Source organism: Halorubrum rarum (assembly GCF_048380895.1).
In the GTDB taxonomy this organism is placed as follows: domain Archaea; phylum Halobacteriota; class Halobacteria; order Halobacteriales; family Haloferacaceae; genus Halorubrum.
Genome location: NZ_JBLWMN010000004.1, coordinates 1 through 54,217, shown reverse-complemented (window position 1 = coordinate 54,217; position 54,217 = coordinate 1). Strand labels below are relative to the sequence as shown.

At 66.7% G+C, this 54,217-nt stretch carries 58 protein-coding genes, 2 tRNA genes and 1 CRISPR repeat array (1 of these 61 cut by a window edge); of the genes, 19 read left to right on the top strand and 41 right to left on the bottom strand.

Annotated elements, in window-relative coordinates:
- Window positions 1-1,102: a CRISPR direct-repeat array (repeat unit 30 nt; unit sequence GTTTCAGACGAACCCTTGTGGGGTTGAAGC); it reaches 5,288 nt to the left of the window's first position.
- Between the two features lie 275 nt (window positions 1,103-1,377).
- Window positions 1,378-1,809 carry a universal stress protein gene (locus ACNSN7_RS03815; RefSeq protein WP_418280789.1) on the bottom strand — a complete coding sequence of 144 codons (432 nt, stop codon included), beginning with the start codon at window positions 1,807-1,809 and terminating at the stop codon, window positions 1,378-1,380.
- 115 nt (window positions 1,810-1,924) lie between these two features.
- Between ACNSN7_RS03815 and gfo6 the strand changes: the two genes are divergently transcribed.
- Window positions 1,925-3,007 carry a D-xylose 1-dehydrogenase Gfo6 gene (gene gfo6, locus ACNSN7_RS03810; RefSeq protein ID WP_418280787.1) on the top strand — a complete coding sequence of 361 codons (1,083 nt, stop codon included), beginning with the start codon at window positions 1,925-1,927 and terminating at the stop codon, window positions 3,005-3,007.
- Window positions 3,008-3,237: 230 nt separating this feature from the next.
- Here the strand turns inward: gfo6 and ACNSN7_RS03805 are convergent, their stop codons facing one another.
- Together ACNSN7_RS03805 and ACNSN7_RS03800 are read right to left on the bottom strand one after the other, a co-directional pair.
- Window positions 3,238-3,849, bottom strand: coding sequence for a translation initiation factor IF-2 subunit beta (locus tag ACNSN7_RS03805; RefSeq protein WP_418280786.1), 612 nt, complete (start codon window positions 3,847-3,849; stop codon window positions 3,238-3,240).
- A gap of 63 nt (window positions 3,850-3,912) precedes the next feature.
- On the bottom strand, window positions 3,913-4,968 hold the full coding sequence (locus ACNSN7_RS03800; protein ID WP_418280784.1) for a glutathione S-transferase family protein: 1,056 nt from the start codon (window positions 4,966-4,968) through the stop codon (window positions 3,913-3,915).
- Between the two features lie 99 nt (window positions 4,969-5,067).
- On the opposite strand from ACNSN7_RS03800, the gene ACNSN7_RS03795 reads away from it, so the two are divergent.
- Window positions 5,068-6,327: an NAD(P)/FAD-dependent oxidoreductase gene (locus ACNSN7_RS03795; RefSeq protein ID WP_418280783.1), complete on the top strand. Its 1,260-nt coding sequence runs from the start codon at window positions 5,068-5,070 to the stop codon at window positions 6,325-6,327.
- Between the two features lie 27 nt (window positions 6,328-6,354).
- Here the strand turns inward: ACNSN7_RS03795 and ACNSN7_RS03790 are convergent, their stop codons facing one another.
- The 3 genes from ACNSN7_RS03790 to ACNSN7_RS03780 all read right to left on the bottom strand — a co-directional run bounded on the left by ACNSN7_RS03790 (window position 6,355) and on the right by ACNSN7_RS03780 (window position 7,381).
- Window positions 6,355-6,891: an Hsp20/alpha crystallin family protein gene (locus tag ACNSN7_RS03790; protein WP_418280781.1), complete on the bottom strand. Its 537-nt coding sequence runs from the start codon at window positions 6,889-6,891 to the stop codon at window positions 6,355-6,357.
- 4 nt (window positions 6,892-6,895) lie between these two features.
- Entirely contained in the window at window positions 6,896-7,051 is a 156-nt protein-coding gene (locus ACNSN7_RS03785; RefSeq protein ID WP_418280779.1) for a DUF7559 family protein, read from the bottom strand.
- 120 nt (window positions 7,052-7,171) lie between these two features.
- Window positions 7,172-7,381, bottom strand: coding sequence for a DUF7979 domain-containing protein (locus ACNSN7_RS03780; RefSeq protein WP_418280777.1), 210 nt, complete (start codon window positions 7,379-7,381; stop codon window positions 7,172-7,174).
- A gap of 289 nt (window positions 7,382-7,670) precedes the next feature.
- Between ACNSN7_RS03780 and ACNSN7_RS03775 the strand changes: the two genes are divergently transcribed.
- A complete protein-coding gene (locus ACNSN7_RS03775; protein WP_418280776.1) occupies window positions 7,671-8,408 on the top strand; it encodes a carboxypeptidase-like regulatory domain-containing protein in 738 nt (245 codons plus the stop codon).
- A gap of 176 nt (window positions 8,409-8,584) precedes the next feature.
- Here the strand turns inward: ACNSN7_RS03775 and moaA are convergent, their stop codons facing one another.
- From moaA to ACNSN7_RS03730, 9 genes are all read right to left on the bottom strand, one after another.
- On the bottom strand, window positions 8,585-9,559 hold the full coding sequence (gene moaA, locus ACNSN7_RS03770; protein WP_418280774.1) for a GTP 3',8-cyclase MoaA: 975 nt from the start codon (window positions 9,557-9,559) through the stop codon (window positions 8,585-8,587).
- Window positions 9,560-9,802: 243 nt separating this feature from the next.
- A complete protein-coding gene (tenA, locus tag ACNSN7_RS03765) occupies window positions 9,803-10,477 on the bottom strand; it encodes a thiaminase II (RefSeq protein ID WP_418280773.1) in 675 nt (224 codons plus the stop codon).
- A gap of 96 nt (window positions 10,478-10,573) precedes the next feature.
- The gene (locus ACNSN7_RS03760) at window positions 10,574-11,344 is read right to left on the bottom strand and encodes an MBL fold metallo-hydrolase (RefSeq protein WP_418280772.1); all 771 of its coding nucleotides are present in this window, start codon (window positions 11,342-11,344) and stop codon (window positions 10,574-10,576) included.
- Between the two features lie 73 nt (window positions 11,345-11,417).
- Complete coding sequence (locus tag ACNSN7_RS03755; RefSeq protein ID WP_418280770.1) at window positions 11,418-11,843, bottom strand: universal stress protein; 426 nt, start codon at window positions 11,841-11,843, stop codon at window positions 11,418-11,420.
- Window positions 11,844-11,926: 83 nt separating this feature from the next.
- Window positions 11,927-12,484 carry a hypothetical protein gene (locus ACNSN7_RS03750; protein ID WP_418280769.1) on the bottom strand — a complete coding sequence of 186 codons (558 nt, stop codon included), beginning with the start codon at window positions 12,482-12,484 and terminating at the stop codon, window positions 11,927-11,929.
- Window positions 12,485-12,667: 183 nt separating this feature from the next.
- Window positions 12,668-14,707 carry a histidine kinase N-terminal 7TM domain-containing protein gene (locus ACNSN7_RS03745; protein WP_418280768.1) on the bottom strand — a complete coding sequence of 680 codons (2,040 nt, stop codon included), beginning with the start codon at window positions 14,705-14,707 and terminating at the stop codon, window positions 12,668-12,670.
- A 101-nt stretch (window positions 14,708-14,808) separates the two neighbouring features.
- Window positions 14,809-16,761, bottom strand: a complete 1,953-nt coding sequence (locus ACNSN7_RS03740; RefSeq protein ID WP_418280767.1) for a molybdopterin biosynthesis protein — start codon at window positions 16,759-16,761, stop codon at window positions 14,809-14,811.
- Entirely contained in the window at window positions 16,758-18,029 is a 1,272-nt protein-coding gene (locus tag ACNSN7_RS03735; protein ID WP_418280765.1) for a molybdopterin molybdotransferase MoeA, read from the bottom strand. The genes ACNSN7_RS03740 and ACNSN7_RS03735 overlap by 4 nt, the downstream gene beginning before the upstream one ends.
- 121 nt (window positions 18,030-18,150) lie before the next feature.
- Complete coding sequence (locus ACNSN7_RS03730; protein ID WP_418280764.1) at window positions 18,151-19,971, bottom strand: site-2 protease family protein; 1,821 nt, start codon at window positions 19,969-19,971, stop codon at window positions 18,151-18,153.
- 195 nt (window positions 19,972-20,166) lie between these two features.
- Here ACNSN7_RS03730 and ACNSN7_RS03725 point away from each other — a divergent pair, with 195 nt between their 5' ends.
- A complete protein-coding gene (locus ACNSN7_RS03725) occupies window positions 20,167-20,406 on the top strand; it encodes a DUF8024 family protein (RefSeq protein WP_418280762.1) in 240 nt (79 codons plus the stop codon).
- Between the two features lie 28 nt (window positions 20,407-20,434).
- On the opposite strand, the gene ACNSN7_RS03720 is transcribed toward ACNSN7_RS03725, so the two are convergent.
- From ACNSN7_RS03720 to ACNSN7_RS03710, 3 genes are all read right to left on the bottom strand, one after another.
- A complete protein-coding gene (locus tag ACNSN7_RS03720) occupies window positions 20,435-21,052 on the bottom strand; it encodes a transcriptional regulator FilR1 domain-containing protein (RefSeq protein WP_418280760.1) in 618 nt (205 codons plus the stop codon).
- Window positions 21,052-21,657 (bottom strand): class I SAM-dependent methyltransferase, encoded by a 606-nt coding sequence (locus ACNSN7_RS03715; RefSeq protein ID WP_418280759.1) that lies wholly within the window; start codon window positions 21,655-21,657, stop codon window positions 21,052-21,054. Before ACNSN7_RS03715 ends, ACNSN7_RS03720 begins: the two co-directional genes overlap by 1 nt.
- 354 nt (window positions 21,658-22,011) lie before the next feature.
- Window positions 22,012-22,803, bottom strand: a complete 792-nt coding sequence (locus ACNSN7_RS03710) for a CPBP family intramembrane glutamic endopeptidase (RefSeq protein WP_418280758.1) — start codon at window positions 22,801-22,803, stop codon at window positions 22,012-22,014.
- Window positions 22,804-23,032: 229 nt separating this feature from the next.
- Here ACNSN7_RS03710 and ACNSN7_RS03705 point away from each other — a divergent pair, with 229 nt between their 5' ends.
- Entirely contained in the window at window positions 23,033-23,905 is an 873-nt protein-coding gene (locus tag ACNSN7_RS03705; RefSeq protein ID WP_418280757.1) for a CPBP family glutamic-type intramembrane protease, read from the top strand.
- 79 nt (window positions 23,906-23,984) lie between these two features.
- The gene (locus ACNSN7_RS03700; protein ID WP_418280756.1) at window positions 23,985-25,109 is read left to right on the top strand and encodes a serine hydrolase domain-containing protein; all 1,125 of its coding nucleotides are present in this window, start codon (window positions 23,985-23,987) and stop codon (window positions 25,107-25,109) included.
- A gap of 44 nt (window positions 25,110-25,153) precedes the next feature.
- Here ACNSN7_RS03700 and ACNSN7_RS03695 read toward each other — a convergent pair whose 3' ends face one another.
- Window positions 25,154-25,963 carry a CPBP family intramembrane glutamic endopeptidase gene (locus ACNSN7_RS03695; RefSeq protein WP_418280755.1) on the bottom strand — a complete coding sequence of 270 codons (810 nt, stop codon included), beginning with the start codon at window positions 25,961-25,963 and terminating at the stop codon, window positions 25,154-25,156.
- The gene (locus ACNSN7_RS03690) at window positions 25,960-26,349 is read right to left on the bottom strand and encodes a DUF5518 domain-containing protein (protein ID WP_418280753.1); all 390 of its coding nucleotides are present in this window, start codon (window positions 26,347-26,349) and stop codon (window positions 25,960-25,962) included. Before ACNSN7_RS03690 ends, ACNSN7_RS03695 begins: the two co-directional genes overlap by 4 nt.
- A 70-nt stretch (window positions 26,350-26,419) precedes the next feature.
- On the opposite strand from ACNSN7_RS03690, the gene ACNSN7_RS03685 reads away from it, so the two are divergent.
- The 3 genes from ACNSN7_RS03685 to ACNSN7_RS03675 all read left to right on the top strand — a co-directional run bounded on the left by ACNSN7_RS03685 (window position 26,420) and on the right by ACNSN7_RS03675 (window position 29,469).
- Entirely contained in the window at window positions 26,420-26,794 is a 375-nt protein-coding gene (locus ACNSN7_RS03685; RefSeq protein WP_418280751.1) for a thioredoxin family protein, read from the top strand.
- Window positions 26,795-26,905: 111 nt separating this feature from the next.
- A complete protein-coding gene (locus ACNSN7_RS03680) occupies window positions 26,906-27,541 on the top strand; it encodes a vitamin K epoxide reductase family protein (protein WP_418280750.1) in 636 nt (211 codons plus the stop codon).
- A gap of 176 nt (window positions 27,542-27,717) precedes the next feature.
- The gene (locus ACNSN7_RS03675) at window positions 27,718-29,469 is read left to right on the top strand and encodes an SLC13 family permease (RefSeq protein WP_418280748.1); all 1,752 of its coding nucleotides are present in this window, start codon (window positions 27,718-27,720) and stop codon (window positions 29,467-29,469) included.
- 11 nt (window positions 29,470-29,480) lie between these two features.
- On the opposite strand, the gene ACNSN7_RS03670 is transcribed toward ACNSN7_RS03675, so the two are convergent.
- Window positions 29,481-30,854: a bifunctional metallophosphatase/5'-nucleotidase gene (locus ACNSN7_RS03670; protein ID WP_418280746.1), complete on the bottom strand. Its 1,374-nt coding sequence runs from the start codon at window positions 30,852-30,854 to the stop codon at window positions 29,481-29,483.
- Window positions 30,855-31,140: 286 nt separating this feature from the next.
- On the opposite strand from ACNSN7_RS03670, the gene rpl7ae reads away from it, so the two are divergent.
- The 4 genes from rpl7ae to ndk are packed head-to-tail and all read left to right on the top strand — an operon-like array spanning window position 31,141 to window position 32,405.
- Window positions 31,141-31,503 carry a 50S ribosomal protein L7Ae gene (rpl7ae, locus tag ACNSN7_RS03665; RefSeq protein ID WP_418280744.1) on the top strand — a complete coding sequence of 121 codons (363 nt, stop codon included), beginning with the start codon at window positions 31,141-31,143 and terminating at the stop codon, window positions 31,501-31,503.
- Window positions 31,504-31,509: 6 nt separating this feature from the next.
- Complete coding sequence (locus ACNSN7_RS03660; RefSeq protein ID WP_159484232.1) at window positions 31,510-31,734, top strand: 30S ribosomal protein S28e; 225 nt, start codon at window positions 31,510-31,512, stop codon at window positions 31,732-31,734.
- Between the two features lie 3 nt (window positions 31,735-31,737).
- Window positions 31,738-31,929: a 50S ribosomal protein L24e gene (locus ACNSN7_RS03655; protein WP_418280743.1), complete on the top strand. Its 192-nt coding sequence runs from the start codon at window positions 31,738-31,740 to the stop codon at window positions 31,927-31,929.
- Window positions 31,926-32,405: a nucleoside-diphosphate kinase gene (gene ndk, locus ACNSN7_RS03650; protein WP_418280742.1), complete on the top strand. Its 480-nt coding sequence runs from the start codon at window positions 31,926-31,928 to the stop codon at window positions 32,403-32,405. The genes ACNSN7_RS03655 and ndk overlap by 4 nt, the downstream gene beginning before the upstream one ends.
- Before the next feature lie 244 nt (window positions 32,406-32,649).
- Here the strand turns inward: ndk and ACNSN7_RS03645 are convergent, their stop codons facing one another.
- From ACNSN7_RS03645 to ACNSN7_RS03610, 8 genes are all read right to left on the bottom strand, one after another.
- The gene (locus ACNSN7_RS03645; RefSeq protein WP_418280741.1) at window positions 32,650-33,873 is read right to left on the bottom strand and encodes an FG-GAP-like repeat-containing protein; all 1,224 of its coding nucleotides are present in this window, start codon (window positions 33,871-33,873) and stop codon (window positions 32,650-32,652) included.
- An 81-nt stretch (window positions 33,874-33,954) separates the two neighbouring features.
- A complete protein-coding gene (locus ACNSN7_RS03640) occupies window positions 33,955-34,644 on the bottom strand; it encodes a carbonic anhydrase (protein WP_418280740.1) in 690 nt (229 codons plus the stop codon).
- A gap of 70 nt (window positions 34,645-34,714) precedes the next feature.
- Window positions 34,715-35,707 carry a 5,10-methylenetetrahydromethanopterin reductase gene (locus ACNSN7_RS03635; protein WP_418280739.1) on the bottom strand — a complete coding sequence of 331 codons (993 nt, stop codon included), beginning with the start codon at window positions 35,705-35,707 and terminating at the stop codon, window positions 34,715-34,717.
- Between the two features lie 2 nt (window positions 35,708-35,709).
- Entirely contained in the window at window positions 35,710-36,468 is a 759-nt protein-coding gene (locus ACNSN7_RS03630) for a coenzyme F420-0:L-glutamate ligase (RefSeq protein ID WP_418280737.1), read from the bottom strand.
- A gap of 116 nt (window positions 36,469-36,584) precedes the next feature.
- Window positions 36,585-37,160, bottom strand: coding sequence for a cysteine hydrolase family protein (locus ACNSN7_RS03625; RefSeq protein WP_418280735.1), 576 nt, complete (start codon window positions 37,158-37,160; stop codon window positions 36,585-36,587).
- Entirely contained in the window at window positions 37,153-38,019 is an 867-nt protein-coding gene (locus ACNSN7_RS03620; protein ID WP_418280734.1) for a YqcI/YcgG family protein, read from the bottom strand. Before ACNSN7_RS03620 ends, ACNSN7_RS03625 begins: the two co-directional genes overlap by 8 nt.
- Window positions 38,020-38,082: 63 nt before the next feature.
- A complete protein-coding gene (locus ACNSN7_RS03615; protein WP_418280733.1) occupies window positions 38,083-39,588 on the bottom strand; it encodes a sodium:solute symporter family protein in 1,506 nt (501 codons plus the stop codon).
- Window positions 39,585-39,908 (bottom strand): hypothetical protein, encoded by a 324-nt coding sequence (locus ACNSN7_RS03610; protein WP_418280732.1) that lies wholly within the window; start codon window positions 39,906-39,908, stop codon window positions 39,585-39,587. The genes ACNSN7_RS03615 and ACNSN7_RS03610 overlap by 4 nt, the downstream gene beginning before the upstream one ends.
- Window positions 39,909-40,084: 176 nt before the next feature.
- Between ACNSN7_RS03610 and dnaG the strand changes: the two genes are divergently transcribed.
- Window positions 40,085-41,605 carry a DNA primase DnaG gene (gene dnaG / locus ACNSN7_RS03605; protein WP_418280731.1) on the top strand — a complete coding sequence of 507 codons (1,521 nt, stop codon included), beginning with the start codon at window positions 40,085-40,087 and terminating at the stop codon, window positions 41,603-41,605.
- Between the two features lie 75 nt (window positions 41,606-41,680).
- Window positions 41,681-42,238, top strand: coding sequence for a CinA family protein (locus ACNSN7_RS03600; protein ID WP_418280729.1), 558 nt, complete (start codon window positions 41,681-41,683; stop codon window positions 42,236-42,238).
- Between the two features lie 9 nt (window positions 42,239-42,247).
- Here the strand turns inward: ACNSN7_RS03600 and ACNSN7_RS03595 are convergent, their stop codons facing one another.
- The 4 genes from ACNSN7_RS03595 to ACNSN7_RS03580 form a co-directional block, all read right to left on the bottom strand.
- Window positions 42,248-42,451 carry a hypothetical protein gene (locus tag ACNSN7_RS03595; RefSeq protein WP_418280728.1) on the bottom strand — a complete coding sequence of 68 codons (204 nt, stop codon included), beginning with the start codon at window positions 42,449-42,451 and terminating at the stop codon, window positions 42,248-42,250.
- A gap of 129 nt (window positions 42,452-42,580) precedes the next feature.
- Window positions 42,581-42,654, bottom strand: a tRNA-Thr gene (locus ACNSN7_RS03590).
- Between the two features lie 99 nt (window positions 42,655-42,753).
- Entirely contained in the window at window positions 42,754-43,341 is a 588-nt protein-coding gene (locus ACNSN7_RS03585; protein ID WP_418280726.1) for a GNAT family N-acetyltransferase, read from the bottom strand.
- A complete protein-coding gene (locus tag ACNSN7_RS03580; RefSeq protein WP_418280724.1) occupies window positions 43,338-43,958 on the bottom strand; it encodes a CBS domain-containing protein in 621 nt (206 codons plus the stop codon). Before ACNSN7_RS03580 ends, ACNSN7_RS03585 begins: the two co-directional genes overlap by 4 nt.
- A 134-nt stretch (window positions 43,959-44,092) precedes the next feature.
- On the opposite strand from ACNSN7_RS03580, the gene udk reads away from it, so the two are divergent.
- Complete coding sequence (gene udk / locus ACNSN7_RS03575; RefSeq protein ID WP_418280722.1) at window positions 44,093-44,785, top strand: uridine kinase; 693 nt, start codon at window positions 44,093-44,095, stop codon at window positions 44,783-44,785.
- 24 nt (window positions 44,786-44,809) lie between these two features.
- Here the strand turns inward: udk and aspS are convergent, their stop codons facing one another.
- Window positions 44,810-46,114, bottom strand: coding sequence for an aspartate--tRNA(Asn) ligase (aspS, locus tag ACNSN7_RS03570; RefSeq protein ID WP_418280721.1), 1,305 nt, complete (start codon window positions 46,112-46,114; stop codon window positions 44,810-44,812).
- Between the two features lie 227 nt (window positions 46,115-46,341).
- Window positions 46,342-46,495, bottom strand: a tRNA-Met gene (locus ACNSN7_RS03565).
- 128 nt (window positions 46,496-46,623) lie between these two features.
- Between ACNSN7_RS03565 and ACNSN7_RS03560 the strand changes: the two genes are divergently transcribed.
- Window positions 46,624-47,838, top strand: coding sequence for a DUF7115 domain-containing protein (locus ACNSN7_RS03560; protein WP_418280720.1), 1,215 nt, complete (start codon window positions 46,624-46,626; stop codon window positions 47,836-47,838).
- Window positions 47,839-47,858: 20 nt separating this feature from the next.
- Here ACNSN7_RS03560 and ACNSN7_RS03555 read toward each other — a convergent pair whose 3' ends face one another.
- Entirely contained in the window at window positions 47,859-48,233 is a 375-nt protein-coding gene (locus tag ACNSN7_RS03555) for a DUF5830 family protein (protein ID WP_418280719.1), read from the bottom strand.
- Window positions 48,234-48,342: 109 nt separating this feature from the next.
- Here ACNSN7_RS03555 and ACNSN7_RS03550 point away from each other — a divergent pair, with 109 nt between their 5' ends.
- A complete protein-coding gene (locus ACNSN7_RS03550) occupies window positions 48,343-49,011 on the top strand; it encodes a TVP38/TMEM64 family protein (protein WP_418280717.1) in 669 nt (222 codons plus the stop codon).
- Window positions 49,012-49,058: 47 nt separating this feature from the next.
- Here ACNSN7_RS03550 and ACNSN7_RS03545 read toward each other — a convergent pair whose 3' ends face one another.
- From ACNSN7_RS03545 to ACNSN7_RS03525, 5 genes are all read right to left on the bottom strand, one after another.
- Window positions 49,059-50,732, bottom strand: coding sequence for an ABC1 kinase family protein (locus ACNSN7_RS03545; RefSeq protein WP_418280716.1), 1,674 nt, complete (start codon window positions 50,730-50,732; stop codon window positions 49,059-49,061).
- A gap of 3 nt (window positions 50,733-50,735) precedes the next feature.
- Window positions 50,736-51,185 carry an Hsp20/alpha crystallin family protein gene (locus tag ACNSN7_RS03540; RefSeq protein ID WP_418280715.1) on the bottom strand — a complete coding sequence of 150 codons (450 nt, stop codon included), beginning with the start codon at window positions 51,183-51,185 and terminating at the stop codon, window positions 50,736-50,738.
- A 79-nt stretch (window positions 51,186-51,264) separates the two neighbouring features.
- A complete protein-coding gene (locus ACNSN7_RS03535; protein ID WP_418280714.1) occupies window positions 51,265-51,948 on the bottom strand; it encodes a DUF2391 family protein in 684 nt (227 codons plus the stop codon).
- A gap of 88 nt (window positions 51,949-52,036) precedes the next feature.
- Window positions 52,037-52,756, bottom strand: coding sequence for a DUF2391 family protein (locus ACNSN7_RS03530; RefSeq protein WP_418280712.1), 720 nt, complete (start codon window positions 52,754-52,756; stop codon window positions 52,037-52,039).
- A 420-nt stretch (window positions 52,757-53,176) separates the two neighbouring features.
- The gene (locus tag ACNSN7_RS03525; protein ID WP_418280710.1) at window positions 53,177-53,971 is read right to left on the bottom strand and encodes an alpha/beta fold hydrolase; all 795 of its coding nucleotides are present in this window, start codon (window positions 53,969-53,971) and stop codon (window positions 53,177-53,179) included.
- Between the two features lie 63 nt (window positions 53,972-54,034).
- Between ACNSN7_RS03525 and ACNSN7_RS03520 the strand changes: the two genes are divergently transcribed.
- A partial coding sequence (locus tag ACNSN7_RS03520) for a hypothetical protein (RefSeq protein ID WP_418280708.1) occupies window positions 54,035-54,217 on the top strand: 183 nt, incomplete at its 3' end.

Genomic DNA, 54,217 nt, shown 5'->3' with positions numbered 1-54,217 from the left:
TCCGGGGTGCGCTCGGGCCTGTGGTTTCAGACGAACCCTTGTGGGGTTGAAGCACGACAACGGTGGCGGTCGGAATCGACGCCAAGGAGTTTCAGACGAACCCTTGTGGGGTTGAAGCTTCGCGATGTACTACGTCGCCGTCGACGCCGGCGCGTTTCAGACGAACCCTTGTGGGGTTGAAGCACTGTCGACGGACCGAGCAGTCGGACGTCCGAAAACTGGTTTCAGACGAACCCTTGTGGGGTTGAAGCGATCAGAATGTCGTTGCGGCCCTCCACGGCGTCGGGTTTCAGACGAACCCTTGTGGGGTTGAAGCGACGACGCGACGGCGCTTACGGACCCGAACTTTGAGTTTCAGACGAACCCTTGTGGGGTTGAAGCCTAAGTATGGCCTTAGAACAAGTCGCCATCCATCCGTTTCAGACGAACCCTTGTGGGGTTGAAGCGTCAACGGCATCCGAGTCGAACAGCTACAGAACTTGTTTCAGACGAACCCTTGTGGGGTTGAAGCTCGGGATGGGCAACAGCGAGGACCTCGTGGAACTGGGTTTCAGACGAACCCTTGTGGGGTTGAAGCCGTAGCACCTCACTAATCCCAGTTTGGTCACGGGCGGTTTCAGACGAACCCTTGTGGGGTTGAAGCCGCCCACGTGGTCCACGTAATCGTACGCGTCCCCTGTTTCAGACGAACCCTTGTGGGGTTGAAGCTCGTTTTGCATAGTGTGGCAACCGGAGTGTTCCGGTTTCAGACGAACCCTTGTGGGGTTGAAGCCACGCGTCCTTTGGTAGGGGACGAACGCCACGCCGGGTTTCAGACGAACCCTTGTGGGGTTGAAGCCGCCGCCGTCGATCGTGAGGTCGCTCCCGAGATCGTGTTTCAGACGAACCCTTGTGGGGTTGAAGCGACGAGCCGCCGGAGATCCCGGACCCGCCGATGTACGTTTCAGACGAACCCTTGTGGGGTTGAAGCCAGCGCGTGAAGGACGCCGAGAAGGCCATGCTCGGGGTTTCAGACGAACCCTTGTGGGGTTGAAGCAGGAGGTGAGGGACAGTGACGAGTGAGGATACTCGAGTTTCAGACGAACCCTTGTGGGGTTGAAGCTCGGACCGCGCCGCGAAGATCGACGTCGTCGAGTCGCTCCGTTCCGCAGTCGTCACCGACCACCGGAGCGTCCACGTGTTGAGAGCATCGGCGATGGGGCCCTCGAGACTGCTCCGTCGATACGGGATTCTTTCCCGACAGCGCGTTTCCGCGGTCCCGCGTGACCGCCTCGACGCACGTCGTGCGCCCGGTAGGGGACACCGAGCGCGGGGCTCCGCCCACCCACGGGGAGTTCGACATCGAGTGACCGTCGGTCGGACGGATCGACGGGTCGTCTACTCCTCTTGCGCTCGCACGGTCAGGACGGGACAGTCCGCGGTACGAACCACCTTCTCGGTGACGCTTCCGAGGAGGAATCGGTCGACGCCGCGCCGCCCGTGGGTCCCCATCACGATCAGGTCGATGCCGTGTTCGTCGACGTACTCCAGGATGTGTCGATACGGGGACCCGCCGTCGACCGACCCGCGGATCGACTCGACGCCGGCCGCCTTCGCCCGCGAGCGGGCTCGTTCGAGGGCGTCCTCGCCCTCCTTTTCAAGGGCGGCCAGCACCGACGGCGGCCCGGCCTCGACGGCGGGATACGTCTCCTCGACGACGTACAGCACGTGGAGGGTCGCGTCGTAGGTCAGCGCGTGTTCGATCGCGTGATCCAATGCGACGTCGGCCCCGTCGCTGCCGTCGGTCGGGAACAGGATGTCGTCGTACATACCTGACTGTTCGCGCGGCGGCTACGTGAAACCCCCTGACGGTTCCCGCTCGGCGGTTCTCCGGCGGCGATCGACCATCGCCGCGGTTTTGTGCCGACGGGTCGGTGGATGACGTATGCACGACCTCGACGAGACGCTGGACGGGCTCACGCAGCGCGACTGGCAGCGGGCGGCGTCGGGAACGGTCCGGTTCGCGCTGGTCGGCCTCGGGGGATGGACGCGGACCCGCGCGCTGCCGGCGATCGGTGACTCGACGCTCTGTGAGACGGCGGTCGTCGTGAGCGGATCGGCCGAGAAGGCCGAGCGGGTCGCCGAAGAGGCTCCCGAGGCGACGACGCCGACCCCGTTGACGTACGACGCGTTCCGCGCGGGGGACGCCGTCGACGAGTACGACGCCGTCTACGTCGCCACGCCGAACGCGCTCCACCTCCCGTACGTCGCGGCCGCCGCGGACCACGGCAAGGCCGTCCTCTGTGAAAAGCCCCTGGAGGCGACCCTCGAGCGCGCGGAGCGGCTCGTCGCCGCCTGCGAGGACGCCGGCGTCCCCCTCATGTGCGCGTACCGGATGCAGACGGATCCGCTCACTCGCGCGGCTCGGACCGCGATCCGCGACGGATCGATCGGCGACCCCGCCCACGTCCGCGGTCACATGACGCAGCCGGTGTTGGAGCACGGCGGCCCGGACCAGTGGCGGCTCGACCCCGATCTGGCCGGGTACGGAACGAGCGTCACGGATCTGGGGATCTATCCGCTCAACACGACCCGGTTCCTGCTCGACGCCGACCCGACGAGCGTGACGGCGACGTTCCGCGGTTCACACCCCGCGTTCGACGACGTGCCGGACGAGCGCGCGTCCTTCTCGGTGTCGTTCCCCGACGACGTGGTCGCGGAGTGTGCGGCGAGCCAGAACCTCGCGAAGGCAGGCGAACTCCGCGTCATCGGTTCGGCGGGCGAACTCGTCCTCTCGCCAGCCTTCTACGGCGGCGAGGACCGCGAGTTAGTCCTCCGCCGCGGGACGACGTCGGCGTCGCTGTCCGCGCGCCACATCGACCAGATGTGCGAGGAGTTCGACTACTTCGCGGACCGCGTTCTCACGGGACGAGCACCCGAACCGGACGGCGACCACGCGCTCGTCGACATGCGAGCGATCGCGGCGGTGTACGAGGCGGCGGAGCACGGCGAACGTGTTCGTCTCTGACGGCGTCAGCGACCGGGTGCCTCGTCGGTACGGGATTCGGTGGGGGACCGCGATGAGCGGTCGCAGTGGGAGGCCGAGGAGGAGAGATCGCGGTGAGCGATCGCAGTGAGAAGTCGCGGTGAGAGCCGAGGAGAAGGGGCCGCAGTGAGAGCCGAGGAGAAGGGGCCGCAGTGAGAGCCGAGGAGAAGGGGCCGCGGGGAGGGCGGTTCGATCGGGTGGGGTCGGTCCGGTCAGTTCTCGCGGCGTGCGAACGCGAGGTTTCCGGAGACGTTCTTGATGTACGCACGGACGGTCTCGCCTTCCTGTGCGCCGGGGACGAAGATCGTGTACTCGCCGCGTTCGGCGACGCCGTCGCCCTTGCGACCGGTGCCGACGATCTCGAGCTCGTAGGTGTTTCCGGATTCGATCGCCTCCTCCTGGCGCTGGGTGTTCGACGTGGTCTGCTTGGCGACGGGGCGGAACGCACCACACGCCTCACATCGGAGCATCGGCGTCCGGTTCTCCGTCTCCAGTCGGGTGTCGGGCAGGCCACACTCCGAACAGGTGACGAACGACTCGATGTACGAGTCGATCGCCGCCTGGAAGTCGCGCTCGCGGAAGTTCCCGTTGTAGCGAGCGCGGCCGTCCTCGTACTGGCCGGCGGTGCCGAGTTCCTGCTGTATCTTCGAGTGGACGTGTTCGGGGTCACGGCTCAACGCGTCCGCGATCTCCGAGAGGTTCGTCAGTCGGGTGAACGCGCCGTCCTTCTGTGCTTCGGGGTCCGGAACCGACAGGCGCTCGTCGGAGCCGCCCAGGTCCGGAACCTCCTCCATCGCACGGTCGAGGCTCGATTCGTAGTCCATATCGAGCGGAACGGGTGGCCGACGGAAATCGCTTCCGGGTTCCGCAGGCGGGAACCCACCGACTTACTCGGTCGTGTCGGACGTCGGTGGCGACCCGGAGAGACGGTCGCGGTCGTGCGGTTCCTTCCAGTCGAGCTCCGGTCCGCGAGCGATGATTCCCGACGGAGTCACGTCCGGATGGGTCGTGTAGTAGTGTTCTTTGATATGGTCCATGTTCACGGTTTCGGCGACACCCGGCGTGCCGTACAGGTCGCGCAGATACGGCCAGAGGTGCTCGTACTGGTGGATGAATCTCGCGTTACACATGAAGTGTGTGTGATACACCTGGTCGAACCTGACGAGCGTCGTGAACATGCAGACGTCCGCCTCGGTCAGTCGGTCGCCGACGAGATAGCGCCGGTCCGCGAGGTGGTCGTTCCAACGGTCCAGCGCATCGAACAGCTCGTCGATCGCCTCGTCGTACGCCGACTGTGACCCCGCGAAGCCCGCACGATACACCCCGTTGTTGATCGGCTCGTAGATCGCGGTGAGGACCTCGTCGACGCGCTCGACGGTGGCCTCGGTGGCGTCGGCGGCGTCGGCACTCGTCTCGCCGCCCGGAAGTAGGCTGACGTCGTTTCCGAGGTCGGCGAACGCGGTCGAGAGCATACGGAGGATCTCCCGCGACTCGTTGTTCACGATCGTCTCCGTCTCGGTGTCCCAGAGCACGGGCACGGTCACCCGGCAGGTCGCGTCCGGGTCGGCCGCGACGTACAGCTCGCGGAGGTAGTCGCTGTCATGTAGCCTGTCGGGCGTACACCCGTCCTTCTCGGGACTGAACTGCCACCCGTCCTCCCCGCGCCACGGGTCGACGACGCTCACGCCGATGGCCGCCTCCAGCCCGAGCAACGACCGCGCGAGCAACGCCCGATGGGCCCACGGACAGGCGTACGAGACGTACAGATGGTAGCGGCCCGCCTCCGGCTGGAACCGGTCGTCGGGCTCGGCGTCCACGTGGCTCGGTACGTCGCTGCCGGCGATCCAGTTCCGGAACGTCGTCTCGCCGCGTTGGAACGCGCCGTCCTCGTCCGTGGATCCGTCCGCGTCGGTCCGCCATTCGCCGTCGACGAGTTGGGTCATACCCGGACGAACGTGCTCGACGACCATAGTCGGGGCAGGGACACGAGCGTCACCGGGACCGGGCACGGCTTTTTGTATGTCTCCGTTGCAGCCACGCCCATGACGCGAGCGGGAACGAGCGAATCGATATCGGAGCGGGCGTCGACGGCGGATCGGCCACTGCCGCCGGGCGTCGGGTCGGACGACGACTGGACGGTCGCGGTCGTCGGCGGGGGCGCGGTCGGCGTGACCGCCGCGGTCGACCTCGCGGCCCGCGGCGCGAGCGTGACGCTGTTCGAGCGCGACGAGTTGGGATCGGGGAGCTCCGGGCGCGCGGCGGGCGTGATCTACGACGCCTACGCCGAGGACGTCGACGCCGCGCTCGCCGCCCGCTCGATGGAGCGGTTCCGGAGCCTCTCGACGTCGCTCCCCGGATTCGAGTTCACTCCGTGTCCGTACGTCATCGCGGTCCGAGCGGGCGATGAGGACGCCGACGCGGTGCCGGCGATGGTCGACCGGATGCGTGCCCACGGTCGGGACGTGTCCGTCGTCGACCTCGACGCGCTCGGCGAGCGATTCCCGATCGAGACGGACGACCTCGCGGTCGCCGCCGTGGCGGAAGGGGCCGGCTGGACGGATCCCGGAGCGTACGTCGCCGCGATGGGCGAGCGTGCCCGGCGTGCGGGCGTCGCGATCCGGACCGGATCCGAGGTGCACCTCGATCCGAACGATCCCTGCACGGTTCGCGTCGATCGTCGTCCTCGCGACTCCGGCGGGGACGGCCGATCCTTCGACGCGGTCGTCGTCGCGGTCGGCGCACACACCGAGCGACTCCTCGCTGACGCCGGCGTCGGCGTCCCGGTCAAACCCTACCGCGTGCAGGCGCTCATCAGTCGAACCCCGTACGACGGTCCGATGACCTACGACGCGACCGCGGGCGCGTACTTCCGCCCGCATCCGACCGGACTGCTGGCCGGTGACGGGACCGAACCGGTCGCGGTCGATCCCGACGGCTACGACCGAAGCGCCGACGGCTGGTTCGTCGACTCGATATCCGACACGCTCCGGGCGCGGGCGGACCACGACCCGGACGTCGAGCGGGCGTGGGCCGGGCTCTGTACCGCGACTCCGGACGGGGATCCGCTCGTTGGCGAGCTCTCGGCGGGACTGTTCGTTGCCGCCGGATGGCAGGGGCACGGGTTCATGCGCGCACCGGCCGTGGGTGAACTCGTCGCCGAGGGCGTCCTCGCGTCGCTTTCGGGTGTCGCCCCCGACGACCCGTCGTCGCCGTGGATCGACGCGTTCGATCCGACACGGTTCGACGGGTCCGAGGAGTTCGAGATCGTCGAAGGAATGAGCGTCCGAACTCGAAACGAGTGACGATCCGTCGGAGCGTCCGTGGAGCGGTTACCGATCGTCGCGGCGGTCGTCGCCATCGCCGTTCTCGTCGCCATCGAGATCGTCGCCGTTCTCGTCGCCGTTCTCGTCGCCGTTCTCGTCGGCGTGGAGATCGTCCCCGTCCTCGCCGTCGCCATCCGCCTCGGTGACCGAGACCTCCTGTGCGCGTTCGTCCTTGGGGATCTCCACTTCGAGGGTCCCGTTCCGTGTGAGCGTCGCGTTCGACCCGTGTGGCGTCACGTCGGCGTCACGAGGGAGATCGGCGCTCCCGGAGAGGGTGAGTCCCCGACCGGGAAACACCACGTCGAACCCGTCGTAGAACTCTCGGTACCGTTCGAGCCGGACCTCGACGGTGTGATCGAGGAACTTCACTTGCACGTCCTCGCCGCGGACGCCGGGAGCGTCGAAGACGACGAGGTACGCATCGTCGCTCTCCAGAAGGTCCACCGAGAGAGGTCGACGCTCCTGCATCTTGCTCCAGCCGCGGCCGACCCGTTCGAGCGCTTTTCGGAACGCCGACCGACCGGCGTCGACGAGTCCCGTCACCCGCCTACACCTCGATCTCGGCCAGTTGCGTCCCGCCGCAGTACGGACACGCCAGATCCGAGACGGAGTGGTCCTCGGGGACGTCGTACGTGTAGTGATTCTCGAACATGTCGAGCTCGCAGTCCTCGCTCTCGCATTTGACCTCCTTGGTCGCGGGCATACCGATCCGTTGGGTCGGCGACGGCTTAAACGACGTGGGGAACCCGCCGCGAAAGACGGACGTAAAAGCGGGCACGAAAGGCGGACGTAAAAGCGGGCGCGAAAGGAAGCCGCCGAATCGCTACCGCGCACGAACCACGTAGTAGTCCGTGAACTTCACCACGTCGCCGTCGTCGAGGTCACCGGGTTCCGGCACCGTTTGCGGTCGCCCCGCGCCTTCGAAGACGGCGTCCTGTGCGTCGTCGGTCAGCTCGTCGTAGTGGCGTACCCGAGCGTCCGGCGGGATGATTCCGGTTCGGCGTAGTCGTATCCGTCGTTCCTGTACTGACATGTGGTACCATACATCATGATCTATAATAAGAATTGCGCCGCCGCCGGGAACGCTTCTCGATTCCGCGGAGGATCGGGGTTCCGTTCGGGACCGCGAGTCATCGTGAGGGTCGCCGAGTGTCATGTACGGAGAGGTTACGTCGAATATCGGCAACCATACTCGGGGAACACGGAGGAACCGACCAGTGCACATCACCTCGCGGTTTTGGTGGGTGTCGCGGAGTACGTCAGACGTTCGTCTCTCGGGACGGTATATAACAATCCACGACCCACCCGACCCGACTATCGCAGTGACCACCAACGACGACGCCGACGACCGAAGGGAGAACCGCGTACACGAGAACACTAGGCGTGGCTTCGTCACGCTCCTCGGAGCGACGGGCACGATCGCGCTCGCCGGCTGTGCCGATAACGGCGACGAGCCGGCGGACGAAACGCCGACGGTCGACGATCCCGATGAAGACGACCAGGAGCCGGACGAGCCGGACGAGGACGACGAAGAGCCGGACGATGACCCGGATGAGGGCGATGAAGATCCGGACGAGCCGGACGAGGACGACGAAGACGACGAGGAGCCCGAAGGCGAGCAGTACGAGCTCCACGTCCGCGTCGAGGATTCGGCAGGCGATCCCGTCGATGGGGCCACGGTCGATGTCGAGGACGACAACGGCATGTCGGTCCTCGAAGACCAACCCGAAACCGATGCCGACGGCGAGGCGTTCGTCGACCTCCCGGACGGCGAGTATACGGTTATCGTACGAGCGGACGGCTTCGCCGACGCCGAAGAACCGGTTAGCATCGCTGGTTCCGACGCGGAAGTCACGATCACGCTCGAAGAGACCGACGGCGAGGACGACGAAAACGGCGTGGGTGACGACGAGGAGGACGACGAAAACGGCGTTGGCGACGAGGACGAGGACGACGAAAACGGTGTGGGTGACGACGAGGAGGACGACGAAAACGGCGTTGGCGACGAGGACGAGGACGACGAAAACGGAATGGGTGACGACGACGACGAAGACGCCTGATCCATCCGTTGCGAGAGTGCCCCACCTCGAAGGGGGCTCGTGAGACCGTGGCCGGATGACGTTCCCACGCGCCGGCACGTTTTTTCGATCGAACCGTCGGCCGCGACCCTCCGGTAACGCTCCGTCCTCGGTCGGCCCGATTCACGCGAGCGCTCGGGGTCGATCCCCGAGGCGATTCACGCGGATGCTTTGAGGTATTTCTCGTTGAGTTCGTATTCGCCGTCGTCGTTCTCGATCAGGTACTCGCCGTAGTACGGTACCCGGTTCGCGACGACCGTCTCGAACGCCTCGGCGATCTCCGTGCGGGTCATCTCGCCCATCGACCGCAGGTCGTCGTTACGGTTGAGACATCCCTTTAAGTACCCCTCGTGAGTGACGCGAACGCGACCGCAGTTCGCACAGAACTCCTCGTTCTCGACGGGATCGACGATCTCGACCATCCCGTCGCCGATGAAGTAGCGCTTGCGGTCGTGCATCTCGCGGCGTTCAACCCGATCGGCCTTCTCGGCGAGCCAGTCGTGGACGCGCTGGATATCGATGTTCCACTCCGGTTTCCCCGTGAGTTCGGGCATGTACTCGATGAGCTGGAGCTGGAGCCCCTCGTTGTCCGCGACGTGGTCGACCATCTCTTCCACGTACTCGGCCGTATGCGTGAACACGACCATGTTGAGCTTCACCGGATCGAGCCCGGCGTCGACGGCCGCCCGAACCCCTTTTAAAACCTGATCGTACGCACCCGACTTGGTCACCGCCGCGAAGTCGTCGGGGTCGAGCGCGTCCTGCGAGACGTTCACGCGGTCGAGCCCGGCGGCTTTCAGGTCCTCGGCTCGACCCGGAAGGAACGTGCCGTTCGTCGTCAGTGACACCTCCATGGAGTCGGGAGTCCGGCGAACGATCGCTTCTAAGTCCTCCCGGAGCATCGGCTCGCCGCCGGTGAACTTCACCTTCTCGACGCCGTACCCCTCGACCACCTCCAGAAACCGAACGACGTCGTCGGTTCCCATCTCGCCGTCACCCGGCTCCATCGGTCCGCGCGTGTCGCCTAACCCCTCGTTGTGACAGTAGATACAGTCGAAGTTACAGCGGTCGGTGAGAGACACCCGAACCCCCGTCACCTCCCGCCCGAAATCGTCCGCGAGTGGGCCGCTCATACCGGACTGAAGAGGGCATACGTGCTTAAATAACGGGGTCGATCGCGGATCTGTGTAACCGAATACAGTTACAACAACCCCGAACCGGGCTGACGGGAAACCGGTGATCGACCGCGGCGGCTCAGTCGCCGTCGGTGGCCCAGTCGCCGGCGTCGGTTCAGTTGTCGTCGGTGGCCCAGTCGCCGGCGTCGACCCGGTCGCCGTCGGCGGCGTCGCGAAGTCGATCAGTAGCCTGCGCGTCGATCACGCCAGCCACCCCTCGTCCGTGTACGCCATCTCCCAGAAGGAGAGCTCGAGGCGGGCGCTCGTCAGGAACGCCTCGCGCATCGCGTCACGGTGGTCGGGGTGCGTCTCGGCGTACTCGTCGACGAGGTCACCAAGCGCCGCCGTCTCGGCGCGGAACTCCTCGCCCGTGTACGTCTCGATGAACGGAGCGTATCGGTGCGATATCTCTCCCGGCTCCGCGTCCGCGAGCGCCGCCATGTGGTCCGCGACGTCGAGGTATCCCCGCATGCACGGGAACAGCGCAGCGACGGTGACCGGTACCGGACGCTCGTACGCCGTCCGGACCAGGAAACTCGTGTACGCCTCGCAGGTCGGAGCCTTCGTCGTGTCGGCCAGCTCCGCCTCGCTGACGCCGTAGGCCGCCGCGAACGATCGGTGGAGCTCGAGCTCCTCGTTCAGCACGGCGTCGGCACCGCCGAGCAGCGTCGCCATCGCGGTCTCCTCGCGCGCCTTCGCACCGGTCACCGCGTACGTCCGCGCGTAGTCGAACAGGTATCGATAGTCCTGTTCGAGCCACCGCCGGAACGCCTCCGGGTCGAGCTCTCCGGCCGCCAACTCCGTGACGAACGGATGGTCGAACTGTGCGGTCCAGATGTGCGAGCCCGCGTCGAGCAGGTCGTCGCTGAACGCCATGATTATCCGATGATACCACTCATAAATACCTCCTTCGTCTTCCCCGTCGGGCGCGCTCGTTGACTCGCGGTGTTGGTCTCCCCGCCGCCGAACGCCTCACAGTTCGACGACGAGCCCGTCGCGCGCGACGTCGACGTCGCCCTTGAACCCCGCCCGCGTCACGGCCTCGACCATCTCTCGTTCCCGCCCCTTCGTGTGCGGATACAGATGGGTCAGCAACAGCGTTCCGACGTCGGTCCCCGCGAGCGACTCGCCGAGGCTCGTCGGGGTCGGATGGTTGGAGACGTCGACGTCGTCCGGGAACGAGCAGTCGTGTACCAGCACGTCGCTGCCGTCGGCGAACGACGCGAGCCCGGCGAACGCCTCCGTGTCCCCCGAGAGGGTCACCGGCCCGTCGGCGGGATCGACGTCGGAGCCCGGCCCCGAGAACCGGTACGCGTGACAGGCGGGCATGGAGTGCCGGACCTCCCGCGCGGCGACGTCGAAGCCGGCGACCCTGAACGGCTCCGCGGGCGACACCTCTCGAACCGCCAGATCGACGCGGCCGTCGAGGTAGTCGTGGACGCCCAGGAGCCCGTCGATCAGCGATTTGGTCCCCGACGGGCCGACCAGTTCGAGATGGTCCTCGCCCGCGAGCCAGCGCGCTTTCAAAAGGGGTAAGACGTCGGCGACGTGGTCGAGGTGGTGGTGAGTGAGCAGGACGCTGGAAACGCCCTCGTAACCCGTCCCCGTCCCCGCAAGTCGCTGGAGGACGCCGCTCCCACAGTCGACGAGCACGGCACGGTCGTCGTCGGTCAACAGGTAGCCTGCCTGCGCGCGGTCAGGGACCGACATGGCGCTGCCGGACCCGAGGACGGTGAGTTCCATACCTGTGGATCCGTCTCGTCGGGCAAGTAGCTGATCCCGTCCGGGACGGCGGACACCGCCTCCGGCCCGACCGTCACTTGATCAGGAACACGGGGACGGACGCGTCGTCGGCGACCCGATCGGAGACGCTGCCGAGCGACCGGATCCGCTCTCTCGGCGACTTCCCCTCCGGACTCATCACGATCACGTCCATCCCTTCGTCGTCGGCGTACGCGACGATCTCCTTGTCCGGGGTACCGTGGCGGACGCTCGTTTCGACGTCGAGACCGGCGTCCGCCGCCCGGTCCGCGACCGTGGCGACCGCCTCCTCGCCCTGCGATTCGAGGTCCGCGACGATCTCGTCGTGCAGTTCGCCGGAGTTTGCGGTCGCGATACGGCGATCGACGACGTACAACGCGTGAATCGTCGCGTCGTGATCGGTCGCCAGCCGGATCGCGTGATCGATCGCTCTCTCTACGGCCTCGCTTCCGTCGGTCGGTACGAGTACGTCGTCGTACATGCCGCATCGTTCACAGGGAGGGGTGTTAACCGTACGGCTGTCGGAGCGTTTTTGCCGTCGCGTGAACCGGATCGGACCCTCGATCACTCCCCGCGCCACGGTCCGCCGAGCTCCCCCCGCTGACTGCTGTCCGCGTCGCCGTCGTGAAAGACGCTCACCCGGCCCGTCTCCTCGCTCAGTGTGACGGTCGCGACGACCTCCGGGCGGACCGACGTCTCGATCGCGCTCATGTGACGCGACCCCATCCACGGCTCGTACTCGACGTCGTCGACGAGGCCCGACTCATCCGTTCGTGTCCCCAGATCTCTGAACCGGACCATCTGTGGCTCCACTTCGCCGTCGACCGCGACGACGACACCGCCGTCCCGCTCGACGCTCACCGTTTCGGCCGCCTCGGTGAACGAGTCCTCCGCGAAGACGGACGCACACTCCTCGCGCGGCCAGTGGTTATCTCCCATCGGATCCGCGTACGAACCGTACTCACGGTCGGCGATGACCGCGAAGTAGAGTCCCGGTCCCTTGACGTGCGGCTCCTCCCAGTCGTCGAAATCGATACTGATGTACTCCGCACAGTACCGGAGCCGATCGACGACCTCTCGAACCCGCCCGTGGGAACCGTACTCGATCGCCAGCCTCGTCATCGATTTGCCCCGTCGGATCGGAGCGAAGCGTCTCGACCCATCCATCGAGTCGTCTCGTCGTGCATACGTTTCTATCTGGGACGGCGCGTATATATGTAAACGGGTGATGACATCGAGTTGGCGATATCGTCGACCCTCGACGGTCCACCGGTCACGCAGTGGAAAGCCAGATCTCGACACCGATCACGCGGCGGGGAGCCAGATCTCGACAGCGGTCCCGCGGTCTTCCCGCGATCCGATCTCCAGTTCACCCCCCGACTCCGTGACGATCCAGTGGACGAGCCACAGACCGAGTCCGCTGGCGTGTTCAAGCGGCGTCTCCCGTCCCTCCGAGAACACCTGCCGCTCCCTGTCGGGGACGCCCGGCCCGTCGTCACGAACGACGACTCGATAGCCGGTTCCGTCGGCGTCGACGACGACGTCGACCGCCGGCGATTCGCGGTCGTTGTGTGACACCGCGTTCTCCAGTACGTTCCGGATCGCTGACTCGATCAGTGCGTCCACCCTGACGACCGCGTCCGTCGGGGTCGACACCGTGACGGTCGTCTCGGGGAACGACGTCGCCAGCGAGTCACAGAGTCCCGGAACGAGCTCGGCGAGATCGATGTCGTTGAGTTCCTCGCCGCTGTGAAGCGCTCGATCGATCTCGCGGGCCTGATCGCTGAGGCGCGTCAACGTCCGCGTCTTCCGGTCGATCACGTCGAGATGGGTCCGCCCGGTCTCGTCGACGTGATCGCGGAGCAGATCCGCGTAGCCGCTGATCACGTTGACGTCGTTTTTCAGGTCGTGACGGAGCACGCGGTTGAGAACCTGAAGACGCTGTTCGTACCGCCGCCTACCGGTCACGTCGGTCCCGGTGATGACGACCTCGTCCGTGCGCTCACGAAGCCGCTCGACGACCGTCTCGAACGTTCGCCAGTTTCCGTTCGCGTGTGCGAATCGGTGCTCGGACACCTGTGTCGTTCCGGTCTCGAACGCCTGCTCGACCGTTCTCTGGATCTCCTGACGGTCGTCGTCGTGGACGAAATCGATCGCCGACCGGCCCTCGACCGCTGCCGGCTCGTAGCCGAGCAGTCGCTCGACCGACGGGCTGACGTACCGTATCAGCCCGTCCACGCCGAGGACGGCGATGACGTTCGGCGACGTCTCGATCAGCGCGCGATAGCGTCGCTCGAGGCTCTCACGCTCCGTGACGTCACGGAACAGCACGACGGTTCCGTCTCGGTCGCCACCGTGGCCGCCGGTGCCCTCGATCACGTGTGCGGACACGGAGACGATCCGGGTTTCCGAGCCTCGTTGGATCGAGACGCGCGTTTCGTCGCTCGTGGAGCCGCTCGCCACGAGCTCCGCAACCGTCGGTACCGCCTCGAAGGCGTTCGTGGCCGCCTGCCCGACGTCGATCGCAGGGAACAGTTCGCATGCGCTCTCGTTGACGTCGACGATCCGACCGGTGCCGTCGGCGACGACGACGCCGTCGGCGAGGTTCGCGAACACGGTGTCGCGCGCCATCGGCGCGATATCGAGGAGACGATGCCGGACCAACACCCACGCGACGATGACGGACGTGACGGAGAACGCCATCGGCGTGTGATCGATCAGTGCCGGGCGGACGATTCCGACTATCCCCGCAACCCCGACGCCCATCGGGATGATCCCCGCAGCGAGGAGGAGCGCTGCCTGCCGCCGGAACACGCCGTCACTCCGTACCGCGGCGTGTCCGAGCACGACGAACGTGAACAGATTGATCGTGTACGTGTACGAGATGAACGCCAGCAGGGCGGGACCCGGCGTAAACGACAGCACGGCGTAGCCGTCGATCGTCGTCATCGACGGCGAGCGGTAGAACGACCCGGTCGGACCGGACACCCACACGATCGCGAGAACGAGCACGGGGACCGCGGAGAGCGCGACCAGACGACGGGGTCGGAGCCAAGTGGTCCGGTTCGTGTACGCCAGCACGAACACCGGCCACGCGATCGCGAGGACGACGACGCCGACCCACACGAAGCGGTTCCAGAACAGCGTGGCATCGAGCGTCGTCACCGAGAGCTGTGCCGCGTACGCGAGCGACCACGTTCCCGTCCCGACCGCGACGCCGACGAACAGATGAGCGAGCCGCCGCGATCCCCGGAACCGCTGCGATGCAACGTACGCGCCGAGGCCGAACGACACCAACGCGGCAGTCAGCAGTGGAACGGTGTATGGTGTCGCTTGCCACTCCATTGAGGAGCCGAACACGGACCTGCCATAAGAATGACTCGACTCCAGTCCCTCGTTCTCGTGCCCGAAACGGTACACCAACGGGTACCATCAACGGGTATCGGCTACGCCGAGTAGCCGGGCAGTCCCGCCACGACGTCGTCGAGATCGTCGAGCACGGTCGTGAACGCCGCGACTGCGGCGCGATCGATCCGGTCGGACGCCGCATGCACCACGACCGACTGCTCGCCGAGCGGGACGAACCCACAGTCGAGCCGGTCGGCGGTCTCACGGAGTCCGAGCCCGACGTCCGCGTCGCCGTCGCGAACCGTCCGGACGGGACTCTCGAACGCGCGAACGGTCATGCCGTAGCCGTCGATCCGGTCGGACAGCTCCCGCCGAGTGACCGAGCGCGTCTCGGCGAGCGCGTCGAGCGCATCGTCGAGACTCCGGCGAAGCCCGGAGTCGGGCGGGCGGTTCACGAACCGCAGGTCGCGATCGACGAGATCCGCGACACCCGTCACGTCCTTCGGGTCCGCCGCCGGAACGACGAGCCCCCATTCGCGCTCGAATCCCCCGATCCCGACGGCATCGACGTCGCGGTCGGTCGGACCCGCGGTCACGGCGACGTCCGGAACGCCGTCGCGAAGCCGTCTGAGTCCCTCCCGCGAGCCGACGGGGAGGTATCGCGGGTTCTCCAGCCGGTCGAGCAGGCGGTTCAGCGCCGGGTCGTCCTCGCCGACGCCGAGGAGCGTCGGTGGACGGACGTCCGGGGAGAACAGTTGCACCGTGACCGTCTCGCCCCGATCGAGGTACTCGGTGTCCGGGTCGACGGCGACGACGCCGTCCGCCTCGACGAGACTCGTCGTCGCGCCCGACCCCTTGTCGACAGGATACACGAGCGGGAGGGTCGGATCCCCGGCGGGCGCGTCGGCAGCAGTTCCGTCACCGAGATCGAGGAGCCCGACCGGCATCAGGCGGAGACGACCCTCGCCGTAGCGTTCTCGGACCGCCATCCGACCGTCGACGGTCGCGGTTCGAGGCTCCGGCTGGCCGGCGGCCGACCGGATGGCGGGCGCGACGAACGTCCGGAAGATCGTGAGCGCGGAGACGGGATAGCCGGGAAGACCGACGTACGCCGACTCGCCGCCGTCCTCCCGATCGAGCCGCCCGATCAGCATCGGCTTGCCCGGCTTGACTGCGACGCCGTGGACGAGGAGGTCGCCGCGTTCCTCGATCACGCGATAGATGACGTCGACCGCGCTCGCCGAGGTCGACCCCGAGGAGAGCACCAGATCGCAGTCGTCTGCCGCCCGGCGAAGGAGCCGTTCCATCTCCTCGTAGTCGTCGCCCGCGTGCGGGTAGAGGACCGGCTCGCCGCCCGCCTCGGCGACGCCGGCCGCGATCGTCGTCGAGTTGACGTCGTAGATCTCCCCGCGGGAGGGGTCGAGCTCCTCGTCCGGCCTGACGATCTCGTCGCCCGTCGAGACGATCCCGACCGCCGGTCTCCCGCGAACCGGAACCTCGTCGACGCCCAGCGCGGAGAGCAGTCCGATCTCGCGGGGCGTCAGCCGGGTTCCGGGCCCGAGCGCGCGGGCTCCGGCGGCGATGTCCGCGCCCGCGACCATCACGTGGTCGCCGGGCGCGACCGCGGTTCGGACCGCGATCCGGTCGACTCGATCGTCATCGGGACCGCCCACCTCATCGGTCCGCTCGACCATCACCACGGCGTCGGCACCGTCCGGCATCACGGCCCCGGTCGAGATCTCCGCGCAGGTGCCGGGCTCGACCGCGACCTCGGGCGTTGCGCCCGCGTGGACCGCTCCGACGAGGTCGAGTTCGACCGGGTTCGCCTCGTCGGCCCCGAACGTGTCCCGCGCCCGGACCGCGTAGCCGTCCATCGACGCGCGGTCGAACCCCGGCACGTCGATCCCGGCGTCGACACGCTCGGCGAGGACGCGTCCGCGAGTCTCCGAAAGCGGGACCGACTCGGGGTCGGGCATCAGATCGAGCGAACGGATCGCCTCGCGGGCGGCCGCGGGCGACGCGAGATCGCGGAACTCCTTGCGGTCGCTCATTCGGTCACCTCCCACAGCTCGACGTCGACGACGTCGCCGGCGTCGAGCCCCTCTCGCCGTTCGGGGACGACGACCCAACCGGCCGCGAGCGCGACGCTGGAGAGCACCCCGGAACCGCTCGCGCGGGTCGGCGTCGCGACGAGCGGCGGGTCGCTCGCGGAGTCGTCGGCCGCATCGGAGCCTCCGTTCTCGCCCCCGTCATCGATCGCCAGACGAACCCGTGCGAACGTCCTCGTTCCGGGCTCGCTCGGTACCTTCCGGTCGAGTCGCGCGCGCCGCGTCGGGAACGGCTCCGCCGTCGTTCCGCCCGCGCGCTTCTGAACCGGACGGAGGAACTGAACCGCGTTGACGATACACGCGACCGGATACCCCGGCAGCGAGATCACGGGCGTACCGTCGACGTCGCCGAGACAGACGGGGTGTCCGGGTTTGAGCGCGACGCCGTGGACGAGCACCTCGCCGAGACCGGCGACGACGTCCGGGAGGAGATCACGCTCGCCGACCGAGGAGCCGCCGGTCGTCACGACGACATCGGCGTCGAGGTCGCGTTCGATCGCCGCCGACAGCGCCGCCTCGTCGTCGGTGACTATCTCTCGATACCGTGCCGTCCCGCCCCACCGCTCGACGAGTCGAGAGACGGTGAGGCCGTTCGTCTCGATCACCTGTCCCGGCCCCGGATCCGCCTGCACGAGCTCCTCGCCGGTCGGGATAACCGCCACCTCCGGCGGCTCGTACACGGTCACGTCGCGGAGTCCGACCGACTTGAGCAGCCCCAGATCCGACGGCCGCAGGACGTGACCCGGATCGTACAGCCGCTGTCCCGCCGCGACGTCCTCGCCGGCGTCGCCGACGTTCTCTCCCTCCGCGACCGCATCGAACGTCTCCACCTCGTCGCCGACCTCCTCGACGTGTTCGATCATGACGACCGCGTCGGCTCCCTCCGGGAGATCGCTCCCGGTGTGGACCCGTGCCGCCTCCCCCGATGCGACGTCCCCGTCCCGATCGGTCGCCCGTAGTACGGCCGGCGACCGACTGGACGCGCCGAACGTGTCCTCGGCACGCACCGCGTAGCCGTCCATGGCCGCGCGGTCGTATCCGGGCACGGGTGCGGGTGCGTCGACCGGCTCGGCGACGACCCGACCGTCGGCCTCGGCGATCGGGATCGGCTCGGTCCGGCCGTGTGCCCCCACACCGTCGAGCAGCGTCGCCAGCGCGTCGTCGACGCGGGTCCGTCGTTTGAAGCCGGCATCGCGTCTGTCGTGGCTCATGCGTACTCGTATCCGCCCCGCGTGGAAAAATCCCGCTCTCCGGCGACGTGCGGTCGATCCCACGGCGATCGACCGAGAACCCAACCATCCCGAGCGCGCCTCAGGTCATCCCGAGCGCACCTCAGATCATCCCGAGCGCGGTCATGATCTGGTTCCCGAAGATCATCACGATCAGTCCGGCGAGCATGAGGAGCCCGGAGGAGACGGTCACCATCCGGACGGCTGCGTGACGGTCCCCGATCGGAAGCCGGCTCGTGATCGCCTCGGCGACCATCCGAAGGATCCGTCCGCCGTCGAGCGGGAACGCGGGCAGGCAGTTGAACAGCGCGAGCTGGATGTTGATCCAGCCGGTCCAAAACAGGAGGTTCGCGAGCAGGAACACGCCCCCGCCGAGCACCGCGAGCCCGCCGTCGATCGCATAGAAGTTGGTGAGGTCGCCGGTGAACCCCGCGAAGTTGAACGGGACCCCGAAGAGACTCCCGAGCGGAAGGATCAGGGCGACGAACACGAGCCCGAGAGGGGACTCCGTGAGCGCGCTGAACTGCGGCGCGACGTCGTCGAGTGCACCCTCGCCGCCGTCGCCGCCGAGCAGTTCGAGGTACGCGCCCGCCGGGTACTCCGACCCCCCGAAGTCGTCGAGCGCGAGCCCGCTCGTGCCGGGGAAGATGCTGACGCCGATGAACCCGCCCTCCCGGTTCGGATGGGCGTCGAGCTCGACGTCGTAGCTCACCCGCTCGTCCGCCGCGGAGTAGCTGACGATTTCGACGCGATCGCCAGGGCTCCGTCGTTCGAGCGTATCGGCCAGTTCCTCGTTGTCGCGGATGCGGTCACCGTCGATCTCGACTATCGTGAGCGGCTCCCCCAGCGGCGCGCCCGCGTCGTGTATCGGGCCGTCCTGTTGTATTCCGACGATGTACGCGCCGATCGGCAGTTCCGCTTCGCCCGCCTCCGTCGTCACCGTCGCACGCTCGTCGTCGCCGATCGCGTCGAAGAACTCGCCCTCGGTACGGACCGGATCGCCGTTCACCGCCGAGACGATCACCGGTTCGTCCCTGATCGTGACGTCGAGGAGGTTGCCACCGGCCGATCCCACGATCTGCAGCTCGCGGGCGACGTCGACGCGACGCTCGGTCTCGCCGTCGTCGACGGTGACGCTCACGTCCGCACCGGCGTCCGCCAGCGCGGCCTCGAACTCCGTGGCGGTGTCGACCGACCGGCCGTCCACTTCGATCAGTCGGTCGCCGCCGGTGATCTCTGCCGCCGCGGCCGGCGATCCGGGATTCACCTCGCCGACGGCGTAGCCGGGTGCGACCGACATCGCGCCGACGACGGGGCCGAAAAGCAGCGCGAACACGAGGACGGTCAGGAGGGTGTTCGCCGTCACACCCGCCGCGAACATCCGGGCGCGGGCCCCACGGGACGCCTCCTGAGTCGTCTCCTCGTCCGGCTCGACGAACGCGCCGACCGGGATCAGCGTGAAGAAGACGAGCCCCATCGACTCGACGTCGATTCCCTCGACGCGACACAACAGCCCGTGTGCGCCCTCGTGGACGACCATCGCGATCGCGAGGCCGATGACGATCTCGAGGGCGACCTCCAGGGGGAGGAACTCGTTGACGCCGGGGATGATGAGGAAGTTCTGCGGCTGCTGGATCGCGGACGGCTGCGTGGCGGCGAGCGCGGAGAGCCCGGAGGTGAGAATCAGGACGAAGGAGCCGACCATCGCGACCAACGCGCCACCAAGCCCGAGGTTCGCGACCGCTCGCCAGAACCGCTTCGGGCCGGAGAGCCAGTCGAGAAACGCCCGGCCTCGACGCGTGTGGACCGTCGTGAGCGGCCCGGAGACACGGACGGAGTCGGGGAGGATCCCCCGATTCCGGAGCCACATCGTCGCCGCAGTGTACGCGAGGATCCCCGTCAGGATCCACAGCAGGGTACTCATTGCACATCGGTTGGCGTCGGCCGTGTGTAAGGGGTTCGGTTCCCGGTACCCGGATCGGTGGGCGGGACTCGACACGCGATCGAGGACACATGACCGGCTCGCGGGACGCGCGATCGACACCATCAGAACCGTCAACGCGCGATCGACACCGCCGAATCCTCAACACACAAGTACCCCCCACTCGAAGCGTCGACTATGTTCGCGATCATCGAGTTCGTCGTGCGCGTCGTCACCGACGTCGGTCGGTTCCTCGACATCTTCGTCAACGACCTGATCCTCGGTGCGGGCGATCCGCTGAGCGTCCTCGCGATCGTGTTCGGAATGACGTTCATCGGGCTCGCGTCGGTCGTGTTCGGATACTCCGTGATCGGGGCGCTGTTCGCCGAGATCGGCGTGAAACTCCCGTCGTTCGGCGGTCGCGGCCGCGCGGAATAGGCGTCACTCCTCGAAACGCACTCCATCGCTACCCGGATAGCCGTTCGGCCGTCGCGAGGGACCGCCGACACGCCGCCGCGACCCACTCTCGTACTCGAACCGCGGGGGCGTCGGCGATCAGGACGGCCGCGAGCCCCGCGTCATCGAACAGTCCGACGATCGCGCGGTCGTCGACGAGCAGGAGCCCCACGGGTGAGTCGCCCTCGCAAGCGAACAGCTCGATCCCGCCGCCGCTCTCGAGTGCGGCCCGAACCATCGGTCCGGCCGGACCGGTCACCGCCTCTCGCGCGGCCCCCGTCACGACGATCCGCGCTTCGACTCCCTCGTTGCCGGCGGAGTCGGTCGACGTGTCCCGCCGCCGGAGCCGTTCGACCAGCGACGCGTCGAGACGGGGGACGACCCCGACGATCGAATCCGCATCGGCGACACGGTCGACGAGGCGATCGATCGGCGACGGGGCGTCTCCGCGACCGACGACAGCGACGGTGTCGTCGCGATCGCTCGGCTCCGCCGGCGGAGTCGTCTCGATCGGCTCACCGACGGCGTCCTCGACGAGCGCCACGAGGGTCGCCGTCGCGGATTCCGGGTCGGAGACGGGTCCACGGTTCGACGCGGACGCGGGATCCGACCGCTCGTCGGTCACCATCAGTCGCGCCGCGGCGGATACGACTGCCGTCCGCCGTGCGACCGGCGCGCGAGGAGTCGGGCGCTCGCACGCCGGCGGTCACCGGGCCGCTCCTCGGTCCCTTCGTCGTAGTAGAGGACGGTCAGATCGAGGCCCGCGTGCAGCAGTTCGTTCGCGGCGAAGCGATACCGGTCGGTGCTCGGCCCGGAGGGCGTCTCGTCCGTCGATCTGAGGTGGTGTTCCACGAACAGGTAGCCCCCGGGAACCAGCGCGTCCTTGAGGTCGGGGAACCGATCGACCGCCCGGTAGAAGCTCATCGTGATCAGTTCGTACCGCTGCTTCGGGAAGCCGTAGCTCGAGACGTCGCCATGGATCACGTTGAGACGATCCCCGACGTCGCGCGCAGCCGCCCGCTCGCGCGTGATTCGGAGGCCCTCCCGCGAGGCGTCGAGCGCGTCGACCTCGTAGCCCGCGTCGGCGAGGAACACCGCGTTGCGTCCGGTTCCGGCGGCGACGTCGAGCGCTCGACCGTCGGGGATCGACGGCTCGTACGACCGCAGCACCGGCGACGGCTCGGGGGCTCGCGGGTACTCCCCGCTCGCGAACCGTTCGTCCCAATCGGTCATGTATCCGGCTACAGTCGGCCGATTCCTAAAGCCACCGGGGACGCGGTTGTGACGCCAGTCGGGGAGAAGTCGGCCGGAAGAGGCCGACGGGAAGGAGCCGACGGGAGCGTTCGACGGACCGAACCCGACGAGACAGGTGACTCACGGATGACCGAATGCAAGTCCCCTCTCAACCGCTCACGGCCGACCTTATAAATGAGACAATCTTTTATTAAATATATTAAACACGCCATCTACGCTGACTGCCCCTCTAAAGTCGGTAGTCGTTTATGGCAATTTATGGATGGTTGGACTGGTGTGTGCGAGATTGATCGATCGTATCGCACACAAGTTGATTCACGCCGGCAAATTGATTCACGCCGCAGCTTCGAGAAAGAGAGCGGCCATGCCGAGCAAACCGATCAGGTTAATCGTTACGTGCGCGACTATCGCCACCCGAGTGCTTTGGAACCGTCTTGCCGCCCACGCAATCGGATAGAAACCGATGATCCGTCCCACATTCTGCCACGGAGTCCAAAAATGGTACACAGAGAAGAGAATGGTGTTCATGAGTGGTGCCCACCGACCATATCGGCCGATCCTGGGCAAGAGATACCCTCGGAAATAATACTCTTCCACGATTGGACCCACGAGTCCGTTGAGGAGAAAGGCGAAGAAGAGAAACACGATGAGGACGGATGTTGTCAGTGGCTCTCCTGCATCCTCGACTGCAGCAAACTCTAAGAACCGCTCTGGATACCAAGAGAAGAACATCTCTGCGATCCACTCGTCAAAAAAGACGGTCGAAATGGCGAAGAAAACCAGAAACCAGACCGCGAGTGCTGCCCCCCATGTGAGCAGTTTTCGTAAGGGGAGTGTTTCTCGATAGAGGACGGTGTTGTCAAGCCGGAAAGAGCCAGTGGTCGATCGAGCGTGAATAAAGAGCACTCCGAGCTCTATCGGAACGATTACGAGTCCGATCCCGATGAAGAGGGCGAAGATCGAGGGAAATCCTAGCGACGTCACCACAGGAATCGCCAGGAACGTGAACGCGATGAGAACGAACCCCGGGAAGAGATGGAGGAAGATCGAAATCAATAGCGGATGCTGAGGAGTTCCGTCCGAGTCAATGCTCGATGAAAAGGAGAGAGTAGAATCGTCAGTCATGGCTCTTCCTTCTGCAGCTGTAGCAGACTGTGAGCGCCGTACGGAACAGTAACTTCCCGAGAACACTACTGATTCCCCCATCGATTGTAACTCTCCTCGTTCGTAGAGGAGGACCAATGAATGTACTCATTTATGGCTATTGTCAATCATTTCAAATAACTCTATCGCCCATTCTCGGGGGCCTGAGCCCTCACATCAGCTATATATGGATTGGTGATAACCAATCCACATGCTGGCTATTTCATCATGGATCAGATCCAACCGAGTCGTTGCGTTCTTTCTACTGACGTTTGCGATCTCTTGGAGCCTCAATGGGCTCGTCATCGGTCTGGGGATGGAACCATCGTGGACGCGATGGATCCTGAGCGGTTTCTTGAGTGCAACAGGCCCGGCCATTGCTGCCGTGATCGTCGTTCACGTCAGTGAAGACGATCTTCGAGAGTGGATGCGTGGTATCGTTCGCTGGCGAGTTCATCCGAAGTGGTACGTTGCAGCGATAGGGATCCCGGCTGGCATCGCACTCGGGGCTGCAGGCGTTGTTGCAGTACTCGGCGGGCCGATCGATTTTGGGGCGTTTTCACCGAACGTTCTCACCCTCGCGTTCGGAATCATCCTCGGGACATTTATCGGTGGCGGCCAGGAAGAGATCGGCTGGCGTGGGTTTGCCCAACCGGAACTTCAACAGCGCTACGGTGGGCTAGTGGCTGCCGTCATTATCGGTATCCTCTGGGGACTCTGGCACCTCCCATTGTTTTTCGATCCAGCCGCTCCACACGCCCAATGGCCCCTTGCTTCCCAGCTCGCATACTTCGTCGGTATCACCGGGTTTTCGGTGCTGTTAGCTTGGGTCTACAACGGTTCCGGCGGGAGTATTCTCCTCGTCATGATCATGCACGGCAGCGAGAACGCGCTCGGAGCACTCGTCCCACTTGACGTTGACCTCGTCATCGTGGACGGCATCCCGGATTGGGGGATGCTCGTGACACTTACCGTCTCTCACGTGGTGTTGACGGTAGTGGTCGCACTACTCGTCATCGGGATTGTCGGGACCAGCCTTCGGGCAGAGAACGGTCCACCGGCGAGAATCCGCGACGCGACATAACCCCAAATATACACGGAGACGGTTCTTCATCCCCGAGAACGAGCCTCAGACGTATGGTGGCTGATTGTGAAGTACACCCATGGATTCCGCAGAAGCGAAGTCTACGATCGAAGACAGATTACGAAAGACGGTGGACGACACCCCTGCGTTCGACAACGCGTTCTTCCTCATTCACTCCGGGAGCCGGGACGTCCACTGGAACCTGGCTTATGGGCAAGTCGGCGAGACAGCAGCCAACCCAAACCAACCGTACCATGCCGCGAGCGTCGGAAAGACCTTCACCTCGACGATCATCGCCATGCTAGCCGAGGAGGGGAAGTTGCAGTTCGACGACTCGATTACACCCTATCTAGCTGACGAAGTTCTGGATGGACTCCACGACTACCAGGGGACGGACTACACGGACGACATCCACATTCATCACTTGCTGAACCACACATCCGGACTGCCACACCTCCTCAGCGACGACTTTGGCCTGTTCAATCGGCAGAAAGAGGAATCGCCAGATGGAAAGACATTTTTCGACGTGATGGTGGAGGACCCGGATCGCTTCTGGGAACCCGAAGAGACGGTCGAGTGGGCGAAGGAGAATTTACATCCGCACTTTCCGCCGGGTGACGGCATCTTCTATTCGGAAGTCGGCTACAACCTCCTCGGCCTCATAATCGAGTCCGTGACGTCGAGGTCGTATCACGAGGCGTTACACGACTACCTCTTCGATCCGCTGTCGATGAACCGCTCGTATCTCGCCCAGTTTTCGGACCCCGCGAAGGATGTCGAACACCCCGTGCCACCCCTCCGGTTCGAGGACGAGGAATTTGACGTCGAAGAGTACCGATCCTTCAGCGGCTGGTATGCAGGCGGCCAGACGGTGAATACGACCGAGGACCTGTTCACGTTCCACCGTTCGTTGGTCGAAGGCGACCTCGTAGGAGCGGAGACGCTTAAAGAGATGACCCAGTGGCGGAGACTCTCGATCGGGCTCGATTACGGCTACGGGGTCGCTCGGTTCCGCCCGATTCCCTTGCTTTCGAGATATCGTGCGTGGGGCGGTATCGGGGCGACGAATTCGTTCATGTTCTACAGTCCCGGGACTGACGTGTATCTGATCGGGACGTTCAACCAGACGACTTCGAGGAGCACTGCGTATCGATTCGCGTTCCGGGCGATTCGAACCGCGTCGAAGGTCGAATCGAACGAGTAGTGAGAGTGCCTCAATGCCTCCCTTGGCATTTCGTCAATCGGTCGTTAGATCATCTGCCGCTCGTTGGTGGACAGATGCTCGGTTCCATAGACGACTACGAGACCGATCGCGATCACACACACGAGGAGCGCCATCATCCAGAGGGTCAGCGGATCGATGTCGTCGCGCAGGAGCCACACGGTCGATATCCATGCGTTGAACGAACCGTGAAGGAGAACGGCGAGTAACAGACTCCCGCGAGTACTGTTGTACAGCCACGTGAACACCACTGCGAGAGCGATTCCTTGAACGACGAACGGCAGAACCGGGAGATCGGACTGGACCGCACCAGGAATGATGAACAGGGGCGCGTGCCAGATCATCCAGACGACACCGACCACGAGAGTCGCTGTGAACGCGTCGAGAGACGCCTGTAATCGTGGCAGGACGAAGCCACGCCAGCCGATCTCTTCCAATCCCCCGCCGATCGTCGCACTTGCCACGGTCAACCCGACGAACAGCAGCACGAAATCGGGGGATGGAAACGACGTGGTCAGTCCCCGAACCTGTGCATCGATGATGACCGCACTGATGACGACGAGCCCGGGAAACAGTATCGCCACACCGTACCATCGCCAGCCGACCCGCCACCGGAGAAGGCGACTCAATAACTGTCGCGTGGACTGGCTCCCGTCGGTGAGTTGTGACACGACGACGGCTGCAATCGGCGGACCGAGTCCACCAAGCAACCATAGCACACCCGCGACGTTGATTCCCGGTTCGGTGCCGAGTAGAGCGAGAACGCCCCATGCAGTCCACGAGATGAAGAACGTCAGCAAGACGAACGTGAGAAGGGATCGTCGTCTGTGGTTCATCGTGACTCCATGTGAATGTACGCACCGACGTAGCCCCCAACTGTGCTCAAGCCGACGGACCAGAGCAACATCATCGACAGTATCATCCCGAACATCACCGACAGTATCAGCCCGAAGATGAGTACTAATTCGATCTCGGCGTGAAAACCGCCCGACTCGGAGGGTACTGCGGCGAGCAGAGCGAACCCGAGAGTCATGATCACGAACAGGGGCATTGCGGCTATCACTCCGGAAATGGTACCAACGTTCGCTCCTCGTGCAGGTGGTTCCGACTGAAGGTAGCTCGCAACGCCGCCACCTAGTAGCGGCGAAAAGCTCGTGAATGAGAGACCAACCGTGATAACGGCCCCTACGATCGCATTGATCCACGTATCTCCTACACCCATAAGTGAGCCGTTATACACGATAGAATATAATGGGATGCTCTTATATTCTCTGAGCCCTATATTGTCCTATATGAACAATACATCTGACCTACGAACCGACGGATCGGCCGCGAGGGATCGTCCGGTCTCGCTGGAAGACGAGGCGGATCTCGACGCGTTCGTGTCGAACTCCTCGGTTGCGCTCGTGGAGTTCTACACCGAGGGATGCGGGATCTGTCGGAGCATGGAGCCCGTGTTGGGGAATCTTGCACGGGAGCTTGACGTCGCCGTGGGACTCGTGAATCCCCGGGACGACCCGCCGCTCGTCGATCGGTTCGACGTCCGAAGCGTCCCGCTGTTCGTGTTGTTCGTCGACGGGAATCCGGTCGCTCGACGGGCTGAGGGGTTCATCGGCGGCGACGACCTCGTCGACTGGATCGACGAGGTCGCCGACCGTATCGACTGAGCGCGATTGTATCCGTTCGATCCGATCGGACTCTCTCGCCGGTATGCGTGTTCTCTATATTGGGGACAACGCACAATACTTATGAGGGTGCCTCCACAACGGGCACACTGTATGGCAACACACAGTTCGACGATCGCGGACTTCGAGTACGAATGGAACTACTCGCCGGGGGTGTCGTCCCTGTTCGGCGTGTTCACCGTCGTCGCGGCGGTGGGGTGGATGGTGACGGTGATGCTGTCGGCGATCCACTTCTACGCGATTCCGGCGATCCCACCGGACGCACCGGTCCAGGGGAGCATCGAGGTCATCACGAGCCAGTGGGCGTACGTCTTCGGGATCCCGCTCGCGACGCTCGGCTCGTTTTATTACATCTCGACGATCGGGCTCGCGCTCTGGTGGTTCGACACCCGTCACCCCCTGATCATCAAGATCCTGACGCCGATCACGGCGAGTGGCGTGCTGTTCTCGGCGTACTTCGTCTGGCTCCAGTTGGTGCCGATCGGCGAGATCTGTCCGTTCTGTATGATGTCCGCGAGTGCGACGGTGATCCTGTTCGGACTCGAACTGGCGATCCTCCGGCGGAGCAGCACGCCATCGCTGTCCAGTATGGTGTCCGACCTCGGGCGGGTACTGAGCGGAACGCGCTTCCCGCTCGTTCTGTTCCCGGTTCTGGTCGGCGTGCTCACGATCGTCGGGATGCACGTCGTCACCCTGCTCCCGCTTCCGCCGGTCGTTCCGTTCGTGTAACGACAGATCAGGGGTCGGTCACGACACGCTGATTCCGACTTCCGTTTTCGGCGAGAACGCCCCTGTTTCGGGTTCCGTTTTCGGCCGAAAAGTACTCGATTCCGGGCGCTGACCACGAGACGTTGGCCGTTCAGTTGGCGCGACACCGACGTCGTCGCCCGAGCACCAACGATCACATGACCGTCCTCGACCTATTGAACGCCGTTCGACGCCGTTCGTGGCGCATGCACGCCCGGACGAAAGCGCTCCTCGCGCTGGACCCGACCGGGGTTCGCGGACGTCGCTCGGCTCGCGACCACCGATCCGCCCGCGAGTCGTCACGCGACGTCGCGACCGACGGTGGCGGAAACGGGGCGGGGACCCCCCGAGAGGGTGGGATCGATCCGAATCGAGCGGGCGACACACGCTCCTCCTCGTTCGACGTCGACGACGACTACACGCTCAGGCGAAAGCTCGGGCTCCTCGTTGGCCCGATCGGCTTCGGTCTCGTCCTCGTCGCACCGTCGCCGGCGGAGCTGTCGACGGCGGGACAGACGGTCGGTGCCGTCGCGGTCTGGATGGCGGTCTGGTGGGTGACCGAAGCGGTTCCGATCCCCGTTACCGCGCTGCTTCCGATATTCATGTTCCCGCTCACCGGTGCGGTATCGCCGACCGCCGCGTCCGCGCCGTACGCGAACCGGCTCGTCTTCCTCTTTCTCGGCGGGTTCCTGCTCGCGGTCGCGATCGAGCGATGGGGGCTCCACCGACGGATCGCCCTGTTGACGATCGCGCTCGTCGGCACCTCACCCCGGCGGATCGTGCTCGGGTTCATGGTCGCGACGGCGTTTCTGTCGATGTGGATCTCCAACACGGCCACAGCGATGCTGATGACGCCGATCGGGCTCGCGGTCGTCCACCAGACGGCGGAGCTCGTCGAGCGATCGGAACTGGACGTCCCGACCGAACGCGGGGAGTTCCGGTTCGGAACGACGCTGATGCTCTCGATCGCGTACGCCGCATCGATCGGCGGGGTCGGTACGCTGATCGGCTCGCCGCCCAACATCATCTTCGCGGGGTTCGTGGCGTCCGCGTACGGTCAGGACGTCTCGTTCGCGCAGTGGATGGCGTACGGCGTCCCGGTCGCCGTGGTCGGCGTGACCGTCTGTTGGCTCTACTTGACGCGGGCCGTCCTCCGAGACGACCTCGCCGCCCTCCCCGACGACACCGACGTCATCCGGAAGCGACGGCAGGCGCTCGGCCCCGTGACGCGTCCCGAGGCGCTGGTGCTCATCGTCTTCGGCGCGGTCGCGGCCGGATGGCTGACCCGGCCGGTGCTGCTCTCGCCTCGCGTCCCGATGATCGACGACGCCGCGATCGCGATGATCGGCGCTGTGCTCCTGTTCGTCATCCCGGTCCGCGACGAGAACGGGGAGTTCACGTTCCTCCTCGACTGGACGACCGGCGTGACGCTCCCGTGGGGCGTGATCCTGCTTTTCGGGGGCGGGCTCTCCCTCGCGGGTGCCGTTGAGGAGAGCGGTCTCGGCGAGTGGATCGGCACCCTGCTGGCCGTCTTCGAGGGGCTGTCGCTCCTGTGGATCGTCGTCGGGGTCGCGCTGCTCGCGATCTTTCTCACCGAGATGACCTCGAACACCGCGATGACCGCGATGCTGATCCCGATCCTCGGCGGGCTGGCGGTCGCCCTCTCGGTCCATCCGTACGTGTTGATGGTGGCGGCGACGACCGTCGCGTCGCTCGCGTTCATGCTTCCGGTGGCGACACCACCGAACGCAGTGGTGTTCGGGAGCGGCTATCTCACCGTCCCGCAGATGGCCAGAGCCGGGTTCCTGTTGAACCTCGTCGGCGTGCTCCTCGTGGTGGCGTTCGTGCTCGGCTGGCTCCCGTACGCGTGGGGGATCGACGTGACGTCGTCGCCGGTCTGGATCGACTGAGCGCGGGGAGGCTACGCGTCGCCGTTCCGGATGTCTATCCGCCCGTCGACGACGGGGTCGATCCCGCGTTCGCGGGCGTACGCGGCGAGCACCTCGTACTGGATGTCGGCCTCGCCGATCCGATGGCGCTCCGCCAGGGTCGGGAACTCGTGGTCCGAGTGAAGCAGGTACTCGGAGGTCGCGACCGTGTAGCGGTCGTCCGGGTCGATCGGCTCGCCGCCGACCGACGCCTCCACGATCGCCGCCTCGGCGTCGTCCCAGACGACGCGGGCGTTCGAGACGTGGCCGTGCCACCAGTCGTCCTCGCCGAAATCGACCTCGGGCGCGCCCATCTCCCGAAAGACGGCGAGCAGCTCCCCACCGGTGACGGACGTCAGCACGACCGGCTCCTCGAACGGAATGAGACTGATCAGGTCGGCTTTCGTCACGGCTCCTTCCCAGGGGTCCCCCTGGCGGAGTCCGCCGGCGTTCGAGAGCCCGACGTCGGCGTCGTGAGCCCAGCGGAACGCGTCCGCGACGAAGTTCCCGACGCGACACTCCCCGCCGTGGACGACCTCGCCGGTCCGAGCGATCGGATCCTCGACGCGCCCGACGACCCGATCGAGGTCGGCCTCGCTCATCCGCCGCGCGAGCGTCTCTCGGAGCCGTGAGAGCGGCTCCGCGCCGTCCGGCTCGTGGAGCGTCGCCTCGGGACGCTCGCCCGAGAGGTCGACCTCGGCGACGGTCTCGCCGTTGACGCCCGGACGGACGAGGAGCGTCCCCTCGACGTGCTCGGTGCGTCGGCTGTGCACGTGTCCACCGAGGACCGCGTCGACGTCGAGCTCGCGGGCGATGTCGTCGTCGCCGACGCCGAGATGCGAGAGCACGACGGCGTGATCGATCGTCGTCTCCGCGCGGAGCTCCGAGAGCGCGTCGCGGACCGCCGCGACGGGGTCGGAAAACGCCAGGGGAGCGGCCATCGGATTGAGCGAGTCGGTCGCGGGGTCGGTGACGCCGACGAAGCCGACCGTCGAACCGTCGACGCTCCGCGTCGTCCACGGGACCACGCCCTGATCGCGGCCGAAGGGGTCACCGTTCTCGTCGCGGACGTTCGCGGAGACGAACTCGACGGGCGCGTCGGCGACAAGCTCACGGAGGTTGTCCGGTCCGTAATCGAACTCGTGGTTCCCGAACGTATCGAGTGCGGTATCCGTGGCGGCGTAGAAGTCGATCGTCTGTCGCCCCTTCGCAACGAGGGAGAGCACGCCCGGCGCGGTGGTGTCGCCCGTTCCGACGACGGCGGCGTCGGGGCCGTCGAGCGCGCGGATCCGCCCCGCGAGGCGGGCGGCCCGCGTGGGTACGTCGAAGACGTTCTCGATGTCGGAGTAGTGAACCAGCCGAGCCATTCGTCCGATCGCAGTCGACGGATCGGCTAAAAGGGCTCGGAGTGATCGCGGGATGCCCCGCGGAGACGCACAGCACCGGCCCGATCCGATCTGATCCGATCCCGCGACCGAATCGGCATGAGGACCGTGTGCTCCGCTCACACGGCCGGATCGCATTGAAAGCGCTTTTATGATGTCCCGGCCAACTCCGGGGTACAGCCTCTTCGGGGTTGATGATGTGCCGTTCCGATAGGGACCGACCACGGGACGGACACGCGAGCCCACGTGGAGGATAGGTGAACAACACATGGCAGTTTACGTAGACTACGACACCCCAGCCGACCTCGCCGAGCGAGCCCTCGAGGCTCTCGAGGTCGCCCGAGACACCGGTACCGTAAAGAAAGGAACGAACGAGACCACGAAGTCCGTCGAGCGCGGCAACGCCAAGCTCGTCTTCGTCGCCGAGGACGTCTCCCCCGAGGAGATCGTGATGCACCTCCCCGAACTCGCCGAGGAGAAGGGCATCTCGGTCGTCTTCATCGACACGCAGGACGAGGTCGGCCACGCCGCAGGCCTCGAAGTCGGTTCGGCCGCCGCCGCAGTCGTCGACGCCGGCGACGCCGCCGACGACGTCGAGGACATCGCGGAGAAGGTCGAGGAACTCCGATAACCCACCATGAGCGCAGAAGAGGGCATCGGCGACTCGACCACCGCCGAGGTGATCGAGGTCGTCGGCAAGACCGGGATGCACGGCGAGGCCATGCAGGTCAAATGCCGCATCCAGGAAGGATCGAACCAGGGGCGTATCATCACCCGAAACGTCCTGGGCCCCGTCCGGCTGGGCGACGTGCTCCAGCTCCGGGAGACCCAGCGTGACGCCGACTCCATCGGAGGACGATAACGGATGGTCGAGAAACGCACCTGCGATTTCAGCGGCGAGGAGATCGAGCCCGGCACGGGAACGATGTTCGTCAAGACCGACGGCACCATCCTCCATTTCGTCGACTCGAAGGCGGAGAAGAACTACTTCCTCGGCCGCGAGGCACGTGATCTCGAGTGGACCGAGGAGGGTCGCTCGGAGGGCGGCGAGGAATGAGCCACCACGACGAGCGCACCTTCGTGATGGTCAAGCCCGACGGCGTCCAGCGCGGCCTCATCGGCGAGGTCGTCTCCCGATTCGAGGACCGCGGCCTGAAGCTCGTCGGCGGCACATTCATGCGGATCGACGAGGAGCTCGCCCACGAACACTACGGTGAACACGAGGACAAACCGTTCTTCGACGGGCTCGTCGAGTTCATCACCTCCGGCCCCGTCTTCGCGATGGTGTGGGAGGGCGCGGACGCGACCCGTCAGGTCCGCGCGATGGTCGGCGAGACGGACCCCGCCGACTCCGCACCGGGCACGATCCGCGGCGACTTCGGACTGGATCTCGGCCACAACGTGATCCACGCGTCCGATCACGAGGACGAGGGCGCAAACGAACGCGAGATCGACCTGTTCTTCGACGACGAGGAGCTCGTCGACTACGGCCTCGACACCGCCGCGTGGGTGTACGAGGACGAGGACCACTAACCGGTCGTCCCCGTCTTCCGACCCCCGTCTTCCGACCCCCGTCTTCCGACCCCCGTCTTCCGACCCCCGTCTTCCGACCCTGTACCGTCGATAGCGGTCGCTCTCCCGACACACCGTGTTTCCGGTGAAACGAACAGATCGTCGCCGTCGAGTCGGTCGGTTTCTCCGTCTCGGTTCCATGTGAGAGTTCGATCTCGAGAACGGTCCGTCGTCGGGCCGTGACCCGCGGGCACGCCCGTGGTCGCTACGTCGCCACCGCGATCACGCTTCCGCGCTCGGTCACCACGAGGACCTCCTCGCGTCCGTCACCGGTCAGGTCCGCCGCCATCGGGTTCGCGTACACGACCTCGTCGCCGACGCTCCCCCGAGCGACGGCCTCGCCGTTGCGGTTCATCCCGAGCAGCTCACCGCCGCGGTTCACGGCGATCACGTCCGGCGTCCCGTCGCCGGTGAGGTCGCCGACCGCCGGCGCGTTCACCCGTGTCTCGCCGCCGTACTGCTGTTTCCAGACCACCTCGCCGTCCAACGAGTCGACGGCCCACACGTCGCCGGTGCCGCCGACGTGGATCCGGCCGGCGTCCGCGGCTCCGACGTCGACCGGCACGTCCTGTAACCCGACTTCGTAGCGGAGCGAGCCGTCGACCGCCTCCAGCGTGGTCAGGGTACCGCCCGCGCCGCCGAGCGCGAGGACCGCTCCGCGACGGGTGTCGACCGCGGTCCACCCGAGTGCGGTCCCGTCCGTCCGCTCCGTCCAGACCACGTCCCCCGACCCGTCGACGACGGTGACCCGCTGTCCGTCGACGTCCTCGGTCAGGACCGCGATGCCGACGCCGGTGAGGGCGGTGTCGTCGGGAGTGGCGGACTCGTCGCCCGCGATCGCAAGCGGTCGCAACGCGCCGTCGCCGTCGAGTTCCGTCTCGAACGTCGTTTCTCCCGCCGCGTCGACCCCTATCACTCCGCCGGCGTCGTGGACCGCAACGAGGGCGTTCGTGCCGTCGCCGGTGCGGTCGATGAAGGCGGGTGCGAGTCCGCCGTCCCCGCCGATCGGGACGACGAAGCGTTCGGCTCCGTCGACGGCGGAGCGTGCGACCAGTCGCCCGTCGTGTGTCGTGAGCGCGACGACCGGATCGCCGTCGAACTCGCCGACGACGAGATCGCTCGCCCCGTCCGCGTCGATGCCGTCGGGGAGCGGCGCAGTCCACGCGACGGTTCCGTCCGCGTCGATCGCTCGGATCGCGGTTCCGGCGGCGTCCCTATCCGCCGCGAGTTGGAGTACGTACGGATCGCCGTCGACGGTCGCGACGACCGCGCCGCTCCCGTCGTCGCCGTCGGCGGGATCCGACTGCCAGAGGATCTCGGTGTCCGCCGTCGCGTCGTCGAGGCCGACGAACGCGAAGACGGAGACGCCGACGCCGGCGGCACCGCCGGCGAACACGATCAGGGTCGCGAAGAGAACGCGCCGGTCCATTGGACCCGTTTGGACGCTCGCGGGCATACCGCTGTCGGATGCGGGACCCACCGTCACGGACGCCCAGCGAACGCCGCCGCGTTACAGAAGGCTCGCGACGTGGTCGGCGTGTTCGTCGTCGACGACGTCGTGGAGCGCGTCCACGTCGCGCTCGCCGTCGACGTTCACGAGGTACACGGCTCCGTCGCGGTCGCCGTACGACCCGTGAAAGTCGTACACGAAGCCGTAGACGTCGGCGTCCGATGCCTCGTCGCTGTCCCGTGCGAACGCGACCTGCTCGTGGACGTTGTACTCGACGAGCGGATCGTGAACCTCGTCGGCGGGCGCGTCGGCGTCGACAGCTGGGTGATCGAGCCCCGCCTCGACGACCGGAACGAGCTCCTCGACGTCGGCACGGACGCCGGGTTCGTTGGGGAGTTCGCCCGTTCTTGCGGCCGTCAGCGCCGCACCGATCGCTCCGCAGCCGGTGTGACCGACGACGACGAGCACGTCCGTGTCCGCGTATCGAAGCGGGTAGGCGACGCTCCCGTCGAGCACCGCGGTCCCGTCGACGTCGTCGCGCACCCGGTTCCCGATGTTTCCCGCGGTGAACAGAAACCCCGGCCGATCGGTCGCCCACATCCCCTCTTGAGAGACCCGTGAGTCGGAACAGCAGACGGAGACGACGGGCGGGCGCTGCGTGTCGCGACAGTCGTCGAACGCGGTCGCCGAGAGCGACGCGACGTGTTCGTCGTTGCGATCGATCAGCGTGTCGAGCAGCCGGTTGACCATACCGACGCTCCTCGCGAGCGGACTAAAAGGGTCCAGATACGCGGCGGTCGCTCCCGCGGTCGACGTCGACTCACTCGGTCGCGAACAGCCCGTCCACGGCGTCGGCCGCGAGGTCGACGCTCGCCTCCAGGTCGGGGCCGATTGGGGAGCCGACCACGAGCCCGTCAGCGTGCGCGGCGACGTCGCTCGCGCGGTCGCGCACCGCCTCGGGCGTCCCGGCCATACAGAACGCGTCGATCATGTCGGGCGTCACGCGCTCGAACGCGGCCGAGAACTCGCCCGCGGCGACGTGGTCGCCGATCGCCTCGGCGGTCGCCGCGTCGATCCCGTGGCGCTTCAGGACGGGCGGTGCCGCGCCGGCGGTAATAAAGGCGACCGGCGGGCGTGCCGCCTCCCGTGCGGCCTCGCCGTCCGCAGACACGCTGACCGCGGCGTACGCGATCAGGTCGAACTCCCCGCGGGAGTCGGGTCTATCGCCCAGCCCGTCGTCGACCTGCTCGCGGGCCCACGCGAGGTCGGCCGGATGCGACCCGTTGTACAGGAGCCCGTCCGCGTGTTTCGCCGCCATTCGGCACATGTGCGGCCCCTCGCCGCCCACGTGGACCGGGATCGCCGCGCCCTGGGGCGGCTCGTAGTTGAGCCCCGCCCCGTTCGCGTCGAACGTTCCGTCGTGATCGACCCGCTCGCCGGCCCACAGCCGCTGAGCAGTTTTAAACGCCTCCAACACGGACCGGAGTCCGCGCTGGTCCGCCAGTCCGAGGTTTCGGAGCGTGGAGGGATCGCCCGGTCCGATCCCGAGAACGGCGCGTCCCTCGGACGCCTCGTCGAGCGTGGCGACCTTCGAGGCGAGCGTCACGGGATGGGTCTCGTGGGGGTTTGCGACGCCGGGACCGAGTCGTACGGTGTCGGTCTCGGCGGCGAGCCGGGAGAGGAACGCCCACGGGTCGCGGTTGTTGTAGTGACACGTCGAGTAGACGGCGTCGTAGCCGGCCTCCTCGGCGCGGACGCCGAGGTCGACGAGGCGATGCAGGTCGTGTTCGGGAGTGAGTTCGATGCCGAGCATGCTTATGAGTCCTCGTAGTCCCACTCCCGGAGCGCCTGCCGGACGAAGTCGCCCTCGACCTCGCGGAAGTGGCTGTCCGATCCGTCGTGATCGCCGAACGCCCAGTCGCGGACGACGACGACGGGCGTCCCGCCCGCGCCCTCGCCGGCGACGAGGTTGGCGGCGCTCGCGAGCTCGTCGATCACGTTCTGGACGGTGACGCCGAGCTCGCGGCCGTCGCGGTCGCGCTCGCCCCGCCAGTCGCGGCTCGCGGGCAGTCCCGCCCAGCCGATCGCGACCCCGCGCTGTCCGTGTCGGAACGGGCGGCCGCAGGTGTCGGTGACGACGACGCGGTCGGCCGACAGCCCCTCGCGGATCCGCGCCGCGCTCTCCGACGGTCGCTTCGGGAGCAACAGCAGGTCGCCGCCGGGGACGTTCGACCGGTCGATCCCCGCGTTAACGCCGATGTGTCCGAACCGGGTTGCGGTGAGGAGAAACGGGGTCTCCATGATCAGTTCCGTCGACTCCTCGAGGACCGCCTGCGCGAACCGGGAGTCCTTCTCCTCGCCGGAGCGCTCCGCGAGCCGGTCGGCGATCTCGTTCGCGCGCGGGCTCGGCGGGAACTCGTCGAGATCGAAGACGCGTCCCTCCGCCTTGGAGACGACCGTGCTGGCGACGCAGACGACGTCGTCGGGCCGGAGGTCGACGCGCTCGTCGACCATCGCGGCGAGGTCGTCCCCCTCCCGGATCTCCGGGAGGCCCGGAACGGCGAACAGCTCCATACCGATGCGTGCGTGTCGCCGCCCAAAAACGTCGCCGGTACCGGGCTGGCTTGACGGTGCCCAGTCGCTCCCGGTCGCGGCCGGCGGAGCCGTCGCGGTCGTTGCGGTCGTCGCGGTCACGCCACCCGTTCCGCATCGAGCAGCGTCGCGGCGTCGACGACGGTCGCGAACTCGCCTCGTAACTGAGCGAGCGCGACGCGGTGGGAGGTCTCGGCGTCCACCGTGCCGCCGTCGTGGGCGGTCCGCTCGTGCGCCGCGGTGGCGTCCGCGACGACGACGACGTCGTAGCCGCGGTTCTCGGCCATCCGCACGGTCGTCGAGACGCAGTGGTCGGTGGTGAGCCCGCAGACGACGAGCGTTCCGTACCCCCGCTCGTGGAGCCACTCGTCGAGCCCGGTGTCGACGAACGCGCCGTTGACCGACTTGACGAAGACCGGCTCGTGGTCGAGCGGTGCCGTTTCCGGCTTCCACGCGAACCCCGGCCCGTCGGGGCGAAGCGGGGAGTCGGGCTCGGTGGAGGCGTGGCGGACGTGGGCGATCGGTCGGTCGTGCTCGCGCCACGCGGTCAGGAGGGAGGCGGCCGTCGTCTCCGCCCCCGGGTTGTTGCGCTCGCCGTAGGCGGGGTCGTCGAACCCGGTCTGGAAGTCGACGAGCAGGAGGACGGCGTCGCCGACGGCGACTCCGTCAGTCATCGCCGACGCTCGCGGCTCGGTGGGTGACGGAGTCGGTCCGCCCGCCGCCGATCCGCCGCCACGCCCCGCGTTCGAGCAGCTCCGGGGGTGCCTTCGGGTGGTCACGGGTCGGGCGTAGCGGACACGCGTCCGGGCTGGCGTCGTCGTCCTCCCGGAACAGGTACTGTTTCCACTCGCGGTCGCCATCCATCCCCCAGTCGCCGAGGTCGGCGTGGGGACAGACGCCGTCGTACTCGCCCATCCGTGACTGGATCACCTCGCGGACCTGCTGGCCGGCCTCGGTGTCCGCCGTGATCCCCTCGAAGACGGCGCGGGGCTGAAAGGTTATCTCCAGCCCGACCGGAGAGAACCGGCTCCGTCGCTCGTCGTAAAAGGGGGCTCGGGAGGTGGGAAACAGCGGCTCGCCGCCGAAGCTGAACTCCCAATGCGGGTCGTCCGGATCGGTCGGGATCTCTGCGGGCCACGGCTCCGGATCGTGAACGTGGAGGAACTCGAGGACGTGCCACAGCCGCTCGTGGTAGTGGGCCTCCCCGGGGTCGCCCTCGGGCGGTCGGAAGAACACGGCCAGCGGGGCGCGGTCGGCGTGGTCCTCGTAGGTGTCCAGATACTCCAGCAGGACGTCGCGGAACCGCAGCAGGGCGGTCGGATCGGTCGTCGACTCACAGGCGGCGTACAACAGCTCCCCCTCCCGCTCGACCTCGATCCCGAAGTAGCAGGGGAACGGCGAGCCGTCGTGCTCGCCGAGCATCGACTCGCGGAACGTCCGGTAGTGCTCCCGTAGCCAGTCGGGCGCGCCGTCAAGCCGATCGTGGAGCGTCGATTGGTCCAACAGCACGCCCTCGGTTCCGGGCTCGTTCATGCGCCGTATCAGGGGCGGACGGGCTTTGCGTTTTCGACCTCGCGCTCGACGGTGCCGACGTGTTCAGTCGCTCGTGACCACGAATCGGGAGGCGTCGCCGTCGACGGTCGGCGACGTGAGCAGCGAGACGCCGACGGTGAGTACCGCGGAGAGGACCATCAGTCCGAGCGCGTAGTCCCAGCCGAGGTAGCTCCGCGGGAGCGCCGGCACGAACACGAGCGCGAGGTAGAGAAGCTGCGGGACGACGACGCCGACGACCATCCCGTCGCGGGTCGTCCGGTCCCAGTACAGCGCGCAGATCACCGGGAGCGCGAGCAGCGCGAATCCCGAAAACGCGGTGTCGCCGACCTCGATCAGCGTTCCCGGCCGGAACAGGCTCGCGAGGAACGCGAGCGTCGCGAAGACGGCGACGCCGATCCGCGCGAGCCACGCCTCGCGCCGCGCGGAGGCGTCGGGGTTGACGAACGGGCGGTAGAGGTCGCGGGTGAAGTACGACGATCCCGACAGCAGCATCGAGTCGGACGACGACATCATCGCCGCCATCGCGCCCGCGATCACGAGCGCCGCGAACCACAGCGGCGTGTACTCGTTTAACACGACCGGGAGCACGTTCGCCCCCTCCGGTACGTCGATCGGCATGCCGACCGCCCACGAACCGATCATGAACGCGGGAACGAAGAGGAGCAGAACGAGCACGGGCCACAGCGTGAACGACCGCTTCAGGACCGTCTCGCTCTCGGCGACGAAGAAGCGCTGGTTGATCTGCGGGAACATCGTCACGCCGAACGCGATGGTGATCGCCGTCGAGATGATGAATCCGGGCGTGTACAGCCCGCCGCCGAAGCTCCCGAAGTCGGGACGCGCCGCCAGCATCGAACCGGTCGCCGCCTCGAGCCCGCCGACCGCCGACAGCACCCAGACCACAGCGATCCAGACGATCGAGAGCATGAACAGCCCCTGAACCGTGTCGGTCCACGCGACGCCGCGCATTCCTGCGAGCGCGACGTAGGCGATCATGAACGCGGTGATGAGCGCCGCGCCCCCCCAGTACGGGACCGCCCCCCCGGAGAGTCCGACGATCGCCTCTCCGGCACCCATCTGTTGGAGCATGACGTACGGGAACAGCCACATGAGGCTCACGCCGGCGACGAGCGCGCGGAGTCCGGGCGAGCCGAACCGATCGCCGAGCATCTCGCCGAGCGTCATGTACCCGTTTCGCTTCCCGATCAACCACTGTTTGTAGCCGATGACGTACCACAGTACCGCAAAGAGGACGCCGTCCAACGCTCCCATTACGATCAGCCACTCGGGACCCGCCTGATACGCGAGGTTCGGCCCGCCGAAGAAGGTGAACGCCGACAGCAACGTGGCGAACGTCGTGAACAACAACACGAGCGTGCCGATCGATCGGTTCGCGAGGTAGTAGTCCTCGGCGGTCGACTCGGCGACTCGATACGCGAGCAGCCCGATCGCCAGCGCGACGAGCAGGTAGGTGACGACGATGCCGAGTTGAACTGTGACGTCCCCGATCTGGAGCGGGATGGCTCCGAGCTGAGCGGGGGCGGTCATCGCGACTCGCCCCCGTTTCGATCGCGCTCCTGTCCCTCGCCCGCCGGTCCGCCCCTCGTCTCCGCCGTCGCCGTCGTCGGTGACCCCGTCGGGGCGTCCGGCCCGTCGGGATCGATCCCCATCCCGCGTTCCCACGCGCCGCTCGCGACGAACCCGTAAAAGAGGACGCTACACAGTCCGAGCCAGCCGATATGCCACCAAACCCACACCGGAAGTCCGGCGGCGACGGTGTCGACGCCCCACAACGGCCACGGTACTGCGAACGCGACGAGTATCACGAACACCGGTATCCACACCACGTCTCTCCCCGTGCGACTCATTACAACTAAAACATCTTACAGCGCTCTAAAATCTATCGGTAGTGAACGAACAGCATCTATGAAGAAAAAACATCTTCATAGCGTCGGGTCGGAGGAAGTGCGATAGGTATTTTGCTGGAAGTGCAGTACATAAACTCCGGGCGGCTCGCGTCGCCCAATCACCATTACAATCACTCATGAAAGACACGGAAAAATACCTGATCCACGCGACGATCGCCGCCGACGGCGTCGTGGAACGAAGCGACGTCGTCGGCGCGGTGTTCGGACAGACGGAAGGACTGCTCGGCGAGGAGCTCGACCTTCGGGACTTACAGGAGTCCTCGAAGGTCGGACGGATCGACGTCGCGGTCGAGTCCGAGAACGGGCAGTCGTTCGGCGAGGTGACCGTTGCCTCGAGTCTCGATAAAGTCGAGACGGCGATCCTCGGGGCGGCGCTCGAAACGATAGACCGGATCGGTCCATGTCACGCCTCCGTCGAGGTGACCGGTATCGAGGACGTCCGTGCGGCCAAGCGCCGCGAGGTCGTCGAGCGCGCGAAGGAGCTGATCGCTGACGGGTTCGAGGAGACCAACCTGGCGAGTACGGACGTGTTAGCGGAGGTCCGCGACGCCGCTCGCGTCGAGGGAATCGTCGACTACGAGGGACTTCCCGCGGGCCCACGCGTCGGCGATTCCGACGCCGTCATCGTCGTCGAGGGGCGTGCGGACGTGCTCACGCTGCTTGCGGGAGGAATCAAAAACGCGGTCGCCGTCGAGGGGACGAACGTCCCCGACGCGGTCGCCGAACTGACGCAGGACCGAACCGTCACCGCGTTCCTCGACGGCGACCGCGGCGGGGAGCTGATCCTTCGCGAGCTCGCGCAGGTCGGCGACGTCGATTACGTCGCGTTCGCCCCGCCCGGCGAGTCCGTCGAGGACCTCGATCGCGGTGCCGTCTTCGAGGCGCTGCGCGGGAAGGTCCCCTACGAGACGCTCTCCGGCGAATCGAACCTCCGCGAGGCCGTCGAGAACGTCGATCCGGCCGGTCGGCGGGGGCGAGTCGGAACCGATGGCTCGAGCTCGGCGAGCGACGACGCGGCGGGGGACCACGAAGAGGACACGGAGCCGCGCACCGAGCACACGGACGGGAGCGAGTCCGGCCACGAGGCCACCCTCGACGACGGTGCCGCTCGCGAGTCGAGTGGATCCCGTGACACCGACCCGACGGAAAACGGCGAGACGACGGCCACGTCGGTCCACGTCGGACGGGACGACTCCGACGCCGATGATACGGGGCGGGACGGTACGGTGCGGGAGGGCGAGGACGACTCGGAGCGGGAGAGTGAGGACGGCTCGGAGCGAGAGAGTGAGGGCGACTCGGAGTTAGAGGGTGAGGACGACTCGCTGGACGACGAGCCGCGCTCGCTCGAGGAGCACGTTCAGGAGGTTATAGACGCCGAAAGCGGTGTCGCACGCCTCCTCGACGACGGGCTCGGCGTGCTCTCGGAGGACGCCGTCGCCGACGCGTTCGACGCCGTCGCCGACGCATCGGAACCCCCCCACACCGTCGTCATGGACGGGGAGATAGACCAACGGCTCCTCGACGTGGCGGCACAACGTGGCGTGAACGAACTGTTCGGACGCCGCGTGGGCGAGTTCGTGAAGCGACCGATCGGGACGCGCGTCCGGACGGTCGGCGACCTTCGAGCCGAGGCCTGACGGTCCCGCGCCTCCGCCTCGGTTTCACCGCTCGATCCCACACCTTTCAAGCAGGTCGGGACCGCGATCCGTCTCATGAGCGGACGCGATGCGGACGACCGCCGACTGATCGATGGCGAGTGGGTGGGCTCGGTGCCGCCGGAGGCCGTCGTCGGAGCGCTTCTCACGGATCGTGGAGAGACGCTCGCGGTCGCCGAATCCCTCACCGGCGGACTGATCGGGTCCCGGATCACGGACGTCCCCGGATCGAGCGCCTACTTCGATCGCGGGTTCGTCACGTACGCGTACGACGCCAAGCGAAGCGAGCTGGGAGTCGACCGCGAGACGCTCGATGCACACGGTGCGGTCAGCGCGCCGGTCGCACGCCGGATGGCCGCGGGCGCACGGGACCGGGCGGACACGACCTGGGGCGTCTCCGCGACCGGGATCGCCGGTCCCGGCGGTGGCGACCGCGACAAGCCGGCGGGGCTCGTCTACGTCGGCGTCGCGTACGCCGCGCCGTGGGGGACCGGCGAGTCGTTCGTCAGAAGCGAGCGGGCGCTGATCGACGGCGATCGCGACGACGTGAAACACGGCAGCGTCGACCGAACGCTCGGGGAACTCGTCCGGTCGATCCGCGAGCGGGAGGACTGAGGGCGGCCGTCAGTCGAGATACGAGTGGCCGACGACCGCGACGAACAGCGCGGCGACGACGATCCACGCGAACGGCTCCGCCGCGAGCAAGACGAACGGACGGACGACCGACTCATCGAACCCGAACAGCGCTCCGGCCGCGATCGTTCCCGCGAGGACCGTCGCGGCGACGACCACGGCGATCCCGACGAACGGAACGTCGGACGCGTCCATGCCACCGGTCCGTGTGGCGACGTAATAAGCGGATCCTCGTCTCACCCGGTCGAAGGCGGTTGGTTCGCCGTCACGGTGTGGCGGCATGGCAACGACGCCATGAGTGGAGTGGCGAAATGAGGAGAGAAGAGCCAGGGCAGGGATTTGAACCCCGGAAGTCTCGATTACAAGTCGAGTGCATGAACCACCCATGCTCCCCTGGCGCGACCGGTCGTACTCGGTGCTCCTTTGAGTGATTGTCGCTTCCGACGCGATTTGAGTGATTGTCGCTTCCGACGTGACAGTCATCGGTCCGTCGGGACTCACTCGTCGTCGGTCGGCCCGTCGCCGTCCGTTCCGCCGGTATCGCCTCCGTCGTGGTCCGCATCGTCGATCTCGGCCTCGTCGATGCGTTTCCGCAACACCACGCGATGCGGTTCGTAGCCGTGGCTCCGGTAGAACGATCGGGCTCGGTCGTTCGCGGTCATGGCTTCCAACCCGACCTCCGTGGCACCCGCCGAGCGAAGCGCTCGCTCCGCGGCCGACAGCAGCGCCGACCCGATCCCGTCCCCGCGACGGTCCGGATCGACGTAGAGGTTGTCGACGACGCCACGCCTGCGGTCCCGGTCGAGTCCCCCGTGATCGAGCGAGAAACCGACGAACCCGACGATCCGGTCCGCGTCGTCGCGAGCAACGAACAGCTCGCCGGTCACGACGCCTCGAGCGACTGAGTCTCGAACGGTCTCCCGGTTTCCGTCCGACAGAAGGGTGGAGCCGTACTCGCGCTGGCTCGACGCCAGTTCGACCCACCGGTCGGTGACGGCCTCGATGTCGTCGGCCGTCGCCGGGGTGACGCGTACGTGGTCCGGGTCGGCCTTCGGTCCGCCACCCGGCGGGTGTGCCGGCGTCACACTTGTTGACAGTCGGAACACACCACCTGCCCGTTCGTGGTCGTCAGGCTCGGCGCGAGCGAGCCGCACACCTCACAGACGCCTTGAGTCGGCGAGCCCGACGCGTCGGTCATCTCCGCGGTCATCGCCCGGTCCCGCTCCCGGGTCATTCCGGCGTCGACCGCCGACTCCGCGTCGAGCTCGTGCTCGGGTTCCACTCCGGCGGTGACTGACACGTCCGGGTCACGGCTGCCGGCGTTCCGCGTCGCTCCGGCGGCGAGCGCATCGTGTTCGGTGACGACGCCGACCGCCTCGCCGTCCGCGACCACGACCACGCGACCCGCCCCCTCGGAAATGAGCTGCTCCTCGATGGCCGTGAGCGGCGCGTCGGGAGTGATCTGTGGAAGCGGGGGATCCATCACCGCACCGACGGTGATCTCGGCGGCGTCATCGTCGAGCACCGCAGCCAGGACGTCCCGCGATCCCAACCGACCGACCGGCTCACCGCCCCGCACGACGACGAGGCAGTCGGCCTCCTCGGCGACCATCAATCGGGCGGCGTCCGCCAGCGTGTCCGATTCACTCACCCCCAGAAACTCCCTGTGCATCACGTCGTTTGCCGTGGTATCTGTACGCATGCGTATCGGATCCACACGGAACGGGTAAAACCTGCCCCCGTCACCGTTATACTGTCTCACACCATAGGTACGAATTCGCGTCCGCAGAGAGCAAAAAGGGAGGGTTCAAACCGGCACCCGTCCGACATCCGTACATGAGTATACCCTCGTTCGTGATCGGGATCGCCGGGGGGACCGGGGCGGGAAAGACGACGGTGTCACGACTCGTCACCCGCAACGTCGACGACGCGGTCACCCGGATCCCGCTCGACAACTACTACGAGGACCTCTCGCACCTCGATTTCGAAGAGCGACAGGCGGTCAACTACGACCATCCCGACGCGTTCGAGTGGAGCCTCCTGGGTGAACAGCTCGAAGCGCTGCTCGAAGGGCAGTCCGTCCGGATGCCACAGTACGACTTCGATGTCCACAACCGGAGCGACGAGCGGGTCACCGTCGAGCCGACGGACGTGATCGTCTTGGAGGGGATCCTCGCGCTGTACGACGAGGAGATAAACGGAATGATGGACCTCCGACTGTACGTGGAAACGGACGCAGACGTTCGTATCCTCCGACGGATCCAGCGCGACGTCGTCGACCGCGGCCGAGACCTCGAGGGCGTCATCGACCAGTACCTCTCGACGGTCAAGCCGATGCACGAGCAGTTCATCGAGCCGACGAAGAAACACGCCGACCTCATCATTCCCGAGGGGGCAAACAGCGTGGCGGTGAATCTCTTAGAGGAGAAGGTGCAAGCGGAGGTCGACGGTGACGCGGTCGGAAGCTGGGAGCGGGGGAGTTTGGAGACGGAACTCGCCGCCGAGCGATCCCCGGAGCTCGGCGAGTAGTTGCCATGGCAGGGGGATCGACGCCTACGGCTCCAGCCGGTTCGGGTCGCGCGGGAACATGATCGCCTCCTTGATGTTGTCGAGATCGGCGACCTTCTGGACGAGCCGGTCGATCCCCAGCCCGTAGCCGCCGTGCGGCGGTGTCCCGAAGCTCAGCGCCTCAAGGTAGAACTCGAAGTTCGACTCTTCGACGCCTTCCTCCGCCATTATCTCGCGCATGACGTCGACGTCGTGTTGGCGCTGGCCGCCCGAGGAGAGCTCCTGTCCCTTATATATCAGGTCGAACTTCCGGGAGGCGATCTCGTCGCCCTCGACGTCCTGCATGTAGTAGAACTTCTCGTCGGGGTACCCGACGACGAAGAAGGCGGGGTGGCCCTGCTCCTCGAAGTGTTCGCCGAGCAGCTTCTCGCCTTTCGTGTCCAGATCCGTCGGGTCGTCCGGGAAGTGTCCGTACTCCGTTTCCAGGATGTCCAGCGCCTCGTCGAAGGTGATCCGCGGGAAGTCATCCTCGGGAACCGTCAGGTCGACGTTGAGGAGGTCGAGCTCGCGTTCGGCCTCTTCGGCGGCCGCACGCAGCGCGTAGCGGAGCGACTCCTCTTGGACGTCCATCACGTCGTGGTGGTCCTCGATGTAGGCTAACTCGACGTCGAACATCGCGATCTCGGAGACGTGACGGGAGGTCGCGAAGTCCTCCGCGCGGAACGCGGTCCCGTTCTCGTAGACGGCGTCGTAGCCGGCCGCCATCAGGATCTGCTTGTACAGCTGGGGGCTCTGCGAGAGGAACGCGTCCTGGTTGTAATAGAGGATGGGGAACAGCTCCGCGCCGCCCTCCGCGCCGCCCTTCGAGATGCGCGGGGTCTTGATGTCGACGAACCCCTCCTCGTCGAACCAGTCCTCCATCGCCGTCATCAGTTTCGAGCGCAGCGTGAACACCGCGATGACCGCCGGCTTCCGGAGGTCGAGCCCGCGGTTGTCCAGCCGCGTCGAGAGGTCGACGTCGACGTCCTTGGAGATCTCCAGCGGGAGCGGCGACTCCGCCTCGTCGAGCACCTCGTACTCGGTCGGAGCGAGCTCGACGCCACCGGGTGCCTGGTCGCTTTCGATCGGCTCGCCGACGATCCGGACGACGTCCTCCGCACCGACGTCCTGTACCGCCTCGAACAGCTCCGGTTCGCGCTCCTCTTTAAATACGACCTGGATGAGCCCCTCGCGGTCGCGCACGATGAGGAAGACGAGCCCGCCCAGGTCACGGATCTCGTGAACGTGGCCCGCGATGGCGACCTCGTCCGCGTCCGGTTCGACGTCCGACGTATGGATTCGCTCGATCATAGACGTGTGAGTTGTCTGCATCTGGCCGCGCGTCCGTCATAGGCCTGTCGTCTCGGCGTCGACGAGGGGCGTCCTCCGGCGGCTCGCCGGTCGTCGAGCGGGGTGCTGAGCCGAACTCGGTCCGCTACCCGGTGATGTCATGTCGAGTAGTCAGCAGAACGAGCGACGTCGCCTTCGATCGGTCCCGGCCGCTCCTCGGTGTTCTGGTTCCGATCGAAAACGGACAGTGGCCGGGGTGGGCTCCGAACCCACGATCTCCGCATGTCCCAGGTCCGAGGCTCGGCGGAGCCACGGAAAGGACGCGGACGCTTCCAAGGCGTCACCGCACCGAATCTCCGAACCCTATGAGTGCGGCGCTATGTCCAGCTAAGCCACCCGGCCTCATCGATACGTACCGCGATGATACTCTTTAAGCTTCTCATCCGGTACAACGATGTCAGGCCCTCGCACGGACGCCGATCGGAGTCGGACCCCGCGGATTTATGGCGGATCCGGGGAATACTCGCCGTATGAGCCTTCCCGAACTACTCGCGGGGGCGGTCGACGACGAGGACGTCGTCGCGAGGGTCTCGCTCGGCGGGGACGACGTGCTCGCCGTCACGCCGACGCGAACCCTCGTGTATCGTGCCGAGGGGCTGCTCTCGGACGAGACGGTCGAGGAGTACTCTCACGACGTCGAACGAGTCGACGTCTCCACGGGCCGACGAAAGGCGAAGCTCACGTTGGGGTACGGCCTCGACGGCGAGGAGACCATCTCTCTGCCGACGAAACGTCTCGACGACGCGTTGCATCCGGTTCTGGCCGGGATCCTCTCCGGCAGGAACGTGACACAGGCCGGCGAGTCCGTGCTCCGTACGTTCCGATTTTCGGAACTCACGCTGATCGTCACGAGCCACCGACTGGTCAAGCACATCGGGTCGGCCGTTTGGGACGAGGAGTTCGAGGAGTTCCCGTACGCCGATCTCACCGGCCTCGACTTCGAGGAGGGAACCGTCGCCACCGCAGTCGTTCTCACGCACGCCGGGCGCTCGGAGCGGTTCAAGGCCCCGAACGAGTCCGCTCGCGCGGTCAAGGAGACCCTCGCGGACGCGGTGTGTGAGTTCCACGACGTCGACAGCGTCGAGGAGTTCCGGCTGACCGTCGCGGAAGCCGCCGACGGCGACGACGAAGAGGCCGGGGGGCCGACCGACTTCGGTGACGGACCCGACCCGCTGTCGGCGTCGCCGGCCGCCGACGCGGAGACCGCGACGGAGACGGGGGACGGAGCGATCGACGGGGCCTCGCGGCAGGCTTCGGGAGACGCGTCGGAGCTCGCGGAGAGCACGACCGATGGAATGACCGTTGCCGAGGCCGCGACGGGGGATGCCGAACCGGCCGATCCGCTGGCCGGCGATCCCGGAGCCGAGTTCGGCGGCGAGCCGACCGACGGAAACGGAACGGAGACGGTCTCGGCGGCTCCCGACGCGGCCCGACCGGACGCCGGAACCGACCAACACATCGCGGGCGTCGAGACGACGTCGGAACCGGCGAACGACGACGGGACGCCCGCGGATCCCGGCGATGCGTTCGAGGGGTCGCCGTTCGAGAGCGCGGGCGTCGAGGACGACGACGTCGCGTCGGAGATCGCGGCGCTTCGGGACGCCGTCGAGCGACAGTCTGAGCGGCTGGACCGACAGACCGAGCTCATCGAGCGACTGATCGAGGAGCTCCGTCGCGGTCGATAAGCCGGCTCATCGACCGCCGATCACTCCCTTCCCGTTACCATCCGCACGCACGACGAGCCGAACGGACCGAGCTCGCCGGCCGGAAGCCGGACGAAGTGTCCGGTCGATATCGTCGAGCCGCAGCGCCGGCAGTCGAACTCACCCTCGCGCGTGACGACCTGCTCGTCGAAATCGACGTAGGTTCCGCCCCGTCGAACCCGGAGCCGGCCCTCCTCGCGATCGATGACGCCCCGCTTCTCGGCGGCGTCGAGGATCTCGCGGGCGAGCGACGGGCTCGTCGTCACGGTCTCGATCCGGTCCATCGCCTCCGGGAGCGAAAGCTCCCCACGTTCGAGGTGCGCCAACAGCGCCACCCCGAGCTCGCGTTTCTCCGACCGGCTCGTTGACCCCGTCACGGCCGGGAGAAGGCGGTCTGCCCCCTTAAACCACGGGGAGCGCGTTGTGGGGACGCGGGTGACGGGGTCGCCCCACAAGGCGTTTATCCGACGGGAACACACGACGACCGTGAATCGTCGGTACGTCACCCTCGGATCGCTTCTCGCCGTCGTCGTCGCCGCGGCGTGGTTGACCTCCCCGGCGGTCGGGCTCGCGACCGTGGAGTGGTTCGCTGCCGACCCGCTCCGATTCGGGATCGCGCTGGTGGTCCTCTCGGCCGTTCGTCCGTTCCTCGCGTGGCCGACGACGCTCGTCGCCGTCGCGGTCGGGTTCGGCTACGGCTGGGTCGGCGTCCCGTTCGGCGTCGTCCTGTTGACGCTGACCGCGCTCCCGCCGTACGCGCTCGCCCGGGCGGGGCGGGCGACTCCGGCCCCCGATGCGGGAGTCGGCGGTCGGCTCTCCGACGCCGGAGAGCGCTTCGTCGGCGTGGCGGGCGGAGCGCGAACGGTCGCGGCGGCGCGACTGCTCCCGATGCCGTCCGACGCGATCTCGATCGGTGCGGGCGTCGCCGCGGTCCGACTCCGTCCGTTTCTGCTCGGTACCGCAGTCGGGGAGTTGCCGTGGGTGATAGCGGGGGTCGCGGTCGGCGTCTCCGCGGATCGGCTCGCCAGCGGCGATCTCTCGTCGCTCGATCCGGCGCTGTTCGTCGGAATGGCCGGCGTCGCCGCGCTGCTGCTCGCCGGTCCGTTCTACCGTGCGTATAAGCGGGAGAGTTCTCCGGGGTCGGTTCGGACGTAGGGAACGCCGGGAGCGACTCGGCCGACGGAACGTCCGCAGTGACGCGTTCACTCCTCCCGACGACGTTTCATCCCCTGTCGGGTGAACTGCGGTTTCGTACGGATGCCGCGTTTCGTTCGGAACGACCGGTACAGCGCGACCGCGAGCGGTGCGGACAGCGCCAACACGACGAGCGCGAGCCGCCACTCGTCGGCGAAGGAGTAGAGGATCGTCGCGGAGAGGACGCCGACCGCGAGCAACACGGAGTACGCGATCCGCATCGCAAGCTTGTCCAGCACGTGCGTGTCGTCCTCGATGGTGACGTCGACGTGGAGGTTCCCGCGGTTGGCCCGGTCGAGGAAGTCGTTCGCCTTCGGCGGCACGGTGAACAGCGCCTCCGCGGTCCGCTGAGCCTGTCTGCCGGCGTCCGCCGCGAGGTCACGGGCGGTCTGCTCGTAGTATCCCTCCTCTTTGAGGTACTCCGTCGCGGTCGCGATGAAGTCGAACTCGGGGTCGAGCGTGACACAGACGCCCTCGACGACGGTGGCGACCCGTAAGACGAGCGCGAGGTTCCGCGGGAGTCGCAGCGGGAACTCGTAGATGGTCGACTCCACCTGCTCGATGATCTGGTTGACGCGGTACTGCTCGATGTCCTCGCCGCGGGCGTCCGCGATGGCGAGTTCCATCACGTCGCCCATCACCTCCCGGTCCGCCTCCGGGGAGAGCGTCCCCATCGCGATCAGCGTGTCGAGGATCGCGTCGATGTCCTGTCTGGCCACCGCGACGTAGAAGTCGACGATCCGCTCCTGGACGAACGGATCGACCCGGCCGGACATCCCGAAGTCGTAGAAGATCACCGCGCCGTCGTCGGCGACCGCGAGGTTGCCCGGGTGCGGGTCCGCGTGGAACACGCCGTCGTCGACGATCATCTGGAGGTACACCCGCTGGAGGATCCCCGCGATCTCGGTGCGGTCGTGCCCGGCCGCGTCGAGTTCGTCGATCCGACTGATCTTCGTTCCCGGGACGTACTCCATCGTCAGAACCCGCGGGCCCGACGCCGCCTCGTACGCCTTCGGGACACGAATCCGGTCGTTGTCCGCGACGTTCGCTTTGATCTCCTCGAGCATCTCCCGCTCGCGACGGTAGTCCATCTCCTCGCGGATCGTCTTCGCGAACTCGTCGGAGAGGTTCTCCAGCGAGAACGCGCGGCCGCCGCCGATGAAGCGCCGCACGATCGGGATCGACCAGCGGATCGCCCGGAGGTCCGCCTCGACCAGCGTCTCGATCCCCGGACGACGGATCTTCACGGCGACGTCGGCACCCTCGTACCGGGCGGTGTACACCTGTCCGAGGCTGGCCCCGCTTATCGGCTCGGTGTCGAAATCGTCGAACGTCTCGTCGAGCGGACCGAGCTCGTCCTCGAGGACCCGTTTCGACTCGTCCCACGGCGCGGGCGGAACGTCGTCCTGTAGCCCTTCGAGGACGTCGATGTACGCGGGCGGGAGGATGTCCGGTCGGGTCGACAGCAGCTGTCCGAGCTTGATGAACGTCGGTCCGAGCGTGAGCAGGATGTCGAGGAGGACGTCGGCCCGCTCGCGCTGCGTGGCCTCGTCGACCTCACGGCTCCCGCCGACCAGCAGGAAGCGCTTTCGGTCCCGCCAGTAGGCGACGATCAGCGGCGAGAACCGCCGGACGACGACCAAGAACCGCCAGTACGAACGGAGGTCGACCAGCGTCACCACCCGTCAGGCGTCGTCGTCATCGCCGCCCTCCGTGCCGCCGTCTCCCCCCGTATCGGTGCCGTTCGTACCCGTTCCGTCGCCGTTCGCATCGGCTTCGTCGTCCCCCTCGATGGGGATCGGCCGTGACTCCCCACCCTCCAGTTTTGGGAGCGTGACTTCGAGAACGCCGCGTTCCATCTCGGCGTCGGCTCCGTCGCCGTCGGCGTCGGACGGGAGCGGAAGCTCGGCGTCGAGAAACAGCGGGCGGTCCTCGCGAACGTATCGGAACCCGTCGGGCGTCGCCTTCTCTCGGCGCGCCTCGATGACGAGGCGGCCGTTCTCGGCGAGCACCTCCGTCGTCTCGGCGGTCGCTCCGGGGAGGTCGACGACGAGAACGTACGCGTCGTCGGATTCGAGCAGGTCCGCAAACACCGCGTCCGGGAGATCCCGGAGCGCGTCGCGCAGCGCTGACATACGAACGTGTTAGGCGTCCGCGGCGAAAAAGGTGTGGTACGCAGGGCAGGTCGGTGGGCATCCGTCGAGTCGCCGCGACTCAGTCGTCGCGGAACGAGTCGCCGAGATCGCCGAGGCGATCCCCGAGTTCCCGCCCCTCCGACTCGCCGGGGAGGATGTCCCCGAGCGCGGCCCCGAACGCGGCGGCGGCCCAGATCACCGAGACTCGGCCGAGCGCCTCCGCCGACGACGGGTCGCCCTCGTGAAGCCGCCCCCACAGGAACATCGTCGAGAACGCCACGGTGAACGAGATGATCAAGACCGCGACGAATCGATGCGGGACCACGCCGAAGATCGGGTTCTCGACGCGCACGTCCCGGAAGTCCGCGTGGTACAACAGTCCGAACGTCATCACCACGACGAACGTCACGTTGGCAACCAGAAACACGGGGACCGGGCCGACCGTCGTCGACACGAAGAACTCGGCGATGTCGAAGACGCCGTCCTCCACGAGCAACGGCAGGGAGAGGACGATTCCGCCGACGAACGACTCCGCGACGTCGCGTCCCGTGTACTTGCTGATCCGTTTCGTGAACGCTTCGCTGCCCGGCATCCGCTCGACGAGGGAGATCGTTTGGCGAACCTTCTCCCGCTCGCGGGGATGATCGACCGTTCGTTCGAGCGTGTCCAGTTTATCGAGCAGGTCGTCGATGTCGGGGTGTTCGGGATCGGTCGCGTCCCGAGCGCCGCCGCCCTCGATGCCACCGGATCGGTCCGTGCTCATACCTGCCCCGTCGAAAGGGACCACGTAAAAGGCGTCGGCACGGGCGGTGCGACGAGGGAGGGTCGGTGAGGGGTAGGCCTCCCCGATCCTACTCGAACGCCTGGCTGATGTCCTCGCCGCTCGACTCGCCGGGGAGGATGTCTCCGAGCGCCGCACCGAACGCGGCGACGACCCAGATAACCGTCACTCGACTCAACTGCTCCATCGTCGTCGGATCCCCCGAGTGGAGCCGTCCCCACAACAGGAGCATGAAAAACGCGGTGCACAGCGATACGACAAGCACGCCGACGTAGCGACGCGGAACGAACCCGAGGATCGGATTCGTGATCTCGATCTCACGGAAGTCGGCGTAATAGAGCAGGCCCGCGGTCATCCCGAGAACGAACGCGACGTTGGCCAGGAAAAACACCGGAACGCCCGCGACCGCGGTCGCCAGGAACCACTCGGCGATCTCGAAGACGCCGTCCTCCACGAGCAGCGGAAGCGAGAAGATCACCGCCCCGACGAACGACTCCGCGATATCACGCGTGGTGTACTTGCTGATACGCGTCGTAAACGCCTTGCTTCCCGGCATTCGTTCGACCAACGCGATCGTCTGTCTGACCTTCCGGCGCTCGGCGTCGTCGTCCACTGTCGCCTCCAGCGCGTCCAGCTTATCGAGCAGGTCGTCGATGTTCGGATTCTCCGGACTTCCGTTCGGCCCGCCGTTTCCGTTCGGCCCGTCGTTTCCGCTCGGCTTCGAGTTGTCGCCGGTCGGTACGTCGGGCGCGTCCCCCCGACCCCCGTCTCCGTGCTGTGACCCCGTCATGATACGTGTCTCGAACGTGTCTCGAAGCCGGTCGATAAAGGATGTGCTGCTCCCCGGCGTTCGATCGACGTCGTGGCAGTACGCCATGGACTGATAGGACCGTCAGAGGACCTCGATGGAGACCGTCAGAGGGCCTCGATGACGAGAATCCGAGCACGCCCGCACGAACTGTCGCGGTCGCATGAGTTATATACTGCCATGTGTTATCATGTATCACGAGGTGAGTAACGCCGTCATCGGAGACACGAAGCCAACGAAGCCGACGCGACGACGAGGTATCGATGGGGGCGTCCGAGGACGCCCCGACGAACCGTCCCGATTCGGACCGCTTGGACCGTCGACGACCCGACCATACGTCCACGCCCACTCGCCAGTCCCCTGCGGTACTCGCCGTGGGGTTCGCGCCGTTTTGCGGATGCCCTACTCCTCGAGTGTCCGCTGACTCCCGACCCGATCCAGAAACTCCGCGACCGCCGCGTTGAACGCGGCCGGCTGCTCGATCATCGCGAGGTGTGCGGCGTCCGCGACGACCACGCGGGTACAGTCGTCGATCCGATCGGCGAGGTAGTCGTGGTAGTGCGGCGGGGTCAGTTTGTCGTGCTCGCCGACGACCGCGAGCGTCGGAACCCCGATCTCCTCGACCCGGTCGCGAACGTCGAACCGGTGGCAGGTCCGGAAGTCCCGCTCCGTGACCGCCCGTCCGGTTTCCTGCATCGTCGCCTTTGACAGTTCGACGTACTCGGCGGCCGCGTCGTGAAACAGTCTGTCCTCGCCGTGGAGGAACTCCACGGCTCGCTCGAAGTCTCTCGCGAGCCAGTCCAACAGGTCACGTAACACGGCGAGTTTCGCCCCCGTCCCGGCGAGGACCAGCCCGTCGAGCGGAAGGTCGCGTTCGAGCGCGACCCACAACGCCACCGCGCCACCCAGCGAGTTTCCGCACAACACCGTCGCCTCCGTCGCCTCCGCGACGGCGACGACGTCGTCCGCGTACGCCTCCAGCGTCTCCACGCCCGGCTCCGCGTCGACGTCGTCGCTGTCGCCGTGTCCCGACAGATCGAGCGCGACGATCGGAGACCGGTCCGACAGGCGCGCCTGCGACTTCCAGACGGCCTTCGTGCCGCCGCTCCCGTGAACACAACAGACCGTGGGCCCGTCGCCACCGCGGTCGGAGCGCCGATACGCCGTCTCCCGTCCGTGATGCGTGACTCGATTCATATCGGTTGATTCGGCGTCGAACACATAAATCGTACCGCGCATGTGCGGTCCGGCACGCTCCGGATGAAAACGGACGGGGACGAGGACGGGGATGGGGACGGAGACGGGGACGGTGATGGTGACGAGGACGGTGATGGTGACGAGGACGGTGATGGTGACGAGGACGGTGATGGTGACGAGGACGGTGATGGTGACGAGGACGGTGATGGTGACGAGGACGGTGATGGTGACGAGGACGGTGATGGT

What these genes read in the sequence shown, in the direction of transcription:
- ACNSN7_RS03640 (WP_418280740.1), bottom strand. Translation starts at nt 34,644, where the DNA reads ATGGTCAACCGGCTGCTCGACACGCTGATCGATCGCAACGACGAACAC.
- ACNSN7_RS03600 (WP_418280729.1), top strand. Translation starts at nt 41,681, where the DNA reads ATGAGCGGACGCGATGCGGACGACCGCCGACTGATCGATGGCGAGTGG.
- ACNSN7_RS03695 (WP_418280755.1), bottom strand. Translation starts at nt 25,963, where the DNA reads ATGAACCACAGACGACGATCCCTTCTCACGTTCGTCTTGCTGACGTTC.
- ACNSN7_RS03735 (WP_418280765.1), bottom strand. Translation starts at nt 18,029, where the DNA reads ATGAGCCACGACAGACGCGATGCCGGCTTCAAACGACGGACCCGCGTC.
- ACNSN7_RS03595 (WP_418280728.1), bottom strand. Translation starts at nt 42,451, where the DNA reads ATGGACGCGTCCGACGTTCCGTTCGTCGGGATCGCCGTGGTCGTCGCC.
- ACNSN7_RS03645 (WP_418280741.1), bottom strand. Translation starts at nt 33,873, where the DNA reads ATGGACCGGCGCGTTCTCTTCGCGACCCTGATCGTGTTCGCCGGCGGT.
- ACNSN7_RS03805 (WP_418280786.1), bottom strand. Translation starts at nt 3,849, where the DNA reads ATGGACTACGAATCGAGCCTCGACCGTGCGATGGAGGAGGTTCCGGAC.
- ACNSN7_RS03720 (WP_418280760.1), bottom strand. Translation starts at nt 21,052, where the DNA reads ATGGTGACCGACGAGCGGTCGGATCCCGCGTCCGCGTCGAACCGTGGA.
- ACNSN7_RS03755 (WP_418280770.1), bottom strand. Translation starts at nt 11,843, where the DNA reads ATGTACGACGACGTACTCGTACCGACCGACGGAAGCGAGGCCGTAGAG.
- ACNSN7_RS03580 (WP_418280724.1), bottom strand. Translation starts at nt 43,958, where the DNA reads ATGCGTACAGATACCACGGCAAACGACGTGATGCACAGGGAGTTTCTG.
- gfo6 (WP_418280787.1), top strand. Translation starts at nt 1,925, where the DNA reads ATGCACGACCTCGACGAGACGCTGGACGGGCTCACGCAGCGCGACTGG.
- ACNSN7_RS03560 (WP_418280720.1), top strand. Translation starts at nt 46,624, where the DNA reads ATGAGCCTTCCCGAACTACTCGCGGGGGCGGTCGACGACGAGGACGTC.
- ACNSN7_RS03625 (WP_418280735.1), bottom strand. Translation starts at nt 37,160, where the DNA reads ATGACTGACGGAGTCGCCGTCGGCGACGCCGTCCTCCTGCTCGTCGAC.
- ACNSN7_RS03530 (WP_418280712.1), bottom strand. Translation starts at nt 52,756, where the DNA reads ATGACGGGGTCACAGCACGGAGACGGGGGTCGGGGGGACGCGCCCGAC.
- ACNSN7_RS03610 (WP_418280732.1), bottom strand. Translation starts at nt 39,908, where the DNA reads ATGAGTCGCACGGGGAGAGACGTGGTGTGGATACCGGTGTTCGTGATA.
- ACNSN7_RS03780 (WP_418280777.1), bottom strand. Translation starts at nt 7,381, where the DNA reads ATGTCAGTACAGGAACGACGGATACGACTACGCCGAACCGGAATCATC.
- ACNSN7_RS03745 (WP_418280768.1), bottom strand. Translation starts at nt 14,707, where the DNA reads ATGGAGTGGCAAGCGACACCATACACCGTTCCACTGCTGACTGCCGCG.
- ACNSN7_RS03685 (WP_418280751.1), top strand. Translation starts at nt 26,420, where the DNA reads ATGAACAATACATCTGACCTACGAACCGACGGATCGGCCGCGAGGGAT.
- ACNSN7_RS03635 (WP_418280739.1), bottom strand. Translation starts at nt 35,707, where the DNA reads ATGCTCGGCATCGAACTCACTCCCGAACACGACCTGCATCGCCTCGTC.
- udk (WP_418280722.1), top strand. Translation starts at nt 44,093, where the DNA reads ATGAGTATACCCTCGTTCGTGATCGGGATCGCCGGGGGGACCGGGGCG.
- aspS (WP_418280721.1), bottom strand. Translation starts at nt 46,114, where the DNA reads ATGATCGAGCGAATCCATACGTCGGACGTCGAACCGGACGCGGACGAG.
- ACNSN7_RS03730 (WP_418280764.1), bottom strand. Translation starts at nt 19,971, where the DNA reads ATGAGTACCCTGCTGTGGATCCTGACGGGGATCCTCGCGTACACTGCG.
- ACNSN7_RS03700 (WP_418280756.1), top strand. Translation starts at nt 23,985, where the DNA reads ATGGATTCCGCAGAAGCGAAGTCTACGATCGAAGACAGATTACGAAAG.
- ACNSN7_RS03655 (WP_418280743.1), top strand. Translation starts at nt 31,738, where the DNA reads ATGGTCGAGAAACGCACCTGCGATTTCAGCGGCGAGGAGATCGAGCCC.
- ACNSN7_RS03710 (WP_418280758.1), bottom strand. Translation starts at nt 22,803, where the DNA reads ATGACTGACGATTCTACTCTCTCCTTTTCATCGAGCATTGACTCGGAC.
- ACNSN7_RS03670 (WP_418280746.1), bottom strand. Translation starts at nt 30,854, where the DNA reads ATGGCTCGGCTGGTTCACTACTCCGACATCGAGAACGTCTTCGACGTA.
- rpl7ae (WP_418280744.1), top strand. Translation starts at nt 31,141, where the DNA reads ATGGCAGTTTACGTAGACTACGACACCCCAGCCGACCTCGCCGAGCGA.
- ACNSN7_RS03525 (WP_418280710.1), bottom strand. Translation starts at nt 53,971, where the DNA reads ATGAATCGAGTCACGCATCACGGACGGGAGACGGCGTATCGGCGCTCC.
- ACNSN7_RS03675 (WP_418280748.1), top strand. Translation starts at nt 27,718, where the DNA reads ATGACCGTCCTCGACCTATTGAACGCCGTTCGACGCCGTTCGTGGCGC.
- ACNSN7_RS03715 (WP_418280759.1), bottom strand. Translation starts at nt 21,657, where the DNA reads ATGACCGATTGGGACGAACGGTTCGCGAGCGGGGAGTACCCGCGAGCC.
- ACNSN7_RS03615 (WP_418280733.1), bottom strand. Translation starts at nt 39,588, where the DNA reads ATGACCGCCCCCGCTCAGCTCGGAGCCATCCCGCTCCAGATCGGGGAC.
- ACNSN7_RS03630 (WP_418280737.1), bottom strand. Translation starts at nt 36,468, where the DNA reads ATGGAGCTGTTCGCCGTTCCGGGCCTCCCGGAGATCCGGGAGGGGGAC.
- ACNSN7_RS03740 (WP_418280767.1), bottom strand. Translation starts at nt 16,761, where the DNA reads ATGAGCGACCGCAAGGAGTTCCGCGATCTCGCGTCGCCCGCGGCCGCC.
- ACNSN7_RS03660 (WP_159484232.1), top strand. Translation starts at nt 31,510, where the DNA reads ATGAGCGCAGAAGAGGGCATCGGCGACTCGACCACCGCCGAGGTGATC.
- ACNSN7_RS03785 (WP_418280779.1), bottom strand. Translation starts at nt 7,051, where the DNA reads ATGCCCGCGACCAAGGAGGTCAAATGCGAGAGCGAGGACTGCGAGCTC.
- dnaG (WP_418280731.1), top strand. Translation starts at nt 40,085, where the DNA reads ATGAAAGACACGGAAAAATACCTGATCCACGCGACGATCGCCGCCGAC.
- ACNSN7_RS03620 (WP_418280734.1), bottom strand. Translation starts at nt 38,019, where the DNA reads ATGAACGAGCCCGGAACCGAGGGCGTGCTGTTGGACCAATCGACGCTC.
- ndk (WP_418280742.1), top strand. Translation starts at nt 31,926, where the DNA reads ATGAGCCACCACGACGAGCGCACCTTCGTGATGGTCAAGCCCGACGGC.
- ACNSN7_RS03705 (WP_418280757.1), top strand. Translation starts at nt 23,033, where the DNA reads ATGCTGGCTATTTCATCATGGATCAGATCCAACCGAGTCGTTGCGTTC.
- ACNSN7_RS03540 (WP_418280715.1), bottom strand. Translation starts at nt 51,185, where the DNA reads ATGTCAGCGCTGCGCGACGCGCTCCGGGATCTCCCGGACGCGGTGTTT.
- ACNSN7_RS03680 (WP_418280750.1), top strand. Translation starts at nt 26,906, where the DNA reads ATGGCAACACACAGTTCGACGATCGCGGACTTCGAGTACGAATGGAAC.
- ACNSN7_RS03800 (WP_418280784.1), bottom strand. Translation starts at nt 4,968, where the DNA reads ATGACCCAACTCGTCGACGGCGAATGGCGGACCGACGCGGACGGATCC.
- ACNSN7_RS03750 (WP_418280769.1), bottom strand. Translation starts at nt 12,484, where the DNA reads ATGACGAGGCTGGCGATCGAGTACGGTTCCCACGGGCGGGTTCGAGAG.
- ACNSN7_RS03690 (WP_418280753.1), bottom strand. Translation starts at nt 26,349, where the DNA reads ATGGGTGTAGGAGATACGTGGATCAATGCGATCGTAGGGGCCGTTATC.
- ACNSN7_RS03725 (WP_418280762.1), top strand. Translation starts at nt 20,167, where the DNA reads ATGTTCGCGATCATCGAGTTCGTCGTGCGCGTCGTCACCGACGTCGGT.
- ACNSN7_RS03795 (WP_418280783.1), top strand. Translation starts at nt 5,068, where the DNA reads ATGACGCGAGCGGGAACGAGCGAATCGATATCGGAGCGGGCGTCGACG.
- tenA (WP_418280773.1), bottom strand. Translation starts at nt 10,477, where the DNA reads ATGGCGTTCAGCGACGACCTGCTCGACGCGGGCTCGCACATCTGGACC.
- moaA (WP_418280774.1), bottom strand. Translation starts at nt 9,559, where the DNA reads ATGAGCGGCCCACTCGCGGACGATTTCGGGCGGGAGGTGACGGGGGTT.
- ACNSN7_RS03535 (WP_418280714.1), bottom strand. Translation starts at nt 51,948, where the DNA reads ATGAGCACGGACCGATCCGGTGGCATCGAGGGCGGCGGCGCTCGGGAC.
- ACNSN7_RS03815 (WP_418280789.1), bottom strand. Translation starts at nt 1,809, where the DNA reads ATGTACGACGACATCCTGTTCCCGACCGACGGCAGCGACGGGGCCGAC.
- ACNSN7_RS03760 (WP_418280772.1), bottom strand. Translation starts at nt 11,344, where the DNA reads ATGGAACTCACCGTCCTCGGGTCCGGCAGCGCCATGTCGGTCCCTGAC.